51 protein-coding genes (2 of these 51 running past the window's edge) are annotated in these 57671 nt (G+C 52.9%); 19 read left to right on the top strand and 32 right to left on the bottom strand.

Annotation, left to right across the window (positions count from 1 at the left end; genetic code table 11):
* The 4 genes in view from mbcS to ACFO4L_RS07675 are tightly spaced (at most 35 nt apart) and all read right to left on the bottom strand, a layout consistent with a single transcriptional unit that may run on beyond the window.
* Nucleotides 1–1553, bottom strand: partial view of an acyl-CoA synthetase MbcS gene (gene mbcS / locus ACFO4L_RS07690; RefSeq protein ID WP_377909107.1) — the 5' portion only. 22 nt of this gene lie to the left of the window's left edge; 1553 of the gene's 1575 nt are visible here — the first part of the coding sequence; it begins with the start codon at nucleotides 1551–1553; its stop codon lies off the left edge, out of view.
* Nucleotides 1554–1588: 35 nt separating this feature from the next.
* Complete coding sequence (locus ACFO4L_RS07685) at nucleotides 1589–2128, bottom strand: hypothetical protein (RefSeq protein WP_377909106.1); 540 nt, start codon at nucleotides 2126–2128, stop codon at nucleotides 1589–1591.
* 24 nt (nucleotides 2129–2152) lie between these two features.
* Nucleotides 2153–3799, bottom strand: coding sequence for a solute symporter family protein (locus ACFO4L_RS07680; RefSeq protein WP_377909105.1), 1647 nt, complete (start codon nucleotides 3797–3799; stop codon nucleotides 2153–2155).
* A complete protein-coding gene (locus ACFO4L_RS07675; RefSeq protein ID WP_377909104.1) occupies nucleotides 3771–4085 on the bottom strand; it encodes a hypothetical protein in 315 nt (104 codons plus the stop codon). Before ACFO4L_RS07675 ends, ACFO4L_RS07680 begins: the two co-directional genes overlap by 29 nt.
* A gap of 296 nt (nucleotides 4086–4381) precedes the next feature.
* On the opposite strand from ACFO4L_RS07675, the gene ACFO4L_RS07670 reads away from it, so the two are divergent.
* Complete coding sequence (locus ACFO4L_RS07670) at nucleotides 4382–6028, top strand: AMP-binding protein (RefSeq protein WP_377909103.1); 1647 nt, start codon at nucleotides 4382–4384, stop codon at nucleotides 6026–6028.
* Between the two features lie 327 nt (nucleotides 6029–6355).
* Here ACFO4L_RS07670 and ACFO4L_RS07665 read toward each other — a convergent pair whose 3' ends face one another.
* A complete protein-coding gene (locus ACFO4L_RS07665) occupies nucleotides 6356–6889 on the bottom strand; it encodes a YwhD family protein (RefSeq protein ID WP_377909102.1) in 534 nt (177 codons plus the stop codon).
* A gap of 145 nt (nucleotides 6890–7034) precedes the next feature.
* Between ACFO4L_RS07665 and ACFO4L_RS07660 the strand changes: the two genes are divergently transcribed.
* A complete protein-coding gene (locus ACFO4L_RS07660; RefSeq protein WP_377909101.1) occupies nucleotides 7035–7223 on the top strand; it encodes a 2-hydroxymuconate tautomerase in 189 nt (62 codons plus the stop codon).
* 53 nt (nucleotides 7224–7276) lie between these two features.
* On the opposite strand, the gene ACFO4L_RS07655 is transcribed toward ACFO4L_RS07660, so the two are convergent.
* The gene (locus ACFO4L_RS07655) at nucleotides 7277–7783 is read right to left on the bottom strand and encodes a YwgA family protein (RefSeq protein ID WP_377909100.1); all 507 of its coding nucleotides are present in this window, start codon (nucleotides 7781–7783) and stop codon (nucleotides 7277–7279) included.
* Between the two features lie 2 nt (nucleotides 7784–7785).
* Nucleotides 7786–9090 (bottom strand): HD domain-containing protein, encoded by a 1305-nt coding sequence (locus ACFO4L_RS07650; RefSeq protein ID WP_377909099.1) that lies wholly within the window; start codon nucleotides 9088–9090, stop codon nucleotides 7786–7788.
* A 165-nt stretch (nucleotides 9091–9255) separates the two neighbouring features.
* Between ACFO4L_RS07650 and ACFO4L_RS07645 the strand changes: the two genes are divergently transcribed.
* A complete protein-coding gene (locus tag ACFO4L_RS07645) occupies nucleotides 9256–10080 on the top strand; it encodes a lipoate--protein ligase family protein (protein ID WP_377909098.1) in 825 nt (274 codons plus the stop codon).
* A 23-nt stretch (nucleotides 10081–10103) separates the two neighbouring features.
* Here the strand turns inward: ACFO4L_RS07645 and ACFO4L_RS07640 are convergent, their stop codons facing one another.
* The 5 genes from ACFO4L_RS07640 to pta all read right to left on the bottom strand — a co-directional run bounded on the left by ACFO4L_RS07640 (nucleotide 10104) and on the right by pta (nucleotide 16877).
* On the bottom strand, nucleotides 10104–11420 hold the full coding sequence (locus ACFO4L_RS07640) for a short-chain fatty acid transporter (protein WP_377909097.1): 1317 nt from the start codon (nucleotides 11418–11420) through the stop codon (nucleotides 10104–10106).
* Nucleotides 11421–11602: 182 nt separating this feature from the next.
* Nucleotides 11603–12865: an isocitrate lyase gene (aceA, locus tag ACFO4L_RS07635; protein ID WP_377909165.1), complete on the bottom strand. Its 1263-nt coding sequence runs from the start codon at nucleotides 12863–12865 to the stop codon at nucleotides 11603–11605.
* Between the two features lie 77 nt (nucleotides 12866–12942).
* Nucleotides 12943–13236 (bottom strand): hypothetical protein, encoded by a 294-nt coding sequence (locus ACFO4L_RS07630; protein ID WP_377909096.1) that lies wholly within the window; start codon nucleotides 13234–13236, stop codon nucleotides 12943–12945.
* 69 nt (nucleotides 13237–13305) lie between these two features.
* Nucleotides 13306–15465, bottom strand: coding sequence for a malate synthase G (locus ACFO4L_RS07625; RefSeq protein ID WP_377909095.1), 2160 nt, complete (start codon nucleotides 15463–15465; stop codon nucleotides 13306–13308).
* A 437-nt stretch (nucleotides 15466–15902) separates the two neighbouring features.
* The gene (gene pta, locus ACFO4L_RS07620) at nucleotides 15903–16877 is read right to left on the bottom strand and encodes a phosphate acetyltransferase (RefSeq protein WP_377909094.1); all 975 of its coding nucleotides are present in this window, start codon (nucleotides 16875–16877) and stop codon (nucleotides 15903–15905) included.
* Nucleotides 16878–17065: 188 nt separating this feature from the next.
* On the opposite strand from pta, the gene ACFO4L_RS07615 reads away from it, so the two are divergent.
* The 3 genes from ACFO4L_RS07615 (at nucleotide 17066) to hemQ (ending at nucleotide 20570) form a co-directional block, all read left to right on the top strand.
* Nucleotides 17066–18979 (top strand): oxidoreductase, encoded by a 1914-nt coding sequence (locus tag ACFO4L_RS07615; protein ID WP_377909093.1) that lies wholly within the window; start codon nucleotides 17066–17068, stop codon nucleotides 18977–18979.
* 13 nt (nucleotides 18980–18992) lie between these two features.
* Nucleotides 18993–19736, top strand: a complete 744-nt coding sequence (locus tag ACFO4L_RS07610) for an enoyl-CoA hydratase/isomerase family protein (RefSeq protein ID WP_377909092.1) — start codon at nucleotides 18993–18995, stop codon at nucleotides 19734–19736.
* Between the two features lie 84 nt (nucleotides 19737–19820).
* Nucleotides 19821–20570: a hydrogen peroxide-dependent heme synthase gene (gene hemQ / locus ACFO4L_RS07605; RefSeq protein WP_377909091.1), complete on the top strand. Its 750-nt coding sequence runs from the start codon at nucleotides 19821–19823 to the stop codon at nucleotides 20568–20570.
* 594 nt (nucleotides 20571–21164) lie between these two features.
* Here the strand turns inward: hemQ and ACFO4L_RS07600 are convergent.
* The gene (locus tag ACFO4L_RS07600) at nucleotides 21165–21536 is read right to left on the bottom strand and encodes a DUF423 domain-containing protein (protein ID WP_377909090.1); all 372 of its coding nucleotides are present in this window, start codon (nucleotides 21534–21536) and stop codon (nucleotides 21165–21167) included.
* A 100-nt stretch (nucleotides 21537–21636) separates the two neighbouring features.
* On the opposite strand from ACFO4L_RS07600, the gene ACFO4L_RS07595 reads away from it, so the two are divergent.
* Nucleotides 21637–22263 (top strand): GNAT family N-acetyltransferase, encoded by a 627-nt coding sequence (locus ACFO4L_RS07595; protein WP_377909089.1) that lies wholly within the window; start codon nucleotides 21637–21639, stop codon nucleotides 22261–22263.
* Here ACFO4L_RS07595 and ACFO4L_RS07590 read toward each other — a convergent pair.
* From ACFO4L_RS07590 to ACFO4L_RS07565, 6 genes are all read right to left on the bottom strand, one after another.
* A complete protein-coding gene (locus tag ACFO4L_RS07590) occupies nucleotides 22260–22559 on the bottom strand; it encodes a YwdI family protein (RefSeq protein WP_377909088.1) in 300 nt (99 codons plus the stop codon). The two genes, ACFO4L_RS07595 and ACFO4L_RS07590, sit on opposite strands and share 4 nt — an antisense overlap.
* Before the next feature lie 112 nt (nucleotides 22560–22671).
* The gene (locus ACFO4L_RS07585; protein WP_377909087.1) at nucleotides 22672–25164 is read right to left on the bottom strand and encodes a M3 family oligoendopeptidase; all 2493 of its coding nucleotides are present in this window, start codon (nucleotides 25162–25164) and stop codon (nucleotides 22672–22674) included.
* Between the two features lie 58 nt (nucleotides 25165–25222).
* A complete protein-coding gene (locus tag ACFO4L_RS07580; protein WP_377909086.1) occupies nucleotides 25223–27319 on the bottom strand; it encodes a cache domain-containing protein in 2097 nt (698 codons plus the stop codon).
* 8 nt (nucleotides 27320–27327) lie between these two features.
* Nucleotides 27328–28194 (bottom strand): NAD(P)-dependent oxidoreductase, encoded by an 867-nt coding sequence (locus ACFO4L_RS07575; protein WP_377909085.1) that lies wholly within the window; start codon nucleotides 28192–28194, stop codon nucleotides 27328–27330.
* A gap of 13 nt (nucleotides 28195–28207) precedes the next feature.
* Entirely contained in the window at nucleotides 28208–29026 is an 819-nt protein-coding gene (locus tag ACFO4L_RS07570; protein WP_377909084.1) for an aldo/keto reductase, read from the bottom strand.
* On the bottom strand, nucleotides 29023–29718 hold the full coding sequence (locus tag ACFO4L_RS07565) for a uracil-DNA glycosylase (RefSeq protein ID WP_377909083.1): 696 nt from the start codon (nucleotides 29716–29718) through the stop codon (nucleotides 29023–29025). The genes ACFO4L_RS07570 and ACFO4L_RS07565 overlap by 4 nt, the downstream gene beginning before the upstream one ends.
* Nucleotides 29719–29999: 281 nt before the next feature.
* Between ACFO4L_RS07565 and ACFO4L_RS07560 the strand changes: the two genes are divergently transcribed.
* Nucleotides 30000–30359, top strand: a complete 360-nt coding sequence (locus tag ACFO4L_RS07560; RefSeq protein WP_377909082.1) for a response regulator — start codon at nucleotides 30000–30002, stop codon at nucleotides 30357–30359.
* A gap of 300 nt (nucleotides 30360–30659) precedes the next feature.
* Here ACFO4L_RS07560 and ACFO4L_RS07555 read toward each other — a convergent pair whose 3' ends face one another.
* From ACFO4L_RS07555 to ACFO4L_RS07545, 3 genes are all read right to left on the bottom strand, one after another.
* Entirely contained in the window at nucleotides 30660–32081 is a 1422-nt protein-coding gene (locus ACFO4L_RS07555; protein WP_377909081.1) for a sucrose-6-phosphate hydrolase, read from the bottom strand.
* Nucleotides 32078–33034: an aminoimidazole riboside kinase gene (locus ACFO4L_RS07550; protein ID WP_377909080.1), complete on the bottom strand. Its 957-nt coding sequence runs from the start codon at nucleotides 33032–33034 to the stop codon at nucleotides 32078–32080. The genes ACFO4L_RS07555 and ACFO4L_RS07550 overlap by 4 nt, the downstream gene beginning before the upstream one ends.
* 126 nt (nucleotides 33035–33160) lie before the next feature.
* Complete coding sequence (locus ACFO4L_RS07545; protein ID WP_417281517.1) at nucleotides 33161–35074, bottom strand: methyl-accepting chemotaxis protein; 1914 nt, start codon at nucleotides 35072–35074, stop codon at nucleotides 33161–33163.
* A 310-nt stretch (nucleotides 35075–35384) separates the two neighbouring features.
* Here ACFO4L_RS07545 and ACFO4L_RS07540 point away from each other — a divergent pair, with 310 nt between their 5' ends.
* The 3 genes from ACFO4L_RS07540 to bshB2 are packed head-to-tail and all read left to right on the top strand — an operon-like array spanning nucleotide 35385 to nucleotide 37359.
* Nucleotides 35385–36329 (top strand): ATP-grasp domain-containing protein, encoded by a 945-nt coding sequence (locus tag ACFO4L_RS07540; protein WP_377909078.1) that lies wholly within the window; start codon nucleotides 35385–35387, stop codon nucleotides 36327–36329.
* Nucleotides 36316–36666, top strand: coding sequence for a YojF family protein (locus ACFO4L_RS07535; RefSeq protein ID WP_377909077.1), 351 nt, complete (start codon nucleotides 36316–36318; stop codon nucleotides 36664–36666). Before ACFO4L_RS07540 ends, ACFO4L_RS07535 begins: the two co-directional genes overlap by 14 nt.
* A gap of 39 nt (nucleotides 36667–36705) precedes the next feature.
* Nucleotides 36706–37359, top strand: a complete 654-nt coding sequence (gene bshB2 / locus ACFO4L_RS07530; RefSeq protein ID WP_377909076.1) for a bacillithiol biosynthesis deacetylase BshB2 — start codon at nucleotides 36706–36708, stop codon at nucleotides 37357–37359.
* A 76-nt stretch (nucleotides 37360–37435) separates the two neighbouring features.
* Here bshB2 and ACFO4L_RS07525 read toward each other — a convergent pair whose 3' ends face one another.
* A complete protein-coding gene (locus ACFO4L_RS07525) occupies nucleotides 37436–37933 on the bottom strand; it encodes a hypothetical protein (protein ID WP_377909075.1) in 498 nt (165 codons plus the stop codon).
* 72 nt (nucleotides 37934–38005) lie between these two features.
* Nucleotides 38006–39874, bottom strand: a complete 1869-nt coding sequence (locus ACFO4L_RS07520) for an LTA synthase family protein (protein ID WP_377909074.1) — start codon at nucleotides 39872–39874, stop codon at nucleotides 38006–38008.
* A 347-nt stretch (nucleotides 39875–40221) separates the two neighbouring features.
* Here ACFO4L_RS07520 and ACFO4L_RS07515 point away from each other — a divergent pair, with 347 nt between their 5' ends.
* The 3 genes from ACFO4L_RS07515 (at nucleotide 40222) to ACFO4L_RS07505 (ending at nucleotide 44623) form a co-directional block, all read left to right on the top strand.
* A complete protein-coding gene (locus tag ACFO4L_RS07515) occupies nucleotides 40222–41451 on the top strand; it encodes an aminopeptidase (protein ID WP_377909073.1) in 1230 nt (409 codons plus the stop codon).
* A 292-nt stretch (nucleotides 41452–41743) separates the two neighbouring features.
* Nucleotides 41744–43090 (top strand): alanine/glycine:cation symporter family protein, encoded by a 1347-nt coding sequence (locus ACFO4L_RS07510; protein WP_377909164.1) that lies wholly within the window; start codon nucleotides 41744–41746, stop codon nucleotides 43088–43090.
* A gap of 183 nt (nucleotides 43091–43273) precedes the next feature.
* Nucleotides 43274–44623: a YjiH family protein gene (locus tag ACFO4L_RS07505; protein ID WP_377909072.1), complete on the top strand. Its 1350-nt coding sequence runs from the start codon at nucleotides 43274–43276 to the stop codon at nucleotides 44621–44623.
* A 716-nt stretch (nucleotides 44624–45339) separates the two neighbouring features.
* Here ACFO4L_RS07505 and ACFO4L_RS07500 read toward each other — a convergent pair.
* From ACFO4L_RS07500 to ACFO4L_RS07480, 5 genes are all read right to left on the bottom strand, one after another.
* Entirely contained in the window at nucleotides 45340–45720 is a 381-nt protein-coding gene (locus tag ACFO4L_RS07500) for a RidA family protein (RefSeq protein WP_377909071.1), read from the bottom strand.
* A 16-nt stretch (nucleotides 45721–45736) separates the two neighbouring features.
* Nucleotides 45737–46684, bottom strand: a complete 948-nt coding sequence (gene coaA, locus ACFO4L_RS07495) for a type I pantothenate kinase (RefSeq protein WP_377909163.1) — start codon at nucleotides 46682–46684, stop codon at nucleotides 45737–45739.
* Nucleotides 46685–46831: 147 nt separating this feature from the next.
* A complete protein-coding gene (locus tag ACFO4L_RS07490; protein ID WP_377909070.1) occupies nucleotides 46832–47686 on the bottom strand; it encodes a transglutaminase family protein in 855 nt (284 codons plus the stop codon).
* A gap of 27 nt (nucleotides 47687–47713) precedes the next feature.
* Nucleotides 47714–48661, bottom strand: a complete 948-nt coding sequence (locus ACFO4L_RS07485) for an alpha-E domain-containing protein (protein WP_377909069.1) — start codon at nucleotides 48659–48661, stop codon at nucleotides 47714–47716.
* Complete coding sequence (locus ACFO4L_RS07480) at nucleotides 48654–50111, bottom strand: circularly permuted type 2 ATP-grasp protein (RefSeq protein WP_377909068.1); 1458 nt, start codon at nucleotides 50109–50111, stop codon at nucleotides 48654–48656. Before ACFO4L_RS07480 ends, ACFO4L_RS07485 begins: the two co-directional genes overlap by 8 nt.
* A gap of 148 nt (nucleotides 50112–50259) precedes the next feature.
* Here ACFO4L_RS07480 and ACFO4L_RS07475 point away from each other — a divergent pair, with 148 nt between their 5' ends.
* The 4 genes from ACFO4L_RS07475 to ACFO4L_RS07460 all read left to right on the top strand — a co-directional run bounded on the left by ACFO4L_RS07475 (nucleotide 50260) and on the right by ACFO4L_RS07460 (nucleotide 53222).
* Nucleotides 50260–51438: a M20 family metallopeptidase gene (locus ACFO4L_RS07475; protein ID WP_377909067.1), complete on the top strand. Its 1179-nt coding sequence runs from the start codon at nucleotides 50260–50262 to the stop codon at nucleotides 51436–51438.
* 17 nt (nucleotides 51439–51455) lie between these two features.
* Nucleotides 51456–51803, top strand: a complete 348-nt coding sequence (locus tag ACFO4L_RS07470; RefSeq protein ID WP_377909066.1) for a PilZ domain-containing protein — start codon at nucleotides 51456–51458, stop codon at nucleotides 51801–51803.
* The gene (locus tag ACFO4L_RS07465) at nucleotides 51790–52491 is read left to right on the top strand and encodes an aspartate/glutamate racemase family protein (RefSeq protein ID WP_377909065.1); all 702 of its coding nucleotides are present in this window, start codon (nucleotides 51790–51792) and stop codon (nucleotides 52489–52491) included. The genes ACFO4L_RS07470 and ACFO4L_RS07465 overlap by 14 nt, the downstream gene beginning before the upstream one ends.
* Nucleotides 52492–52556: 65 nt before the next feature.
* Entirely contained in the window at nucleotides 52557–53222 is a 666-nt protein-coding gene (locus ACFO4L_RS07460; protein ID WP_377909064.1) for a type 1 glutamine amidotransferase domain-containing protein, read from the top strand.
* A 174-nt stretch (nucleotides 53223–53396) separates the two neighbouring features.
* Here the strand turns inward: ACFO4L_RS07460 and ACFO4L_RS07455 are convergent, their stop codons facing one another.
* The 3 genes from ACFO4L_RS07455 to fdhD all read right to left on the bottom strand — a co-directional run bounded on the left by ACFO4L_RS07455 (nucleotide 53397) and on the right by fdhD (nucleotide 57347).
* Nucleotides 53397–54992: a glutamine--tRNA ligase/YqeY domain fusion protein gene (locus ACFO4L_RS07455; RefSeq protein ID WP_377909162.1), complete on the bottom strand. Its 1596-nt coding sequence runs from the start codon at nucleotides 54990–54992 to the stop codon at nucleotides 53397–53399.
* 137 nt (nucleotides 54993–55129) lie between these two features.
* Complete coding sequence (locus tag ACFO4L_RS07450) at nucleotides 55130–56314, bottom strand: class I SAM-dependent rRNA methyltransferase (RefSeq protein WP_377909063.1); 1185 nt, start codon at nucleotides 56312–56314, stop codon at nucleotides 55130–55132.
* A 232-nt stretch (nucleotides 56315–56546) separates the two neighbouring features.
* Nucleotides 56547–57347, bottom strand: a complete 801-nt coding sequence (gene fdhD / locus ACFO4L_RS07445) for a formate dehydrogenase accessory sulfurtransferase FdhD (RefSeq protein WP_377909062.1) — start codon at nucleotides 57345–57347, stop codon at nucleotides 56547–56549.
* A 126-nt stretch (nucleotides 57348–57473) separates the two neighbouring features.
* On the opposite strand from fdhD, the gene queF reads away from it, so the two are divergent.
* Nucleotides 57474–57671, top strand: partial view of a preQ(1) synthase gene (gene queF, locus ACFO4L_RS07440; RefSeq protein WP_377909061.1) — the start only. Its footprint extends 291 nt past the window's final position; the window shows 198 of its 489 coding nt (coding positions 1–198); its start codon is at nucleotides 57474–57476; the stop codon falls past the right edge of the window.

Genomic DNA, 57671 nt, shown 5'->3' with positions numbered 1-57671 from the left:
AGCCGCAGCTCAATACGGCGGATTTTACCAGAGGTTGTCTTTGGCAGCTCATCCATGAATTCGATGCGGCGCGGATATTTGTACGGCGCCGTCATCTGCTTCGTGTGATCCTGCAGCTCCTTGATCAGCTCTTCTTCCGGCTTATCGGACTTTTCCCGCAGCACGATAAAGGCCTTCACGACGTGCCCCCGCGTTTCGTCCGGCGAGGCGACGACGGCACATTCACGTACCGCCGGATGCTTCAATAGCGCATCCTCGACTTCAAATGGTCCGATCGTATAGCCGGAGCTGATGATGATGTCATCGCTGCGTCCTTTAAACCAGAAGTAGCCGTCTTCATCCTTTACCGCCTGGTCGCCGGTGATATACCAGTCGCCGCGGAACGCTGCCTGCGTCCGCTCCGGATCGAGGTAATATTCACGGAACAACGCCGGGCAGTCCTTATGCACTGCAATATCTCCAACCTCGCCGGAAGGTGCCGGGCTGCCAGATTCGTCGACGATGTCGACCTGGTTGCCCGGAGTCGGCCGCCCCATCGAACCAGGCTTCACTTCCATTCCCTGAACATTGCAAACGAGAAGCGTGTTTTCGGTCTGGCCGTAGCCGTCACGGACTTCGATCTGGAAGGCTTCTCGGAAGGCGTCGATCACTGGACGATTCAATGGTTCTCCTGCTGATACTGCACTCTTCATCGCCGACAGGTTGTACGAGCCGAGTTTGTCGAGCTTCGCCATAATCCGGTATTCAGTCGGCGTGCAGCAGAGTACGTTTATCTTTTCGTCCTCCATCATCTGTAAATATACTTCTGCATCAAACGGTCCGTGGTAGACGTAGGCGGTTGCTCCAAGCGTGATCGTAGAAAGAAACGGGCTCCAAATCCACTTTTGCCAGCCTGGAGCCGCTGTCGCCCAGACGACGTCGCCTTCGCGGACGCCGAGCCATTCTCTTGCAGCAGTCCGTACGTGGGCATAGCCCCAGCCGTGCGTATGCACTACGCCTTTCGGATTTCCCGTCGTTCCCGACGTGTACGATAGAAATGCCATATCATCACGCGTCGTTTCCAGCTTCAGCGCATCAGCAGGCTCCTGTTCCGCGAGGGATTCGAGCCGCTCCCAGCCGCTCTCTTCTCCGCCGACGATCAGCCTGTGCAACTTCTCTTCGGTCTCCATTCTGTTTACTTCGCCCGTGCTTTCATGATAGGCAATAACCGCTTTTGCGCCGGAGTGCTCCACCCGGTACTGCAAATCCTTTTTTCGCAGCATATCGGAGCAAGGAACGGCGACGATACCGGCGCGCAGACAGCCAAGATAGGTCATGTATGCCTCTGGAATCCGCGGCAGCAGAACGAGTACTTTATCCCCCTTCTGCAGGCCGAGCGACTGCAGCGCCCGTGCAAACTGGTTCGTCCGCTCTGTCAGCTCCCGGTAGGTCACATCCCGCCGGTTGCCTGCCTGGTCGCGCCAGCGGACGGCCAGCGTCGTGCTGTCCTGGTGGCGGTCCACCTCTTCGGAAATATTGTATTGTTCTGGTGCTATCAGTTCAGTCGTTTGCATGCATGCCCCTCCTCATGATGATGCCCACAGCGGTGCTATGGGAGAAATAAATAAAAGATGCTTGAAAAGAAAATAACAACTGCAGCGGCTGCGGCCGCTGCTTTTCCTTTAGAAAACTGCTGCGTCGTCATCAATACGTGTATACCGGCGACTGTCATCCAGGTAATGCCGGCGGCTGCGAGCACTGCCGCAGCAGGACCGGCAAGCAGACCGGTCATGAGCGGTACCGCGAGCAGACCCGGCACGAGTATGACAGCACTCATGCGGCTGACCTCTCGCACGCGTCCCGGTCCGCCGAATCCGCGTGCCCCGGCCCAGAGCAGCAGCCCGAGTCCGATCCGTGAAAGCCATGCTGTGAACAGGCCGAACAGGATAAAGATGAGCGGCGCTAATCCGTACTGCAAAAAGGCTGCGTCAAAGTCCGCAATAAACGACAGGTTGGCTAGAATGCCCGCTGTCCCGTAAAGCAGACCGACTGTCAAAATGAGCAGCCGGACGAGCACGGCGCTGTTTTCCTTTTCTAAAAATGTCTGATAGGCGTCCTGCTGCATAAACAGCATACGTGCTACGGTCATCAAAGCGGCCTCCTGACTACTGCTCTACATATTCCATGGGAACAACGCCCATACAGCTACTGCAGAAAAAAGAATGACGGTAATTGCGGCACCGAGCTGGCTGTTATACCGCTGCGGATGTACGTTGGACCATCCGTGAATCCGTTCAATCAAACGCTTATCCGCATCAGGCGTTAAATGCCTGGACAGGGACGGCATCCGGTTTGTGACATACGACACGACGATGAGCAGAACGAAGCTGATCGGAATGGCAAGCATCGCGCCGGATAAGCCCATGCCGTCCGTCACTCCGTGTCCGGTGATGACGACAGAAGGAAAGACGAACGGAGAAACGATAATGTAAATCAGCCCGCCAATGACCGAAGCTGCCATAGCCCCGTACTTGTTTGCTTCCTTCCACCAGACGCCGACGATAATCAGCGGTGCATTGGTTACTCCGGCAAGCCCGAACGCCCAGAGAATACTGACGACGAGGAAGGCCGGCGGGTTAATCGCCAGCAGAATGCTCACAATACCCCCGGTGAAAATGGCAGCGTAGCCGAGCTTCACACGCATTTTCGTTGGAATGGACGGCTTGAGCGTCGTGATGATGTCCTGAGACAACAGGGCGCCGATCGCCAGCAGGTTTCCGCTTATCGTCGACAGTCCGGCTGCGATCGCACCTGCAATAACAAGGGCGGTCACCCATTCCGGATTGTAAACGAGGTTCAAAATGAGCGTTAATTTATCCGCGTCGGCAGATGAAATGGACACTCCCTGCGTCTGTGTGGCGTATACGCCGACAAAGCCCATCGCATAGGTTGCGGAGAAGACGAGGCCGATAATAAAGGTGAACCAGACCATTGCGTTCCGCGCCGACTTTAAGTTGGAGGCGGTGTAAATCCGCATAGCCAGGTGCGGCAGGCCGAGTGACCCGATCGTCAGGCCGATCAGGCTGACGTACCATTTCGGAGAGAACTGGTAGTCAAAGAATCCCGGCATGGCATCGACCATCGCCGGCACCATATCCGCATAGAGGAGCGGCGGGAAAAACCATCCGCTTCCGCCGACTGCCTTCATAATCGCTCCGAGCGGAATAATAAACATAAGCGCGATGATGACCATCTGAATGGCAGCGTTGTTCGATGCTCCTGCCATCCCGCCGATCGTGACGTAGCCGACTATCAGGAGACCCCCGATCAAAAGCCCCGGCAGGTACGGGATCCCGAGCACCATTTCAAAGGCGAGGGCCACCCCGATCATCTGTCCAAGCGCGTACATCAAGGAAACGAGAATCATAAACAGCGCGGCGATAATAGACGCACTGACGCCGTAGCGTTCCCGGATAAAGTGCGTCGGGGAGAATGCGCCCATGCGGCGAAGGCTCGTTCCGTAAATAATCGTAATGAGCGGAATCGATAAGATCAGCTGAATCCACAGCATGATAAACGGCACCTGAAGCTCAAGAATCAGTGCAGTGATGCCAAGAAACGTCGCCAGGCTCATGTATGTAGAAGCCATGGCCAGTCCGTTCGTAACCGGACCGATCGTAGAACCTGCAACGTAAAGATCTGCGACGGACTGACTTTTTTTATTCGAAATGAAGCTGACGACATAAAACAATACAAACATCGCAATGATTGCGACGATCCCAAGTATTGGATTACTTAACTGCCATGCTGTCTCTTCCATCTTCCATTTCCCCCATTCCTTCTGATCTCTGTTCCAGCTCCTCTATCTCTTCTTCATTCGCCTTCTCTATTTCCGCGTCGATCTTATTGCCGAAATGATTGGCCAGGACAGCGAGAAACAGGATGCCAAACCAGCCGGATAAAATCGGGATGATGTACATAATTGGAAAGCCGAACAGCATGCCCTGCACCGGAAATATGGAAAAGAAGAGTGCGACATTACCGGCAGCAACCATTAACAGCGTCATGATGACCGTAAACCTGACCTCCATACGATACGCTCTCAAGCGGATCCCCCCATTCATGATTGAAATTCTGACTGACTGTTCAGTCGAAGTAACTCTGATTTCCTCCTTTCCCAATTTCTGTTCTAGTACATGTGTTAAATTGTAATCGCTTTCAATAAAAAGTGTCAATATGTTTTCAATTTTTAGATATTTTAATTTTCTTCGCTTTACGACCTGGTATAAGTCATTCGTCTTATTTTACTGAAAGCGTTTTCTTTTTGTCAGAAAATTGCTTATAATGGGAGTAGCATTCATTCTGAGCGGGCGTTCAGATCCCGCATGGAGGTTAGTTACATATGGCAGAGATCCGCAGTGTGACAGTTGGAGGTTTACTTGCAGAAAAAGCCGCGGCCTATCCGGATCACGAGGCTGTCGTCTATCCGGACCGAGGTCTGCGCTGGTCGTATCAGCAGTTTTACGAGCGTGCGCGCCGCACTGCCCGAGGTTTCATGGGCATCGGGATGAAAAAAGGCGATCATGCTGCCGTCTGGGCGACTAATCGTCCGGAGTGGGTCGAAACTCAATTTGCGACCGGGCTGATGGGATCGGTACTCGTCACGGTAAACACGAGCTACCAGAAAGCAGAGCTGGAGTATTTGCTGCAGCAGTCAGAAAGCTCCACGCTGATTTTAATGGAGTCGTACAAAGGAACGTCCTATATCGATATTTTATATGCCATCGCACCGGAGCTGAAGCAGGCTGAACCGGGAAACCTGCAGGCTGCAAAGCTCCCTCATTTAAAGCGCGTCATCGTATTGGGCGACAACCGCTATCCCGGTACGTACTCTTGGGAAGACGTGGAAGACGCTGCCGAAGCTGTCACAGAAGCGGAGCTTGATCAGCAGTTCGCCTCGCTTGATCCGTCCGACGTGATTAATATGCAGTACACGTCCGGGACGACAGGCTTTCCAAAAGGCGTCATGCTCACGCACTCCAACATTGTGAACAACGGATTGAATATCGCTGAGTGCATGAAGCTGACAAAGGATGACCGCATGTGCATTCCTGTGCCGTTTTTCCACTGCTTCGGCTGTGTGCTCGGGATACTCGCGGCATTTAATGCCGGAGCGACGATTGTACCAGTACAGGAGTTCGACCCGGAGCTGGTGCTCGACGCTGTTTCCAAGGAGCGGTGTACAGCGCTCCACGGCGTTCCGACCATGTTTATTGCCGAACTGAATCATCCGGACTTTGCGTCCTATGACCTGTCGTCGCTCCGAACAGGCATCATGGCCGGCTCCAATTGTCCGATAGAAGTGATGAAGGCGGTTGTCAACGACATGGGAGCATCTGAAATTACGATTGCCTACGGGCAGACGGAATCGTCTCCGGTCATCACGCAGACGAGGACGGACGATCCGCTCGACGTCCGCGTATCCACGGTGGGACGCACGCTGCCTAACGTAGAAGCGAAAGTTGTGCGTCCAGGAACGCGTGAGGAAGTGCCGAACGGCGATCAGGGCGAGCTGGTGACGCGCGGCTACCATGTCATGCGTGGCTATTATAATAACGCAGAGGAAACGGAAAACGCGATCGACAGCGACGGCTGGCTGTATACCGGAGACCTGGCTGTGCAGGATGAAAATGGCTATTTCAGCATCACCGGCCGGCTGAAGGATATGATCATCCGCGGCGGCGAAAACATTTATCCTCGTGAAATTGAGGAATTCTTGTACCAGCACCCAAAAATTCTCGACGTGCAAATCGTCGGCGTACCGGATGAGAAATACGGCGAGGAGATTGTTGCCTGGATCCGGCTCAAGGAAGGTGAAACTGCCGAAGCGGAAGAGATCCGCGAGTATTGCCGCGGCAGCATTTCCCACTTCAAAATCCCGCGCTTCATTACGTTCTGCGACGAGTATCCGATGACCGCTTCAGGAAAAATTCAGAAGTATAAGCTCAAGCAGGAAAGCATTGCGCTGAAAGAAGAGCAGAGCCGGTAAGTGTACTGGAATGCCCTCTCGTAAACGAAAAAAGCGGACCCGGCTGTCTGAGCGGATCCGCTTTTTTATCTGCAGACAGAAAAACAGACGAAAGGGATGTGTGTGGGTCCACCTTCGTCTGCTTTCCTGTCTTAGTATGTTGCGTGTGTTCCCTAGTTTACTAGATATTCCCGGCTTTTCGCAAGCGATTCCGGCACCGTTCACAGTATGTTCACAAACAGATGTTCCATCTGCAGAACTGGTGCCGACAGCCCCTGCGCTGACACGCTCCGGCAGGAAACATGAAACAAGCTGCCCGCTGGTACACAGCCGGGCAGCTTCTTCTTTTTACGTGCTGAGGCCGTTCTTCAGCTCATCGGACGATGCTTCCCAGAAGTCGCTGTTGAACTCGATCAAAAAGTCGCGCAGCACCTGCTTGGATACGTCGTCCATTTGCTCCACGGCGATTTTGCCTTTAAGGGATTTGTCCATGTTGTTGACGTGCTCGGGCATGCTTTTATAGCCGCGGCGGATCGAGCGGTCCACGGTCATTTCACAGGCGCCGACGCCTGTATAGGCAGGCTTTCCTTCCAGGTGCTCTACGGTAACCCAGACGAGCCAGTACAGCTTGCCGTTAGGCACCTCGGCCTTATCCTTCAAAAACTTGATCCGCTTCTCCACTTCACTGCGCGCATGCAGCGCCCCCATGTCGATAAAGGCTTTTCCTTCCTCCGGGTCGACGAAGACCGGCGTCATGTTATTCAGATTGATCGTCCCAACGCCGTAGCCTCCGTGCCCATCTGTTGAATCATTCGATAAAATATTAAAATTGCCGCTCATTTTTTTGATTTTCTCGTTTTTCTTACGGTCTGCTTCATTCATGTAGGCCGCCTCCTTTTATTCCACGTGTGTCTCATTTCAGTTTATCACATCCGGCTGATTTCCTGAAAACATTGATGATGTGATTTCCGGCTTGCTTTACCGTATACTTACAGGGGAACGCACCTATCTTAAAGGAGGAATTGCAATGCCGATTGTAACCGTACAACTTCTCGAAGGCCGCACGGATGACCAGAAAAAAGCGCTCGTTGAAAAGGTGACAGAAGCTGTCACAAGTACCACACAGGCTCCGGCTGAGCGGGTAACCGTCGTGATTGAAGAAATGAATCCGGCCAACTACGGCCAGGGCGGCAAGCGCGCGAGCGACAGCGTGTAAGCTCTTATCAGCAGCAAACCCGGCATGCGGATCACCGCGATGCCGGGTTTTTGTCAGCGTGCCCGCTGCTTCAGCTTTTGAATAAAGGCGTAGGCGTCCTCAATGTCTGCTTCCTGGTAATTCTGGCGCGCTTTCAGACGGTATATTTTTTCCTCCACCTGCTCCCGCGGCAGTTCATCGAAATAAAGGACGGTGGAGACGAGTTCCAAAAATTTAGAGGAGCAGCCGTTCAGCTCCTGCATGAGCTGAGAATCGATCGGCTCTTCTTCATCCAGCACTGCGTGCAAAAAAGATTCTCCTTTGTCTGACAGACTGTAGCGGTACTGATAATAGCCGCTGATTTTTTCTTTCACTTCTTCCACAAACGATGCGTTGCACATCTCTTCCACCTGCAGCGTCAGCTCCTCGGAGTAAGGTCCGTACATATGGAACTGAAACTTTTCCCGGAACGGCTGCTTCATCCGCTTGGCGATATACACCATCTTCTGAAGTTTTTTACGTCCGGCAATGCTGCCTGTGTTTTTCAGCATAGCCAGCAGCTTGGCGTGTTCAAGCAGCACAATTATCCCTCCTGTTGATGCAGCAGCTCTAAAATCCGCTGCTTCTGTTCGTTGTATTTACCCTGATCGGCTAATACATCATATGGAAAGTAAAGCTTGTGATCCGTTCGCTTTTTACCTGATATCGCCTCTACGATATCCGATTCCCGTGACAGTTCCCGCAGAGAGCCGTCCGGCATGAGCAGGTTAATCGGCATCCGCTCGTCCTTTTCGCCCGGCCGGTAAAAATCGTACGGAAGGTCTGACGACGAGTCAATCACCAGATAATAGTCGGGGTCGAGACCGATTTCCTTATACAACCGCTTCAGCTCCGGCCAGATTTTCAGCTGTTCACTCGGGTCGCACTCTACGTACTTAAACAGATGGCGGTCCATAAAACGCCCGCATAAATCGCTTAAAATTTCATCCTGCTCCTCGATCCATTCCTGAAAATAATACATGATAACCGATTCGTCGAGCCGGATGTATTCCTCAAGCGTCATCGTCGATTGAAACAGGGACCGAAAGTGATACGGATCGAGCCGGAACGTATAGCCTTCGGCAAGCAACGCCTTGGCCCGGTTTAAAATTTTGCTTAAAATGACTTCCGCACTCCGGGTTACCGGATGAAAATAGACCTGCCAGTACATTTGGTAGCGGCTCAAAATGTAATCCTCCACCGCGTGCATGCCGCTGTGCTTAAACACGGCCTGATCCTCTCCCGGACGCATGACGCGCAGCAGCCGCTCCATATCAAACTGCCCGTAGCTGACGCCGGTATAAAACGCATCCCGGAGCAGATAGTCCATTCGGTCCGCATCAATCTGGCTTGAGATGAGGCTTACGACGAGTTTATTGTCGTAAGTCTTGGCGATGACATCTGCCACCTTTTTTGGAAAGGCTTCTCCCATTTGCAGGAGCACGCGGTTAATTTCCGTATCGCCTAAAATAATCCGCCTCGTCCACTCTTCGTGATCGGTATCGAACACTTTCTCGAAGGAATGGGAGAAAGGACCGTGGCCGACATCGTGCAAAAGCGCCGCGGCCAGGCAGACGAGGCGCTCCTCTTCCTCCCAGGTCATTTTCTTTTCCAGATTTTCCACCATGCGGCGCATAATCTCATAGACGCCGAGCGAGTGGTTGAACCGGGTGTGCTCGGCTCCGTGAAAGGTGACGTAGGTCGTACCGAGTTGCCGGATTCGCCGCAGCCGCTGAAATTCGCGCGTTCCGATCAGCTTCCAGATCAGATCATCGCGGACATGTATGTACCGGTGTACCGGGTCTTTAAATACTTTTTCTTCCGTCAGCTGACCGTCATCGTACTCCATGCTGTATCCTCCCTGACTCCAATTTCTCCTTGATGTGTTATTCCCTGCACTCCCTTTTGTTAGACATGTTTTATTGTACCGTTCCCCACCTGTCCCGACAATGAGTTTTTCACCTCCAATGTGGTATAATGAGCGGCGGAAACTGATGAGAGAGGAAGAATCCCGTTGACTGATACCGAAATGATTTTAACCAGACCGTGGCAGCTTGTAGACGAGTCTGTTACAGGCCTGGATCTCGATCCGGTGCACTCGTTTGCGATGGATGACACGCTCTGCGAAGCTGCAGCAAAATACGCGAACAGCGGCTTCGTGCGAACGTGGGTACACGACCGCACCATCGTGCTCGGCATCCAGGACAGCCGCCTTCCTTCTATTGAAAAGGGCATCGCCCAATTGATGGACGACGGCTATCACGTTATCGTCCGCAATTCCGGGGGGCTTGCGGTCGTGCTGGACGCAGGCATCTACAACATTTCCCTCGTGCTGTCTGAAGAGCGGGGCCTGACCATTGACCGCGGCTACGAAACAATGGTGGCGCTGACGCGCAAGCTGTTTCCCGAGCTCGGCGAACGCATCGTTGATGGGGAAATCCCTGCTTCCTACTGTCCGGGACGGTTTGACCTGAGCGTGGACGGCCGGAAATTCGCCGGTATTTCCCAGAGACGGATCCGCGGCGGTATCGCCGTACAGATTTATCTCGCTGTGAGCGGAAGCGGCTCCGAGCGGGCAGAGGTTATCCGCCGCTTTTACGACACTGCTGTCCGCGGCGGCGAGGTTCGCTACAGCTATCCGTCGATTCGTCCGGAAGACATGGCCTCGCTGGAGGAGCTCATGCAGCAGCCGCTCACGAATCAAGAGGTGACCGACCGGATTCACAACACGCTCGGCAACGGCCGAATCCCGCTGTTTTCATGGGGGGCGCAGGAAGAAGAACGCTACCGCTACCACCTGGAGCGTATGAAAAAACGGAACGAAAGGCTGTCCCGCTGAGCGGAACAGCCTTTCGCCGTTGGTTAAAGAAAAACGAGCCCCAGCCCGATCACCGCTCCGCTCAGGAACAGCACCCATATGCAAAAGCCCATAATATCACGGGCACTGAGCCCGGCAATGGCGAGTGCCGGCAGCGCCCAAAACGGCTGGACCATGTTCGTCCAGGCGTCTCCCCAGGCAACAGCCATCGCCGTTCTCGCCGGATCTACGCCGAGTGATTCTCCTGCAGAGAGCATAATCGGCGCCTGCACCGCCCACTGTCCGCCGCCGGACGGGACGAAGAAGTTAACGATCCCTGCGCTTAAAAAAGCAAACAGTGGATACGTGACCTCCGTCGACATCGACACAAACCATTCCGAAAACTGCACGGCAAGCCCCGACGCGACCATCATGCCCATGATGCCTGCGTAAAACGGAAACTGGATGATGATACCCCCTGCATTCCGCACTGCTTCTGCCACGCTGGCCAGATAATGGTGCGGCGTTCCATGAAAAAGAATACCAAGAAACAAAAACATAAAGTTTACGATGTTCAAGTTCAAATCGAATCCGGCAGTCAGCAGGTAATAGCCGATGAAAACGAGTCCCATTCCACCGATCACCAGCGAGAGCACCCTGCTGTTTTCAAGCCGCTGCGCCGGTGTCTGTTCGGCTTTATCAGCCGGCTTTTCCGCTTCTTTTTCCTCAATCAGCTTCGGATCGACGTGAACGGCCTCTTTTTCATTCATCATAAACCGGTTTAATATCGGCACTGTAATAAACAGCGCCGCAACGATCATCAAGTTAAACGGAGCAAAAATCGTTTCGCTCGTTGGAATAATGCCGACAATGTCTTCGGTAAAGTGGCCCGGCGTCGCTACTGTTAGTGGAATGGAGGCTGCAAGACCTCCGTGCCAGACGATAAAACCGCTGTATGCACTTGCAATCAGCAGCCGATAGTCCACCTTCGCGATCCGCCGCGCCAGCGCTTTGGCAAAAAGAGCTCCGATGACAAGGCCGAATCCCCAGTTGATCCAGCTTGCCAGAAGCGCAACGAGCGTTACGACAACAATGGCCTGACCGGGTGAATGTGCCGTACGCGCCAGCTGATCCAATCCTTTTTTAAACGGACGGCTGCTCGCCAGCACATAGCCGGTGACGAGCACGAGTACCATCTGCATCGCGAACTCGAGCAGATCCCAGAAGCCTTCGCCCCAGTAAACGACCATCTCCACCGGGGTACTGGGCGTGAGCAGAAGTCCCATGCCGAATACGACCATTGTGAGCACGAGCACAAACAAATACGGATCCGGCAAATACCGCTGCATCAGCCGGGTAGAAAAAGACGTAAGCATCTTCATCTGTATGTCCTCCTATGTATCATGATAGCGCTTACAATAAAACGCAGCAAAAAGACCGCTGAAAAAGCGGCCTCTTCATGACTAGTTCGCTGCGGGAATGCGTATTCCTCTTTTTTTCTCAAAGCAAACGAAAGCGGCGCCGTATACACGGTGCCGCTTTCCAAAATCGTTTATCGCGCTTTTTAGAACTGGGAGCTTTCGGTAGATTGCGCCAGTGCGAGCGTGGAAGACGTACCGCCGGAAATGACTTGAGACACTTCGTCAAAGTAGCCTGTACCTACTTCCCGCTGGTGGCGGGTTGCCGTGTAGCCGTCTTTCTCAGAAGCAAACTCTGCCTGCTGCAGCTTGGAGTAAGCTGCCATGCCGCGATCCTTGTAATCAAGAGCAAGCTCAAACATGCTGTGGTTCAGCGCATGGAAGCCGGCAAGCGTTACGAACTGGAATTTGTAGCCCATTTTCCCAAGCTCACGCTGGAATTTTTCAATCGTTTCGTCATCGAGCTTCTTCTTCCAGTTGAAGGAAGGAGAGCAGTTGTACGCAAGCTTTTTGCCGGGGAACTTCGCATGAATCGCTTCTGCGAACTGACGAGCTTCATCAAGGTCCGGCTCGCTCGTCTCACACCAGATTAGATCAGCGTAAGGAGCATATGCGAGTCCGCGCGCGATCGCCTGGTCGATTCCTGGGTTTGTGCGGTAGAAGCCTTCCGGCGTGCGCTCACCGGTCAGGAACTCATGGTCTGCCGGATCGATGTCGCTCGTAATCAGGTTAGCCGCATTCGCATCCGTACGGGCAACGATGATCGTCGGAATATCCATTACGTCTGCCGCGAGACGGGCGGATATCAGGTTGCGCACCGCCACCTGCGTCGGCTGCAGCACTTTCCCGCCAAGGTGTCCGCACTTTTTCTCGGAAGAGAGCTGATCCTCCAAGTGTACCCCGGCAGCCCCTGCTTCAATCATCTGCTTTGTCAGTTCAAACACATTCAGCGGTCCGCCAAATCCAGCTTCCATATCTGCAACGATCGGAGCAAACCAGTGCGTGTCGCCTTCTCCTTCTGCCGTCTGAATTTGATCTGCCCGCTGCAGCGTCTGATTGATTTTCTTTACGACGTTCGGCACGCTGTTTGCCGGGTACAGGCTCTGATCCGGGTACATTTGACCGGAGAGGTTGGCGTCAGCTGCTACTTGCCAGCCGCTTAAGTAGATCGCCTGCAGGCCTGCTTTCACCTGCTGCATAGCCTGGTTCCCAGTGAGGGCACCGAGCGCATTGATGTAGTCCTCTTCGTCCATCAGCCTCCACAGTCTGTCAGCACCCATTCTGGCAAGCGTATGTTCAATTTTCACGGATCCTCGCAGCTTCAATACTTCCTCCGGGGAATATGGACGCTCCACCCCTTCAAATCGTTCCGTGTTCCACTGGTTCATTAGCTCTTCGCGTGTTGTCATTCTCATCCACTCTCCTCTTCTGTACTATACAGATTAATTATATTTGTATTGTTATATAACAACTGTTCCGTAAAAAATCAGTCGATATACGCGCAGCAGTGCAGGGCATCCTTTTCATGATCATATTCCATTGAGCAGCATCGGCAAATGTGACCCGGCTCCGGCTCCGGTTTACGGAATACGACGACTTTTTGCGGCGTCCGGTCCGTGATATGCAGTTCCTTGTTCTCGTTCATGTCGACTTGCATCACATCATCTCCGTAGACGAACATGGTTTGATGCAGCTCCCCTGCTGTTCTCCCGTTTTCCTGCTGCTGGGCAACCCACTTGGCTGCTAATTCCTTTGCGGTCGAGCGTTGTTTTGTCAGCATGTTCCTCTACCCCTCTCTGAAATAAGATCCCGCCCGCTCCGGGGGACTTCCCCCGGCCGGCGGCTGTTGTTACTGACTGACGTACTGCCGCTGCTTAAACTCGCGGCGGCGCCGGTGAAGAATCGGCTCCGTATAGCCGTTCGGCTGGCGGCCCCCTTCAAGCACAAGCTCGAGAGCTGCCTGGAACGCGTCTGAACGCTCCAGATCTGCGGTCATCGCCCGGTATTCCGGATCGTCCGCATTCTGTTTGTCGACGAGCGCAGCCATTTTCGCCATCACCTGCCGCACCTGGTCTTCGCTGCAAACACCGTGTGCAAGCCAGTTGGCGATGTGCTGGCTGGAGATGCGCAGCGTTGCGCGGTCCTCCATCAAGTTCGTGCCGTGAATATCCGGCACCTTCGAGCAGCCGATCCCGTGCTCGACCCAGCGGACAACGTAGCCAAGAATACCCTGGGCATTGTTCTCAAGCTCCTCCTGAATCTCTTCAGTAGACCAGCTGCGGTCTGCGGCTACCGGCACGTCAAGCATTCGCGACTGCGGCGGCTCCTGCTCCAGCTTGCTGCGGTGCACCTCCCGTACATCCACCTGATGGTAGTGAAGGGCGTGCAGGACAGCTGCGGTCGGTGACGGGACCCAGGCGGTGCTCCCGCCTGCAAGCAGCTGACCGTCTTTTTGCTCCATCATCTGCTTCATCTCATCCGGCATGGCCCACATGCCTTTTCCGATCTGCCCCCGCTCGTGCAGCCGGACGCGCAGACCGGCTGACACGTTCTGCTCTTCATAGCTTCCGAGCCAGCTGCTCGCTTTCATTTCTGCCTTGCGGATCATCGGACCGGCGTGGAAGGATGTGTGGATCTCATCACCTGTCCGATCCAAAAAGCCGGTATTAATGAAAAAGATGCGGTCTTTGACTTCACGGATGCACGCCCTCAAGTTAAGCGATGTACGGCGTTCCTCATCCATCACGCCAATTTTTATCGTATTGGCTGCCAGTCCGTAAAGCTTTTCGATTTCCGTCATCAGGTGATTCGTGAAGGCTACTTCTTTCGAGCCGTGCATTTTCGGCTTTACGATATAGATAGAACCTTCGGCAGAATTTTGAAAGGGGCTGTTTCCTTTTAAGTCGTGCAGCGCTGCCGCTGCTGTAACGAGCCCATCAATGATTCCCTCCGGTGCTTCACTGCCATCTTCCAGTGTGATCATATCCGTGGTCATCAAATGACCGACGTTTCGGACGAGCATCAGTACTCTTCCGGACAGAGTGACGTCTCCGCCTGACGGCGAGCGGTACGTTCGATCCTCCTCGAGTCTCCTCGTAACCGTTCTCCCGCCTTTTGTAAAGGAGGTTTCAAGCGTTCCCTTCATCAAGCCGAGCCAGCTTCTGTACACTGCTGTTTTCTCTTCTGTATCAACAGCAGCTACGCTGTCTTCTGCGTCCATGATTGATGTAATCGCTGCTTCAGTCAGAATATCCTTTACTCCGGCGGCATCCGTTTTCCCAATCGGGTGATTCCGGTCGATCTGAATTTCCATATGGAGATGATGATGCTCGAGTAAAATGGCTTCCGGCTCTTCTTCCTGCCCGCGCCAGCCCTTCAGCTGGTCAGCTGCGAGGGTTGTTTGGCGATCCGGCAGCTCCGCTTCCAGTTTGCCGCTGCGGATGCGGTAGTGCTGAACCTCGGCATGGCTTCCGTCAGCAAGCGGCATGTGCTGGTCGAGCATCTCCTTTGCCCAGCGGATTACGTCTTCGCCACGCTTCGGATTATAGCTTGTCCCGCGCTCCTTTCCGTCTTCTTCAGACAGAATATCGGAGCCGTAAAGTGAGTCATACAGGCTGCCCCATCTTGCATTTGCTGCATTGAGCACATAGCGTGGGTTACTGAGCGGAACGACGAGCTGCGGTCCCGGCTGCTGGTTGATTTCCTGGTCAATGCCTGACGTTTTAACGGTAAAGGCTTCCGGCTCGTCCTCCAGATACCCGATCTCTCTTAAGTACCCTTCCTGATCGTCTGTAACATCATGTGTTTCATACCAGCTGTCGAGCTGCTTCTGAAACGCGCGTCTTTCAGCAAGGAGCCGGTCGTTTTCCGGCTTCAGGCCGTTAATAAGCCTGCCTGCTCCTTCCCAAAAGGTTTCTGGACTGACGTCTGTTCCCGGCAGGAGCTCTTCTTCTACAAACGCTTTCAATTTGGGATGTACACGAAGACTTCCAATTCTTACTGCTTCCATGACAACCTCCTTCAAGCAGGTACTACTGTTTTATAACAGTTTGTTTTCATGTGTCTTATTGTATAACAACAGAAAAAGATTGCAATACTTTTTTGGGATTTTTTTTCGAGGGAGCTGCCAAATACCTGGGGCTCTAAGAAAAAAAGAATTTTCTTGTGTTGTAGTACACGATGGCCGCTGTGACATAAAATCGCAGCTTAGAATCTGCTGGTACTAGCTGTACAACCTGAGTCAACCGATACGTAACTGCCGCTGATTCGACCAACTCAACGCCAAAAAGCAGCTTAAACCGTTTTAGCGAATACAGGGAGACAACGTCTCGCACACGGTCTTTCCCGTCCAGCATCATAGCAATCAACCAAACCGTCTATTCATTTTTCGATACTAAAAAACGAGCCGGTGATGTCCGGCTCGTCTTTACTCATACCTATATTCTGTTACTGGAGTCCCTGCATCGCGGTGATGAGGGCCAGCTTATAGACGTCTTCCTGATTACAGCCGCGTGAGAGATCGTTTACCGGCTTGTTCAGACCCTGGAGAATCGGTCCAATTGCTTCATAGCCGCCCATGCGCTGGGCGATTTTGTAGCCGATATTTCCGGCTTCCAGGCTCGGAAAGATAAACGTGTTCGCCTGTCCTTTGAGCGGAGAGTCCGGTGCTTTTTTCTCAGCCACGCTTGAAACGAAGGCCGCGTCAAACTGAAACTCACCGTCAACGGTGACGCCCGGTGCTTTCTCCTGGGCGATTCTCGTTGCTTCGACGACGCGCTCGGTTTCCTCGCTCTTCGCAGAGCCTTTCGTGGAGAAGCTGAGCATCGCTACCTTCGGATCGATTCCAAACACTTCTGCTGTTTTTGCGGCTTCAACTGCTGTTTCTGCCAGATCGTCGGCGTCTGGTGCAATGTTAATGGCACAGTCACCAAAGATATAGCGCTCATCGTTTTTAACCATCACGAAAACGCCGGATGTTTTCTTCACGCCTTCTTTTGTCTTGATGATCTGCAGGGCTGGACGGACCGTATCCCCTGTAGAATGAGCTGCACCGCTGACGAGTCCGGTCGCTTCTCCTGTATAAACGAGCATTGTACCGAAATAGTTCGGCTGCTTCAGGATCTCTGCCGCCTGCTCGCGCGTATTCTTTCCTTTACGGCGCTCTACAAATGCATCAATCAGAGCGTCCATTCCTTCATACGTTTCCGGATCGAGTATCGTCAGTCCGGAGGCATCCACCTCCAGGCTTTTTGCCTTGGCAAGGACGTCCGCTTCATTCCCAATCAGAAGCGGATTCATAACGCCCTCCGCTTTCAGCCGTACAGCAGCTTCCAGAATCCGTTCGTCTGTTCCTTCAGGAAATACGAGCGTCGGATTCGCGCTGCGGACCTGTTCTTTTATATCTGTAAACATGTCGCTCACAGAAATTCCTCCTTTAATTCATCACATTAGTACTAGCATACCCGTTCCGCCAGGAAAAATAAAACGTTGGAAGGGCTTTCGAAGGAAAGTTCTAATTTTCTGAAACAGGCTGTTCCACCTGAAGTAAAATCCTGTATACTGGTAGTATTATGAATGAACATTCAGTCATTTCTATAAGGAGGTATTGTATGCTATTTGAACCGCTTAAATTGAATACGCTTACACTGAGAAGCCGCGTCATGATGGGCTCGATGCATGTAGGGCTGGAGGGGCTTGACCGCGGCGAAGAAAGGCTGACCGAATTCTATCGGCGCCGGGCTGCAAATGGCACGGGACTGATCGTCACGGGCGGCGCAGCCGTGTCTCCTGAAGGAAGCGGCGGCGGACACGATTTTATGACGATTTATAAACCGGAAGATGCAGAGCGGTGGAAGCCGATGACAGACGCTGTTCATGCAGAAGGCGGAGCGATTGCGCTGCAGTTGTTTCACGCCGGCCGCTACGCGTATAAGCAGATGACCGGGCTGGATCCGGTGGCGCCTTCCGCAATCCGCTCGCCGATCAATCCTGATACGCCTAGAGAGCTGTCTGCAGCAGAAATAGAGCAGCTGATTGGTGCATTTGCAGCAGGGGCCGTGCGGGCAAAAGAAGCCGGCTTTGATGCGGTTGAAATTATGGGGTCCGAAGGGTATTTAATCAATGAATTTATGTCACCAGTTACGAATCAGCGTACTGACGACTGGGGCGGCTCGTTTGAAAAAAGGCTTCGCCTGCCGGTAGCCGTGATGGAAGCCGTGCGTTCTGCAACAGGTGCCGATTACCCTGTCGTGTACCGCATGTCGGGACTCGATTTAATTGATGGCAGCACCACAGAGGAAGAAACGCTCCGCTGGGCACAGGCACTGGAGGAAGCAGGTGCAGATGCGCTGAATATCGGTATCGGCTGGCATGAGTCCCGAGTGCCGACGATTTCGATGAAAGTGCCGCGTATGAAGTTTGTACCCGTTGCCGAAAGCATCTCAAAGCACGTCACGATTCCGGTGATCGCCAGCAACCGCATCAACGATCCGCGCGACGCTGAGGAAGTGCTCAACCGGGGGACGGTGCAGCTCGTATCGATGGCTCGTCCGTTTTTGGCTGATCCTGCTATCTTATCGAAAGCACAGGATGGGCGCTTTGATGAGATTAATACGTGTATTGCCTGTAATCAGGCCTGTCTCGATCACGTGTTTGAAGGAAAAGCGGCTACCTGTCTCGTCAATCCGGAGGCCGGACGGGAGCTGGATCTCCCGCTTCATCGTGCCAAAGCGCCGAAGCGGATTATTGTCGTTGGCGCGGGTCCTGCCGGCCTGGAAACAGCGCGCGTTGCCGCTGAACGCGGACACCGGGTCACGATCGCCGACAGCCGCACCGAGCTTGGCGGCCAGCTCAACTACTCCAAGCGGATTCCTGGTAAAGAGGAATTTTACGAAACGCTGCGCTATTTCCGTGTCCAGCTCGATAAGCTCGGTGTGGACGTCCAGCTTGGGAAGACGCTGGAACGAACAGATCCGCTGTTTGAAGAAGCCGATGACATCGTGATTGCGACCGGTATTCTTCCGAGGCAGCCTGACGTCAGCGGCTTGGAGCAGACCGTTTCCTACCGGGACGTGTTTGATGAGAAGGTACAGCCTTCCGGCAAAATCGTCATCATTGGCGGCGGCGGGATTGCCTGTGATCTCGCACTGTTTCTTGCCGACAAAGGGATTCATGATATCACACTTCTGCAGCGGGGCACCTCGTTTGCCCGCGGCATCGGGAAAACGACACGCTGGGCCACGCTTATGGAAATGAAACAGAAGGGGATTCGTATGACAGGCGGCGTGGAAGCGTATGAGGCTGTAGAAGAAGATGGCCTCCGAATCACCATTGAAGGAGAAAGCACGCTCGTTCCGGCAGATATGGTCATCACCGCGGCCGGACAGCTGATCAATCATGAACTGGCAGAACAGCTGTCAGAAGACGGACGCCGCGTTCACGTAATCGGCGGTGCCAAAGATGCCCTGGGACTTGATGCAAAAAAAGCGATTTATGACGGTGCCGTAACTGCACGCGCACTGTAGAGAGGAGCTTCACATGAAAACGACTGTAACCTATGAGGTGAAAGACCGTACAGCGCTGATTTCCATGAACCGGCCGGAAGTTAAAAACGCGATCAATAAAGAGATGCACGAAGATTTGTATCAGGCTTTTACGAAAGCACACGAAGACGAGCACGTGCGTGTAATCGTCTTTACGGGGAGCGGCGATTCCTTTTCCAGCGGTGCCGACTTGAAAAGCATTCCGGTGACGGAGCTTGCGTCGTTTGATCACGGCAGTTATTTAGAGGAAACCTACAACCGCCTCGTTCTGCTCATGGATCGGATAGAAAAGCCAATTGTCGCTTACATGAACGGCATTGCCGTCGGAGCAGGGCTGAGCCTGGCGCTTGCCTGCGATTTCCGCTATGCCGAAAAGGACAGTGTGATGGCACTGAGCTTTCTAAAAATCGGTCTTGCTCCGGATGCCGGCGCCTCCTACTTTCTCCCCCGCCTCGTCGGGCTCGGGAAAGCAATTGAATTCGGCACTGGCAAAACGATTCCGGTCGAGGAAGCCCTCTCCTCCGGACTCCTGAACGGCCTCGGCTGGCCGGAAGCACTGATCAAGGCACTTGTGTCTGCGCCGCTTCCGGCCTACGGCCTGATGAAGCAGAACATGAAAACTGGTGCAGCCTCTTCTCTTGAGGATACACTGGAGGCCGAAGTCCGTGCACAGCGCACTGCCGGCAAGTCGCGCGCGCACCAGCAGGCGTTGGAGGCATTTATTCAAAAGAGCCGCTGATATCACTCTGTTTGCGAACTCCCCCGCTCCACAGGTATAATAAGCGGTGGACTACTTACAGAAGAAGAAATGGAGTGAAGCAGCATGGCAGAACCGGCAAAAACGCTGGACGGGTGGTATTGCTACCACGATTTCCGCACGATCAATTGGGCTGAATGGAAGCAGCTGAGCGAGACTGAGCGTGACAGCATCCTGAACGAGTTTCTGGAGCTCGCAAAACAATGGGATGACACCCAGGCTAAATTCGAAGGAAGCCACGGGCTGTATTCGATTCTCGGCCAAAAAGCAGACCTGATGATTCTTTGGCTCCGTCCGACGATGGACGAGCTGATTGAGCTTGAAAATGAATTCAACAAGACGCGGCTGGCCGCGTTTACGACGCCGACGTATTCTTACGTATCGGTTGTCGAGCTGAGTAACTATCTGCCGTCGGACAAGGATCCGGAGCAGGATCCTGAGATTCAGGCGCGGCTGAAGCCGATCCTTCCAAAGTGGAAGTACGTCTGCTTCTATCCGATGGACAAGCGCCGCGACGGCGATGACAACTGGTACATGCTCTCGATGGAAGAGCGTTCCACGATGATGCGCAGCCACGGCATGATCGGCCGCACATATGCCGGCAAGGTGCGCCAAATCATCTCCGGTTCTGTCGGATTTGACGACTGGGAGTGGGGCGTGACACTGTTTGCTCACGACGTGCTTCAGTTTAAGAAGCTCGTATACGAAATGCGCTTTGACGAAGTCAGCGCACGCTACGGCGACTTCGGCACGTTCTACGTCGGTCAGACAATGGACGAAAGCGACATTAAGCCATACTTCAGCATCGCTGAATGAACGTAAAGAAGAGAGGGCTCATCCACGATGGATGAGCCCTCTTCAGGCTGCTAAAAAAGTTTTTCAACTTACATGTTTATTCGTTTGTTTGTATTTCCCTTCTGCTTACCGAGCCTGCCGTGGGCTGTCCTTCAGCTATTTCTCAGGGTGACCCCTGAGAAAGGATCTTTAGACTGCTTGTTGGAGAAAAACGTCACGACAGACGCGACTGCTTTTTTCCGATTATCATGCATTCGATGAAGGACTGACATCCCTATTCAACATCGAAACATCTCATGGGGAAGATCTATCCTGTATGGAACCTGATCGTGCAGTCCTAACCAGGTAGGTGAAACGGACTGCCAGCTGCCGACATCGAAGGATCTCGACTCCTGGAGGATCAGAACGAGGCGAAGATCCAGCGCTTCCGACGGAAGAAGGAAGAGCCGATCCCGTTCCCTCCGGAAAGCGAGGGTCCGCAGATACAGGCAGGTGTAAGGTTATTCACTAAAAAATACGTTATCGACACTTTGGATAGGGCTCATCCACGATGGATGAGCCCTCTTTTTGCGCAGGTGTTCAAGCTGTTGGAAGCTGTCTTGTTCGGAGCTGTGGTTATTCGACAATCGCGGCGATGGCGATGAGCACCCATCCGATGAGGAAGGCGAGGCCGCCGATCGGCGTGATCGCTCCAAAAATCCGGATCCCTGTGAGGCTGAGTGTATAAAGGCTGCCGGAAAAGATGACGATGCCGGCCGTAAACGCCCAGCCTGCACCGTGCAGCAGACCGTGCGAGGACAGATGCTGGGTCAATACAGCGACGGCGATGATCGCGAGTGCATGAATCATGTGATACTGTACGCCGGTTTCAAACGTTGCCGTGTATCCGGTTTGTTCCAGCCTTCCTGCCAAAGCATGTGCCCCGAAAGCACCGATTGCGACAAACAAGAACGACATAACAGCGCCAATCATTAAAAATAATTTCATTGCGAGTAAACTCCCTTTCCTGGCTGAGGTTTTCCTTTGCGAAGGTCCCTTCTCCCTACTATAATAGGCACACAGACTGATTCTGAAAGGAGGGGACGGTTTGTCCTCTATCAGCATACGGCCATATACGCTTGATGATTATAATGAATTGCTGCTGATTCAGAAAGAAGCTTTTCCTCCACCTTTTCCAGAGGAGCTGTGGTGGTCGCGCGCTCACATTGAAGCGCACGCTGCCACCTTCCCTGAAGGCGGGATGATCGCTTTTTACAACGGTGCGCCTGCCGGGTCGGCTACGTCGCTTATTACGACCTTGCATGAGGGATCGCACACGTGGGATGAGGTTGCCGATCACGGCTACATCCGTGGCACACATGACCCGAACGGCGATACGCTTTACGGCATTGATGTGTGCGTCCGGCCGGATTACCGCGGGCGGGGCGTTGCTTCTGCTCTGTATGAACAGCGCAAACAGCTCGTCCGAGGGCTCGGGCTGGCGCGTTATGTAGCAGGCTGCCGCATTCCCGGCTACCGCGAATGGGCAGACCGTCTCTCACCCGGGCAGTACATGCAGGAGGTCGCGGCAGGACGCATCCACGACCTCGTCTTAAGCTTCATGCTTCGTCAAGGGCTCACGGCGGTCCAGCCGCTGCCCGGCTATGTGGAAGACGATGAATCTCATAACTACGCCGTGCTCGTCGAATGGCGCAACCCGGACGTTAACCGCTAAAAATCAAACAGGCTGTCGCTGTCCGGCTTATCGCCATCATCATAAAAGCTGCTCCGCTTCTCCGGCTCTTGCGCCGGAGCGGCCTGCTTTTTCACCTGCTCTGGTGTCGCATGACGCACCGGTTCCGCTTTATAATAGGTGCCGGTGTGCTGCGACTCCAGCAGCAGCTCGCAGTACGTTTTCAACGACTGGGCATGATCCCGGTAGGACGTTGCTGTCTCCCCGCTCATGCTCTGCTTCAGCTTGGCAAGCTCCGATTCCATTTTTTCGATCACCAGTTTTGCCGGTATATCCATTGCAGTTTCCGCTCCTTTCGTTCCCGGCTCTTATTGTACTCTTTTCCTGTTCAAAACGAAAGACAGAACAGCCGTCCCGGTATCGATACCGGGACGGCTGATTGATGCGTCATTATTTTTTACTGCTGAGCTCTTCTTCAGACAGCTTCATAAACGTTTCAACGTCCTCTTTCAGAAAGTCGATGGCCTTCTGCCAGAAATCCGGCTTTGTGATATCTTCACCGAGGTGTTTATGGGCGAGTGTTTCGACGTCCAGCCTGCCTGTATCTCGAAGCAGCTCCGTGTACTTCGCTTGAAACGACGTTCCTTCTTTTGCGGCACGTGCATAGATGCCCATGCTGAACAAGTAGCCGAAGGTGTACGGGAAGTTGTAAAACGGAACGCCGGTGATATGGAAGTGAAGCTTCGATGCCCAGAACATCGGCGAGTACTCACTCAGTGAATCCTGATAGGCTTCTTTCTGCGCTTCCGTCATCAGTTCATTGAGACGCTCCTGGCTGACCAGTCCGTTCTTCCGCTCTTCGTAAAAACGGGTTTCAAACAGAAAACGTGAATGGATGTTCATGAAGAAGGCCACGCTTCTGTTTAATTTGTCATCCAGCAGCTGCAGCTTTTCTTTGCGTGATGATGCCTGCTTGACGGATGCATCGGCAACGATCATTTCTGCAAACGTAGACGCTGTTTCCGCAACGTTCATCGCATATCCCTGCGCCATATACGGCATGTCGTTCATGACGTGCTGATGATAGGCGTGTCCTAGCTCATGCGCAAGCGTCGCCACGTTCGAAGCCGATCCGTCATAGGTCATGAAAATACGGGACTGCTCGCGGATAGGGAAACTCGTGCAAAAACCTCCCGGACGCTTTCCGTCGCGATTTTCCGCTTCGATCCATTCTTCTTTGAACGCCTTTTCCGCAAATGCAGCCATTTCCGGGCTGAAGCGGCCAAACTGCTCGATAATCATATCTGCCGCATCATCAAACGATACCTGCGGCACTTCCTTTGTGAGCGGTGCGCTGACGTCGTAAATTGCCAGCTTTTCGACACCGAGAAGCTCTGCCTTGCGGTTCAAGTAGCCGGTGAAAAGTGATTTGTTATGCTCAATTGTTTCCCACATCGTATCGAGTGTTTCCTGCTTCATGCGGTTGATCATGAGCGGTTCCTTCAGCACATTTTCCCAGCCGCGTGCTTCATACGAAGCGAGACGGAATCCGGCAAGGTGGTTCAGCGAGCTTGTAAACAGCTCCGCTTCCTTTTCCCAGGCCTGTTCGAACTGGCGGAAAACGTGGCGTCTGACCGCCCGGTTTTTATCAGACATTTTATTGGCAGCCTGCCCGACGGAATAGCTGCGCTTTATGCCTTTTTCGCGAATATCCACCTTCATGCGGCCGACGATCGTGTTGTAAAGCTCGCCCCATGCGTGATAGCCGTCCGTTGACAGCTTTTGAATCAGCTGCTCCTGCTCAGATGGAAGTTTTTCTTTCGCCAGATCGCGGCGTTCCTGCAGGTTTTCTGCAATTTTCTGCATCGTTTCCTGCTCCATAAACGTATGCCACTGCGCATCTGTAAACTGAAGCAGCTGCTCGTCGACGATGGAGAAAAGCTGACGATAAAGCGATGCCAGCTCTTTTGTCTTTCCGCCGAGCCGGCGCGCTTCTTTATCGTGCACGTCCTGAGCTGTCAGACAGCTGACGAAGGCGTTTACTTCACGCACCTTCATGCCGACTGTCTGCAGCCGCTCAATCGCATACGCCCACTCTTCCGGATCAGGAGCATCTTTCGCCGCTGCTTTCTCCAGCTTCAGCTTCATCGTGGACAGATCCGTTTCGGTGTTCGTTAAAAACTGAGCGAACTGCTTGGAGCTGCTTCCGCCCTTAAAGATCGAGTCCAGATTCCACGTCTGCCGGTAGCGCCCTTCCTTAGAGCTGCCTCCTCCGCGGACCGCTGTGCCGATACGGTGCAGGTCTTCGTTTTCAAACACGTGCAGACCGCGGCTTTCGGACTGTGCGATCAGCGCCATTGCTTCTGCTACGACGGATGCTTCGATCGGCGCCAGCTTCTGCAGCGGGCCCTTCAACCAGCCTTTTACCGGCTTCGTCAGCATTTCAGCTGATTTTTCACCGAGCCTGAACTCATACCGCTCTCCCGTCAGCAGGGATGGACGAATGATGTGCAGTGTCGGCAGCTCCAGTGCCATGAGTGCTTCCTCCATGCTGCCCTTTACCTGATTATAGAAAAAGCGGGATTCCCGGTCCGCTCCCATTGCAGATACCGCGAGGACCCGGCCGCAGTTATGTTTATTGGCAAGCTCCGCTATTTTCAGCGGATATAAGTAGTCGACCTGCATAAAGTTTTCGCGGGACCCGGCTTTTTTAATCGTGGAGCCGAGGGCGATAAACACATCGTCCACCCCTTCAAACGCTTCTGCATACTGCTCGAGGGCATCAAAATCGACGACATGCTCTGTGACGTTTTCATGATCATGAAACGGTGTGCGCCTTCTCGTTAACAGCCTGACGTTATCGTACGCGTTCTGTTCAAGGAGCTTTTCGGTGAGCTGTCGTCCGACAAGCCCCGTTGCTCCTGCAACTAATGCTTTTTTCATCTCGGTCACCTCAATTGTTGTCATTTTTAAGCACTGTGTTAAAGATACCATGATCGTTCTACTCACTTAAAGCAGCATGCCTTTCTGATACGGCTGCCGGGAGCCGGAGGGTAAACAAAGATCCTTCTCCCGGACGGGACATAATGGACATGTGCCCGTTCATCTCTTCCACGTAACGAAAGCTCATCGTCAGGCCAAGCCCTGTGCCTGTCGCTTTGCGCGTAAAGAACGGCGTGCCGAGCCGGTCAATCACCGGCTGCTCCATGCCGATTCCCGTATCTTCAATTCCAACGAGCATGGCGCCGTCTTCCCAATCGGTCATCATACGAAGCTCTCCGCCGTCCGGCATCGCTTCCACAGCATTTTGAACCAAATTGACGAGCACCTGCTTCAGCTTGTTCCGATTCACGTGCGCCTCCGGAAGCTTAGGATCGAGCATCAGCTGCCAGCTGATGCCCTTCGATCGCAGCTGGGATTCCTGCAGCGTGATCACATCCCGGATGACTTGATTGACGTCGGTGATTCTCCGTGCAGAATCTGCATCCGGATCAGCTGTATCCAGCAGTTCATGGATAATCGTATTCACCCGGTCAATTTCGTCGATCACAAGCTGGTAGGAGGCGTCGCTCATAAGCGTACGGTTTTGATGATTGAGCTGGATAAAGCCGCGGATCGTGGTAAGCGGGTTACGCACCTCATGGGCAAAGCCTGCCGCCATCTGAGCCACCACCTTCAGCTTTTCCGAACGGATCATCTCCTGCTCGGCGGTCTGTCGATCGGTAACGTCGTAGCACATGACGAGCAGCTCTTCCTGTTCTTTTGTCGGCAACGGCGCCGTCAGCACGCTATGTATCCTTGTTTCCCCTTCTGCCTGCAGCGTAACCTGCTGTTCGCTGATGCTGTTAAACGAGATTTGATCTGACATCTGCCGAAAGGCACTTGAATGTACCATCAGCGCATCGATACTTACAGCTTCTTCAGCCGGTACGCCAAACATAAACGCACTCGTCCGGTTCCAAAGCGTGATGGCGCCTGTTTTCCGGTCGAAGGCAAAAACCCCGTTGTCACTTGATTCAAGCGCAAGCGTTGAGCGCCGGTGAAAGGCCTCCCGTTCCTGCAGCTTTGTGGCCATCGCATCGAACGACCGGTTCAGCTCCATCATTTCCCGGTAGTGGCCGTGAAAGGCTTCCTCTTCCCGCTCTCCGGAAGCTAGCGCCCGCGATTTGCGGACGAGCTGCCGCACGGGATTCGTCAGCCGCTCTGCAAGCCAGTAGACAGCGATGATAAGCAGCCCGAGCACAAAGCCGAAGCCGGCAACGTAGCTGATCATCAGGTTCATCAACGGCGTCTGCAGCACCTGCTCATCTGCTGCGACACCCAGATACCAGCTTTGTTCAAAGCCGGGAAAGCTGTCTATCTCGGCTACTGATACCAGTTCGCCGCTGTCTGTCGAGACAATGGCACCTTCTGAAGCAGCTGAAAGCATGTCATCATCCAAGTAGGCTTCTTCCAGCACAAGTGATTCGTCCGGATGCGACAGGAGCTCCCCGCCGCTGTCCATCAGCATCGCGTAGCCGGCATCGCTGCTTTGAATAAACCCGCTGATGTCCTCCTGAAAGTTTTGGATCGTAAAGATCGGCAGCAGCATCCGGACCAGTTCATTGTCCTCATCATACACCGGAGCTGCAAAGGCAAGCACTACTTCATCCAGCAGCGGTGAGCGGTAAATCGAGGATACCTGTGCGCTGCCGGCAAGCACCTGCTGAAACCAGGGACGGCCGCTTACGTCCTGTCCGTAAAGGCCGCTTCGTCCATCCGTCAGTACGATACCACGGGGATGAATGATGAAAACATCGTCATAGCGGGTATGAACGTCCAGAAACTGATTGAGCTGCTCCCGCATTTCCGTTGCCGTTGAAAACGGATTGCGGAGCACGTCATTTTCTGCCAGGTAGCGGGTATCTGCCAGCCTGTCTTCTAAGTAACGGGCCGTTTCGGCCGTGATCTGACTGCTCTGCTGCCGCAGCTCCCGCTCCACCTGCCGCGTCAGCTCTTCCTTTTGAGAAGTATAGCCGATAACAGCGATGAGGAGCATCGGGAGCACAGACACGAGCAGCATAAAAATAAAAAGCTGGTGACTGAGTCTTCTTTTCATAATCCTGGTCAGCCGCCCTCATACCAGCGGATCAGCGCCTGCGTGCCTTCGTCCGCGCGGCCGTTTTCAGCCAGCTGTCCGTACAGCTTGCGGGCAAGCTGCAGTCCCGGAAGCTCCAGCTTCAGCTCCTCGGCTGCCTGCAGCGCGATCGACATGTCCTTAATAAAATGCTTAATATAAAAGCCTGGCTCCATATCATCAGCGATCATGCGGCGCCCAAGTTTGGTCAGCGAAAAGCTGCCCGCAGCGCCTGTTTCAATCGTCTGCAGCACCTGCTCCGGATCGAGTCCTGCTTTTTCTGCAAATGCTAATGACTCCGCGACCCCAAGCATGGTGCCGGCAACAGCGATCTGATTCGCCATTTTCGTAAACTGGCCCGATCCCGCAGCTCCGAAGTGCTCGATTTTTTTCCCCATGATGCGAAACAGTGCTTCACCGAGCGTAAAGGCCCGGGCGCTTCCGCCGCACATAATAGCAAGCTCGGCGTTTCTGGCACCGACGTCGCCTCCTGAAACCGGTGCGTCCAGTGCATGCAGGCCTGCAGCTTCTGCTTCAGCGGCAATTTTTTCGGCGAGCAGCGGACTGGATGTTGTCATGTCGATTAGCAGTGCTCCCTGCTTTGCCTGCCGGATCAGTCCCGCCTCTCCAAAATAGAGCGCCTCAACATCCTCTGGGTAGCCCACCATCGTGATGAGGGCGTCCGTGTGCTGCGCCAATTCTGCCGGTGTATTATGCCAGACGGCCCCGTTTTGCACCAGCTTATCTGCTTTTTCTTTTGTGCGGGTGTAAACGTGGAGCGTATAGCCGGCTTCCATCAGATGCCCTGCCATACTCGCTCCCATCACTCCCGTTCCAATAAAACCGACATCCTTCATGCTCTCTCTCCTTTTATGCGAATTTTTCCGGACTGGAGCCAAACCGCATGTCTTCATTCCAGGCGGTCATCGTATCCACATCGCCGCTGCTCAGTTCAAAATCGGTAATGGCCGCATTTTCACGAATGCGCTCCGGCGTCACCGATTTGGGCACTGCCGCAACGTGTCGCTGCATGTTCCAGCGGAGAATAATCTGAGCCGGCGTTTTGCTGTAAGCTTGGGCCATGCGGACCAGCTCCGGATCCTTCAGCTTTCGTCCCCGGGTGAGCGGACTCCACGCCTGCAGCTGAATGTTGTTATTTCTGCAGTAATTGTAAAGCTCGGGCTGGGTCAGCCACGGATGATATTCCACCTGATTCACCATCGGCTGGATTTCCGCTGTTTCCTGCAGCCGCTGCAAATGCCTGACGAGGAAATTACTGACTCCGGCTGCCCTTATCCAGCCTTCCCGGTACAGCTTTTCGATTGCCCGCCACGTTTCCGGATACGGGGTGTCGGGCCAGTGAATCAAGTACATGTCAACGTAATCGACGCCGAGCTTTTTTCTGCTTTTCTCAAACGCCCGGAGCGTTTCTTCATAGCCCTGCTCGGTATTCCACACCTTCGTCGTTAGAAACAACGTTTCACGTGAAACACCGCCATCGCGGATGGCCTGCCCTGTTTCGGACTCATTGTCATAATAGGAGGCGGTGTCAATCAGCCGGTAGCCGGTCTCAATCGCCGTCCGAACGGCAGGCCCTGTTTCTTCCTGGTCTACTTTATACACACCAAAACCGAGACACGGCATTTCCGTGCCGTTGGCCAGTGTCCACGTATCTGCTAATGATTTCATCGTTTTGCCTCCTCCGGGTCGAGCGGCAGACACCAGTCGATCGGCTCGCTTCCCCATTCCTGCAGCTTCTCATTGATGGCAGAAAAGGGCCGGCTGCCAAAGAAGCCGCGGTTAGCTGAAAATGGACTCGGGTGCGGCGATGTCAACACGAGATGCTTTTCCTCATCCACCCGCTCCCGCTTTTCCTGCGCAGGTTTTCCCCATAAAAGGAAGATCAGCGGGGTGTCCCGTTCATTCAGCCGGTCGATCACTTCGTTTGTGAACGTTTCCCAGCCCTTCCCCCGATGAGACTGCGGCTCTCCAGCCCTTACGGTGAGCACCGTATTCAGCATCAGCACACCCTGTTCTGCCCACTTTTGCAAATGTCCGTGCTGAGGAGCAGGACACCCTACGTCCGCTTCCAGCTCCTTGTAAATATTGACGAGCGAGGGCGGCACTTTGACGCCTGGCTTTACGGAAAAGCTCAAGCCGTGCGCCTGTCCTTTGCCGTGATAGGGGTCCTGACCGAGCAGCACAACCTTAGTTTTTTCAAACGATGTAGCATGAAACGCGTTCATAATGTCGTTCTTAGGCGGGAAAACAGCCTGCTGCTTGTATTCCTCTTTTAAAAATGCACGCAGGTCATGAAAGTAATCCTTCGCGAGCTCACCGCCGATCACCTGCTGCCAGTCATTTTGAAACGCATCTGCCATTCTGTACGCTCCTCTCACGCCTGTTTACTTCGCCAGACGAAATATAAATTCCTTCCCCGCTTTCATTTCCCTTGAATACAGATCTAAAAACAGTTTCGGCAAAAGCCGTCTGTTCGTCATCTTCCCTGACTGAGTCAGGCCTTTTCACTCAGTACTTCTTTCGCAATCCATCTAATTATGGCATACTAAAAGAGACTATCGAATCAAAGGTGGGTAGCTTAAGCAAACCTTTGTACCTATGTAAAGGGAATTTCTATCTTCATTATACAGGAGGGAACGAGATGACTCGATTGTTGATTACAGATGATGCAGCTTTTATGCGAATGACGTTAAAAAAGATGGTGACGGATGCCGGCTACGAAGTCGTCGCTGAAGCAGAGAATGGCCTGGAGGCTGTCGCTATGTATGAGGAGCATAAGCCGGATCTCGTAACGATGGATATTACGATGCCGGAAATGAACGGTATTGAGGCACTGGAAAAAATCAAAGCGTTGGACCCGAATGCCAAGGTTATTATGTGTTCTGCCATGGGACAGCAGAAGATGGTGGTCGATGCGATCCAAAAAGGAGCCTCTGATTTTATCGTAAAGCCATTTGATGAAGCACGCATTAAAGAATCCTTTGAAAAAGTGATGAGCTGACTCCCTGTCTTGACTAGCCGCCTCTTCCTGAGTGCGGCTTTTTTGTGATCGAGAACAGAAAAGAGGCGTTCGGCATCCGTTCAGAAAACTGCTTCACTCCAGCGGCAAGTGATGCAACGCAACAGATTGTTTTCAAGAATAAACCGACACAAGCACCAGCAACCGTTATATAAAGCCGGCCACATGCGACATTGCTCCAGTATCGCACGCGAGGTGCCCGCCTTCCGAAATGAAAGGGCGCGCTTCTAAAAGAGCGGATACGAAAAAAACGCCGGCGATGCGGCGCTTTTCTTTCGATCGTTATGCCAGTTCCCAGGAGCGCCAGATGAGGCTGCCTTCCCCGCTGATACGGACGATATTTGCTTCTGGTTCCGGGAAAAATCGGGCGGTCATGACGGTTCGGCCCCCGTCGACGAATACTTCTGCCGACGAGCTGTCCAAAAACAGGCGCAGTTCGTTGATCGAGGCAATATCGGTGCTGCGTGTTTCGGTTTTGCCGTCTTTAAAGCGCGGGCGGCTCATGGAAAGCGTCCCGTTTTCATACGTCACGGTCAGCCCTTCGCGAATTGTAATGGAAAAGCTGGATGCCTCATTCGTCTCCAGTACGATTTCCGACGCGGGGGTAACAGCTGCTTCGGCGCCTTGATCAAGACGGACTTTCATCTCAAGCGGGTCTCCTGCCCGCAGTGCCTCCAGCTCTTCTGCCGGCTCCTGTACGACAGCGCCATTTTCCACACGCAGCACTCGTGGAACGGTCATGCAGTGAATCCAGCCGGCTTCAGTCGTCGGCTGATGCTCCTCGTCCGAATCCGGCACTCCCATCCAGCCGAACAACAGGCGCCGGCCTTTTTCATCAAGCGTCGTCTGCGGAGCATAAAACTCAAAGCCCTCATCCAGCTCATGAAAGTCACCATGCGCAAAGGTCGGCGTTTCCAAATTTGCTTTTCCTGTAAAATAGCCGGCCTGGTAGACGTTCTCAAAGCGGTTCCCCTGCTGCTCCAGCCCTTGCGGCGACACGATCAGCACATCTTCTCCGTCGAGACGGAACAGATCCGGGCATTCCCACATGTAGCCGAACGCGTCCAGTCCGTTCAGGCGGGAGCCTGCAAACGGACCGACATAGTCCCACTTCTGAAAATCAGCGGACCGGTAAAGCAGCACCTGTCCTTCTTCTGCTTCTGTCTGGGCCCCGATGACAAAGTAATAGAAGCCGTTTTCTTCCCATACTTTCGGATCGCGGAAATGAGCCGTGTATCCCTGCGGCTGGCTGTCGACGAGCGGCCCTTTTTTCTCAAAGGTTTTGCCGTCCTCAGAAAGTGCGAGACACTGGTACGCTTCGCGATTTCCCGCTTCATCCTTTACGTTGCCGGTATATAGAAGCGCCAGCTTTCCATCCAGTTCCATCGCGCTTCCGGAATAGCAGCCGTTCTTCTCAAACCACTCGCTCGGCGCGAGGGCAATCGGTTCCTCGTTCCAATTTACGAGATCTTCAGACGTCCAGTGCCCCCAAAATTTGTGGGTATGATCCGGCGCGAACGGGTTCCACTGAAAAAAGAGGTGGTACGTGCCCTTCCACTGAATCCAGCCGTTCGGGTCATTCAACAGACCGACTGGCGGCATCCGGTGGTACACCTGTCTGTATGGATCCGCTTCTGCTCGTGCTCCTTCTTTCACTACTGCCTGGTAGGCTGCATCGTGCAGCTGCTTTTCGTTTTCAGTCATGCTTTTTCCTCCCTGTACATTTTCACCTGCTCGAGCGTGGGCAGTGCCGTCATCGCTCCTTTAGTCGAAGCTGCCAGAGCACCGGAAACGGCTGCGAAGGCTGCCATTTCCGCTGCTTCTTCAGGTGAGAGGGTGCGGATGTCCCGATCGAGTAAATGAAGCTGGTAGAGCATTCCGGAAACAAATGCATCTCCGGCTCCTGTTGTGTCAACGGCATCGACCTTTTGTGCCGGTACGTGCAGCGGTGCTTCTCCTTGAATAAACACCCAGCTTCCGTCTGCTCCAAGTGTGACGAGAATAAGTGGAATATTATACACATCCAGTCTGCTTACGCCGGCTTCCATATCGGTTTCGCCCGTAAGAAATTCCAGCTCCTCCTCGGAAAGCTTCAGTACGTCCGCTTCGCCGAGAAGCGTCCGGATGCCCTCTTTCGCCTCTTCCTCTGATTTCCACAGCCCGAGACGCAGGTTCGGATCGTAGGAAATCAGCATGCCGTTCGCTTTTGCTTCTTTTACGGCGTGCAGCGTGGCGGACCGGGACGGCTCGCTGATTAAGCTGATGGAGCCGATATGAAGCACGTTATTTTCGTCGAAGAGCTGTTGCGGAATATCTCCCGGCTCTAAAAAACGGTCTGCGCTTGGATCAATGTAAAATTCAAAGCTTCGTTCGCCGCCATCGCCGAGCGTAACGAAGACGACCCCCGTCCGTACATCACGGGTAAACGTCATAGCAGACGTATCGACGCCAAATGCATCGAGCGTTTCTTTCAGGAAACGTCCAAGCACGTCGTCGCCGACCTTTCCTAAAAAAACCGCCTTCGCTCCAAGCCGAGCCAGTCCGACTGCCACATTGGCAGGTGCCCCTCCCGGACTTTTCTGGAACGTTTCATTATGGTCATCAAGCGGGATGAAATCGATCAACGCTTCACCCAGGCAAATTACACCGTTTTTCATCACTGTTCCCCTCTTTCCATTCGGCCTGTTATAGAGTAAAGAAGGTTACCGCTGCGCAGTAAAACCTGCCGGGTAACCTTCTGTTATGGTCTATATTATACGGATGGACCGGCACAGGAACAAGTATCAGAAGCGAAAACGGTCTGTCTTTTCCTGCAGGGCGATGCTTAAATCGCTCAGCTGTTCGGATGTGCTTCCAACCGATGCGACGGCAGAAGACTGCTCCTGCGCAGAAGCCGATACTTCTTCGGATGTCGCAGCTGCATCTTCAGCAACTGCCGCCACGCTCGCGACCGCTTCTGCGATGCTGCTTCTGTAGCTGCTCACCTCTTTCAGGTCGGCATCCAGCTCTGTAAGCGTTGCGGTCAGCAGTTCTACAGAGGCAATGATGGACTGCACGGATTCGCCGGTTTCTGTTACAGCTCCGCGCTGCTCCTTCTGCATCTCGTTCACGGAATCCATCGTGCCGGCAACACGCTTTGTTTCGTGCTCCACCTCAGAGATCGTGTCGTTAATTTTCGTCGTCGCAGCCAGCGACTGCTCTGCGAGGCGGCGCACCTCTTCTGCTACCACGGCAAACCCGCGTCCATGTTCACCGGCCCGTGCTGCTTCGATGCTCGCATTGAGGGCGAGCAGGTTCGTCTGATCGGCAAATTCTGAAATCGTGCGGACTACCGTTCCGATCTCTGCTACTTTTGCAGTAAGTGCCGATACAGCTTCGTTTGCCTTGTCATAAAGCGTTTCTGCCGCTTCGGTTCGTTCCGCCAGTTTTTTCGTGCTGCGGCTTCCTGCCTCATTGGCGTCGCGAATATCGTCAGAAAGCTCCGTCATCCGCTTCGTGCGGCGCTCGGCTTCCTCCAGCCGTCCGGAAAGCAGCTGCATTTGCTGATTTGTCTGCTCCACGTCTTCTGCCTGACGTGTGGCGCCGTCTGCAACGCCCGTTACCGCTGAAGCCATTTCTTCGCTTGCTGCAGCTGTTTCTTCAGCAACGGCGCTAAGCTCCTCTGACATGGCCCTGGACCGGCCGGCAGAGTCCTGAATGGAGCCGATCAGTTCTTTCAGGCTGGCAGTCATGACGCTGACAGAGGCCCCAAGCTGGCCGATCTCATCCTTTCCGCGAATGGAGACGGCTTCCGAGAAATCTCCGTCTGCCATGCGTCCTACATGTTCGTTCAAACGGCGCACTGGCTTCACAAGACGGGAAGCCGCTGCATATGAGGCGGCTACGGCGAGAAGCACAGCCGCAAGCCCCACGACGATAAACGTATTTCGCGCCGTCGCGAGCTCCTGGTACAGGACACGGTCCTCATAGCCGGCCATAACCGTCCAGCCGAAGCCTGCCACCGGTTCAAAATAAGCGGTTTCGCCAGCTGAAGAGCTGGAACCGCCGCTGTCTGCGCCGACTGCCGCTTGGGCAGGTGCTTCAGACGCGGTCTCGCCGACCAGCGATTCGTTTGTATGTGCGATATATGTTCCTTCTGCATCAAGGAGTGCCAGTTCCCCGTCATAACCTGTATCAGACGCCTGCAGTACTTGCACCATCCGGTCAAGTGACAGATCTACAGCCTGAACGCCGAGCAGACTGCCGTTTTGTTCAACAGCGCGGGCAGCCGTAATGATCAGCTCCTCCGTATCCACATCAATGTACGGATCGGTCCAAATCACACCTTCCGGATGGTCCACCGCTGCTGTATACCACGGACGCTCACGCGGATCAAAGTCATCCGGCAGGTCGATTGCCGGGGTGGAGACGAGCTCCCCTGCTTCCGTGGCGACATACATGAGCTGAGTTCCTTCCTCCCTGGCCATAAACTGCTCAAAGTAACTGTTCATTTCCTGCCATGCTTCCTCATCGTCGTCCGCCAGAAACGATACCGTACGCTCGTCCTGTGCGAGCATGTCGACAGACAGTGAATACTTATCCAGGTATTCCTGTATGTAGCGTTCGGCGTCTTCCACAGTAGCCGACGCATTTTCCTGGACCGACTGTTCGATCCCTCCGCTCAGCTGACTATAGATCACAAACGACGCTGCGAGCATCGTCAGTACAATCAGCCCTGCTGAGAATACGACCATCTTGCCTTTTAGTGAATGCATCATGCTGTTCCCCCTGTCCCGTCTTCATAATAGGTCCCTGTTCTTAGATCGGATAGTTCCTAATCGTTTATGTAATTCTATTTACTCAAATAAATGATTCTTATTAAGCATTTATAACCATGCTTATTGTCTTATATTTCTGATAGTTTGGCAAGTGTTAATTTGCAGAACGGACTCCGGGGGCTTACAGAATTGAAAATGCCTCTGTTCCTGATACAATGATGAAAGATGACTTTGGAAAGGATGAGACCGATTGGCTGATATTTATATTCTTCACGAGAATGACGAATGGACCGCTCCGCTTCTGGAAGAACTTGATCGACTGGGGGCCGACTACGAAGCCTGGCACATGCATGAAGGTCATGTCCCGATGCACGAAGCACCGCCGGAAGGCGTGTTTTATAATCGGATGAGTGCCTCCTCTCACACCCGCGGGCACCGCTATGCCCCTGAACTGACAGCTGCTGTTCTCAACTGGCTGGAGCAGCACGGCCGAACAGTGCTGAATGGAAGCCGTGCTCTTTATTTGGAGGTGAGCAAAGCGGCACAGTATGCCTCGCTGGAAACACACGGCATCCGTGTTCCAAAAACGACAGCCGCAGTGGGTGACGATGCCCTCCTTCAGTCGGCTGCTTCGATACCTGTACCATTCATTACAAAGCATAACCGTGCAGGCAAAGGACTTGGCGTCCAGCGATTTGACTCTGTGGATGCCCTCGCTGCCGCTCTGGAAACCGGAACAGTCGATCCGTCCGTTGATGGCGTGATGCTTCTGCAGCAGTATATCGACTCACCAGACAGCAGTATTGTACGCTGCGAATTCGTCAATGGAAAATTCCTGTACGCAGTGAAGGTCGATACCGGCGGCAGCTTTGAACTGTGCCCGGCAGATGCGTGCAGCCTCGAGGAAAGCTACTGTCCGACCGATGCAGCATCAGCTTCTCCGTCATTCGAGATCATCGAGCATTTTGACAGCCCGCTCATTCCGAAATACGAGGCGTTTTTACAAGCGAACGGCATTGCCTTCGCCGGCATCGAACAAATGACCGACCGGGATGGCACCACCTACACGTATGACGTTAATACAAACACAAACTACAACCGCGAGGCGGAAGTCCGCTACGGTACGTCGGGAATGAAGGAAATCGCCCGTACACTTGTCAACGCGGCGAAAGGAGCGGGCATTGAAAGCTATTAATCCAGCACTCGTACAGGCAGAGCTCGATCAGCTGCGGGGAGAGCCTGTCTATGTTCACCTTGAGACAACAAACGGCGCGTATGCGAGCCACCGTGAAAAAGGAATGCTTTCTGCCGGCGCTTTTATTCGGAATGTTCAGCTGACGTTTGAAATCGGCAAGATTGCCGGGAACGGCCCCTTCCGAATCGGGCTTGAAACAGATATCGGCTGGCTCTATGCAGAAGGACTGACCGATTGGGAAAAAGACGAAGAAAACCGGCTGCTTTTCGCCGGTCACGATGAGGAAGGAAGACTCGCTGCAGCGCTTGAACTAAGCCGCAGCCCTTTCCCGAAATAATGCTGCCCGGGCGATATCCGGGCGGAAGGAGCGCTGACAATGAGTAAGAAGCCACTGCTTGTTATATTTCCGCATCCGGACGACGAAGCGTTCGGTGTGGCAGGAACTATCTTGAAACACGTCGAAGCCGGAGGAACCGTCACCTACGTCTGTCTCACGCTTGGTGAGATGGGCCGAAACATGGGACGTCCCGTGATGGCGAACCGGGAAACACTGCCGGACATCCGCAGGCATGAGCTGGACCGGGCATCTGAGCTGCTCGGTATCCGGGACCTGCGCCACTTTGGCATGCGGGATAAAACGATTGAGTTCACGGACCTCGACGCGCTCGCTTCCCGCTTCAGCGATGTCATTCAGGAGGTCGCTCCGGAACGGATCATTACCTTTTATCCCGGCTACGCCGTCCATCCGGATCATGATGCCACGGGCGAAGCGGTGATTCGCGCTGTCCGAGCGCTCCCGGAGGAAGAGCGGCCGGATGTTCATACCATTGCGTTTGCTGACGGGACCGAAGAGGACCTTGGCGCACCGGACGTCCTTACAGACGTGAGCGCCTACCGGGATAAAAAACTTCAGGTGATTGAGGCTCACGCCTCCCAGACGGCCGGACTGATTGAAGCCGTTAAAAGCAGGCACGATACGGAAATGGAAGAAATGCTCGTAACCGAACGATTCTGGCGCTATCCAGTTTAGACCGCGCTGCGCTGATAAAAACGATCGTTCCAATATAAAACAGCAAACAAAAAGCAGCCCATCCAGGCTGCTTTTTTTACTGCACGTCGACGGCAACGCGCTCTTCTTTTGTACGTCCTGCGAGCTCTTCCCGCACTTTATACGGGGAAGCGACGATAAAGTGTATCACGCGGCGCTGCTTGCTCTTCGTATAAAGAAGCTCGAGGTAGCCGCCTTCCATATCAAACGCAAATACCTTTTGCCAGCGGCGGGCGAACGTGATCTTATGAAAGTATGGAACGAAAACAATATAGTTTTCGGTGAAAATCAGCCTTCCTCTCCAATCGGATCGCGTCAAGACTGCCGGCACCGACGCTTGAATGTCCTCTTTCAGCACTGTATTCGCCTTATAACGGACGATCTGATACATCATAACATCAACCCCGACTGTAAAGAGCAGCGCGATCGTGATGCTTAACACAGCAAACAGTGGATCTGCCGAGAAAAAGGTAATTGGTAAAAAGAGTCCAAAAACAAGCAGTAAAACAGCATAGCGTAAATAGCGGCCGATAAACGGATTACCGTGTTGGACCATGAATGTTCACCTCCAGGTAACGCAATAGAATAATTACGTATTCCCTGTTTTATCCAAGTTCAAACCTGTTATTTACTGCAGTTCCTCTTCATCAAAAAACCGGAGCAGGTCACCGTAAATAATTTCGTCGGAATAGAGAAGCTCCTCTTCCCCGCGTGCCGCTGCTTCTACACAGTTTTCCGTTTCAATCAGCTCTCCGTCTTCTGCATGAAAGCACTGTTCGTTTACAAAAATGACCTCATCGGTAATAACTGTCCCATTTCGCAATACGGCAAAATCATCGCGTTCTTCTGCCATAAGATCTGTGCCAAACATAACGTGGTTATCCTGGGACATCCCGAGCAGATTGAGAACGGTCGGCATCATATCGATATGGCCGCCCACTGTATCGAATCGCTGTGCTTCCTCTTCCATTCCCGGAATGTGAATTAAAAATGGCACGCGGTCCAGCTTCACTGCTTCATAATCATCAATCTCTTTTCCAAGGACAGGACCAAGCTCCTCGTAGTGACTTTCAGCAATGCCGTAGTGATCTCCATACATGACATACATCGTATTTTCGTGGAGCCCCTCTTCTTCCATACGGTTCATGAAATGGCGGACTGCCTCATCTGTATAGCGCACGGTTGGATAATACCGGTTTACGATATCACTGTCTGTATCAAGCGGATCAATAAATGTGTCTTCCGGATCAAGCTCATACGGAAAGTGATTCGTCAGCGTCAGGAACGTCGCATAAAACGGTTCCGGCTCTTCTGCCAGGTACGCCATCGACTGCTCGAAAAACGGAATATCCTTCAGGCCCCAGCCGACAGAATTCTCATCTGTCACGTCAAAATAATCCAAATGGAAATACTCGTCATAACCAAGATGCGGATAGACGACATCCCGATTGTAAAATGTATCCGTATTGGCGTGAAACACCATATTCGTATAGGATTCTTCCCCGAGCGCACGCGGCAGAGGCGTGCTCTCAATTTCCGGATGGGTGTGGAAAACAGCACCGCGGCCCAGCGGATACATAGAGTTATTCATCATCCATTCCGCGTCGGACGTCTTCCCCTGTCCTGCCTGGTCGTAAACATTCTCAAAATAAAAGCTCTCTTCGATCAGCTCATTTAAAAACGGGGTCACTTCTTCACCATCGATCGTCAGCTCGATCGCCTGTGTTTCAACCGATTCCAGCGAAATCACGACAACGTTCATCCCTTCTGCTGCGGCAAAAAAATCTGCATTCGGGTCCGTATGGTAACGCTCCAAATGCTCCTCAATCGCATCCAGATCATCTTGTTCTGCAAGATCCGGCTGAGCACCGGTGGTGAAGTGGAGATACGCATCGTAAAAGTAAAAATTGTATATACCAAGACTCTTAATCAGGCTCTGGCGGTCGAAGGAATGTGCAGGGGTTTCCGCTTCAGCGAAATCGACGCGGCCGAGTCCGATGATGAGCACGGCAACAACTGCAATGATGGCATATTTTGCCTTCTCGTGCTTCATCGGAGCACGTTCTACCGGAATTGGATCCGGTTTTTTCACCATAATCCAGCCGATTAAAATCAAATCAAGAAAGAAGATGATGTCCCACCATTGGATGAGCTCGAACACGCTCGTCGTTAAATCTCCTGCATTCCCGCCCATCACCAGCATCGGCAGCGTAATCAAATCCGCAAACTCCCGATAGTACACGGTGTTGCTGTAAAGGACGACCGTCAACAGCAGACTGAGCGTAAAAAAGTAGCCCCGCTGCCATTTCGGCTTCAAAAGCAGGCCCAGGCTAAAGACGATGAGAAGGAATGCAAGCGGATTAATAACGAAAATAATCGCTTCCAGCCAGTGCGCCATGACCAAATTAAAGGTCAGAAAGGACACCGTAACAGTTTTAATCCAGAGGATGCCTAAGCACAAAAACATAAAGCGGTGTCGGTTCATAAAATCAAGCATCCCGTCTCTTCCTTTCTATGAAATCACAGGCAACCACTCTCAGATGACAGCTCATGCGCGTGAAGATGACTGTTCACTGCAAACAGCGTAGTTGCTTTTATTTTACTGAACAAGTCTTCAATAAGCCAATATACCCGGTCTATTTACACGTTTTTTGACATCGCTGGTACCAGTATATAATTCCCTTTATCACTCGCTCATAATCTTATCATTTCCATTCCCGAAGGATTCCGCTCCAGTACGTACAAATTTCCGGCACGGACTGGTATACTTTCAGAGGGAGTATTTTTATCTGACCGGTGGTGAATCCGCCGGCAGCATCAATGGAGGGGAAAGGGTGTACATCTATGACAGCATTTGCAAAAAAGCTCGATAAGTACGCAGAACTGGCCGTAAAGGCTGGTGTGAATATTCAACAGGATCAGACGCTCGTCGTGAATGCACCGGTGAGCGCAGCGGATTTCGTTCATCTGGTTGCAGACAAAGCCTATGAGGCGGGTGCTAAGCACGTCCATGTGGAATGGAACGACGATCGATTAACGCGGCTGAAGTACGACAAGGCTCCCTTGGAAGCGTTCCATGAATTTCCAGCGTGGAAGGCGCGCGGCTTTGAGGAGCTTGCAGAAAACGGCGCAGCTTTTATGACCATCAAATCAACCGATCCAGACCTGCTTCAAGGTGTCGACAGCCGCAAAGTCGCAGCTGCTAACAAGGCGTCCGGACAGGCGATGAATACGTTCCGCACGTATATTCAGTCTGACAAAGTCAGCTGGCTTGTGATCTCTGCTCCTTCACCAGCGTGGGCAGCAAAGGTCTTCCCGGAAGCTCCAGCAGAAGAGCAGGAGCAGAAGCTGTGGGAGGCGATGTTTGAAGCTGTGCGCATCAATGAAGCTGATCCGGTTCAAGCCTGGAAAGAACACGACGAGAAGCTGCAAACGAAAGCGAAGGAGCTTACAGGGGAAAAATTCGATCGTCTCCACTATACGGGGCCGGGCACGGATCTCACAATTGAACTTCCGGAACAGCATATCTGGATCGGCGGAGGCGGCCCGAACAAGGACGGTGTGCACTTCATCGCGAACATGCCGACCGAGGAAGTGTTTACCGCACCAAAAGCAGATGGTGTCAACGGAACGGTGCGCAACACGAAGCCCCTCAACTACGGCGGCAACATCATTGACGGCTTTTCGCTGACGTTCAAAGATGGAAAAGTGGTTGATTTCTCTGCAGAAAAGGGCGAAGAAACGCTGAAAGATCTGCTTGATACCGATGACGGCGCTGCACGTCTCGGTGAAGTGGCACTCGTTCCGCACAGCTCCCCCATTTCTCAAAGCGGTATTTTGTTTTACAATACGCTTTATGACGAGAACGCATCCAATCATATAGCGCTCGGCAGCGCCTACTCCACTTGCGTAGAAGGCGGAGCTGACATGAGCAGCGATGAGCTGAAGCATGCCGGCCTCAATACGAGCATCACCCACGTTGATTTCATGATCGGATCAGGCGACATGAACATCGACGGCATCAAAGCTGACGGTACGGTAAAACCGGTTTTTCGAAACGGTGAGTGGGCATAGCCGGCAGCAGCACGATACGACGATCCGCCCGGAAAACTGGGCGGATCGTTTTGCTTTCGCCTGCCGAACTATTCTGTCAATATAGGATCTTTTTTTCCTGAGCGGCAGATTCATCTTCTGATGAAAACACGCCGGCGGTCCCTCGTTTTGCCCTGTCCCTCTTTGTCCGCATGAAAAAAGTTGTCGGATTTTTTCACATTTTTGAAAATATTGCTTTTTTATTCTAAGTTTTCGGAATATAATGAAACTACTTACATATTAAAGGGGGTAGTTTTCATTGCAGGACTGGCTTATGGATGTAATCGGCGCCATCAGTGATGTCGTCTGGGGGATTCCGACGTTAATTCTTATTGTCGGAACAGGGCTTTACTTAACAATACGGCTTGGATTTCTACAGTTCCGCACGTTGTTTTACGGTCTGAAGCTCGCCTTCAGCCCAAGTAAGCAGGATAAAAAATCAGAAGGGGATATCAGTCACTTCGAAGCATTGACGACCGCCCTCGCGGCGACGATCGGTACAGGTAACATCGCCGGTGTCGCAACAGCGGTCGTGCTCGGGGGACCTGGTGCTGTTTTCTGGATGTGGCTAAGTGCCCTGTTCGGGATGGCGACAAAGTATGCAGAAGCCATTCTCGCGGTTAAATACCGGGAGAAGAACTCAAAAGGACAGTTTTCCGGCGGTCCGATGTACTATATTGAGAAAGGGCTCGGCCTGAAATGGCTGGCCGTACTGTTTGCCCTGTTTGGGGCAATCGCCGCATTCGGGATCGGAAACATGGTACAGTCCAATTCCGTTGCCGGAGCGCTCACGGAAACATTTAACGTCAATGCGACTGTTACCGGCCTTGTACTGACGGTACTCGCCGGACTTGTTATTCTTGGCGGCATCCGCGCGATCGGACGTGCAACCGCATTTATCGTTCCGTTCATGGCTCTTTTTTATGTACTCGCAGGACTCATTATTATGATTTTAAACTGGGAGCTTGTTCCTGGTGCTGTGGCTTATATCTTTACCGATGCCTTCACCGGGCAGGCTGTAGCCGGCGGTGCGATCGGTGCTGTCATCCGCTGGGGTGTCGCACGAGGCGTGTTCTCGAACGAAGCCGGTCTCGGTTCTGCTCCGATCGCAGCCGCTGCTGCGCGTACCGATTATCCTGGACGTCAGGCACTCGTTTCGATGACGCAAGTGTTCATTGATACGATCATCGTTTGTTCGATCACTGGTATCGTCATTGTCATGGGTGACATGTACATCGGCGGTCCGGAAGGTGCTGCCTTAACATCCGCATCCTTTGATCTCTTCCTCGGAGGAGCAGGCGGTGTCATCGTTGCCATCGGTATTGTATTCTTTGCCTTCTCTACCATTCTTGGCTGGTCCTATTATGGAGAGAAGTGCTTCAGCTACCTGTTCAGCGACAAAGCAGTTCCGTATTACCGTGCTGCCTTCGTGGCTGCCATCTTCGTCGGGGCCGTTGCCGAGCTTGACCTCGTCTGGGGCATCGCTGATGTGATGAATGGACTGATGGCGATTCCAAACTTGATCGGCCTGCTCGGTCTGACAGGGGTTGTTGTGGCAGAAACGAATAAATTCCTTAAAGTGGCGCGCGAAGAAAAAGAACGTGATCTTGCACGTAAATAACGCGTACACCGGCCGTCTCCTTATTTTAACTGGGAGGCGGCTTTTTTCATCCTGTTAGCCTGAAGATGAAAAAACGCAAATTCATTCATTATAATCGTATATTTATAATTGATTTTCCGGTTTTCATCTATTAGAATTAGTTCTTGTGAATGAAGATGCTAATTGGAAAGGATGGGGTTCATCATGAAAGGATACTCCCCTCTTAAATTTATTGTATTTTCCCTGATCGGGGTGCTGCTGTTTATGACACCGATCCCGACAGATGAAGGCTTTACGATTCCGATCGCCATATTATCGTCCGGGCTGCGTGATCTGCTTGGAAACGTGCTGCCGGTCTTAATCGTTCTCGTCATTCTGATAAGCTTTATCGGCTCGCTCATCATTAAAACAGTGCGGCCGCAGGCAATGGATAAACATGCATTCTTACAGCGGCTGTTTGATGTTTCCTGGTTCTGGTTTACCGTACGTTTTCTTGCTTCTGTGTTTGTTGTCATGACGTATTTTCAAATCGGGCCTGAGATGGTATGGAGTGAATTTACGGGCGGCCTTCTGTTCGGAGACCTGCTCCCGACGCTGTTTACGATCTTTCTGTTCGCCGGTCTGTTCCTGCCGCTTTTATTAAACTTCGGACTGCTGGAGTTTTTCGGCGGCTTGATGACGAAGATCATGCGTCCGCTGTTTACGCTGCCCGGACGCTCCTCTATCGACTCGTTAACGTCCTGGCTCGGAGACGGGACGATCGGTGTCATTCTGACCGACAAACAGTACCAGGAAGGCTATTACTCCCAGCGTGAAGCGGCGGTCATCGGGACGACTTTTTCTGTCGTTTCCATCACCTTTGCGCTCGTCGTCATTGAGGAAGTCGGGCTTCAGCATATGTTTTTTGAGTTTTACGGAACGGTGATTGCAGCTGGTCTCGTCACCGCTCTGATCATGCCGCGTATCCCGCCGCTCTCGTGGAAATCGAACAGCTATATCGATGAAGCTACGGAAAAGCTCGATGAAACACTGCCGCAGGAATACCGCGGCCAGTCGTTCGGTCTCGTTCGATTCGGGTTTGATATGGCTTCCAAACGCGCCGCGAAAAACAGCAGTCCTGCCGCCTTTTTCGCGCAGGGCGGGCGAACCGTTCTCGACATGTGGATCGCGGTCGCGCCGATCATAATGGCGTTCGGGACCATCGCGACTATTCTCGCTGAAAACACGCCGTTGTTTACGTGGCTCGGCGCGCCGTTTGTACCGCTGCTGCAGCTGATGCAGGTGCCGGAAGCAGCCGAAGCCGGAGCGACGCTTGTTGTCGGCTTTGCCGATATGTTTTTGCCGGCTATTTTCGCTTCCGGCATCGAGAGCGACATGACGCGCTTCATTATTGCCTGTGTCTCCGTAACCCAGCTGATCTTTCTGTCAGAAGTCGGCGGCGTGCTGCTTGGATCAAAAATTCCGGTCAATTTCCGCGACCTCGTTATTATTTTTCTGGAGCGTACGCTTATTTCGCTCCCGGTCGTGGTGCTCATCGCCCACCTTATCTTTTAATAACGACTCAGAAAAAGCTCCCAGGTCTGCGAGACCTGGGAGCTTCAGAGTATTGATAAAGTCATTTTAGGTGAATAACCTTACACCTGCCTGTATCTGCGGACCCTCGCTTTCCGGAGGGAACGGGCTCAGCTAACCGCTTTCTCCTGCTGTCGAAAGCGCTGGATCTTCGCCTCGTTCTGATCCTCCAGGAGTCGAGGACCTTCGATGTCGGCAGCTGGCAGTGCGTTTCATGTGCTGGTTATGAAGGCACGATCGGCTTCCATACAGATAGAATCTTCCGGAAGAGACGTTTCGATGTTAAATAGGGATGCCAATCCTTCATCGAATGCATGATAAACGAAAAAAAGTAGTCGCGGTTGCCTATTGTGACGTTGTTCCCCAATAAGCAGAGCCGTTTTCCCGATGTGTCCGGCGGAGTCGCAACAAACAGTCTGAAGATCCCGTGCCGTTCAGATCTGCGAACGGTTTCAACGCACGAGCGGAGCCGGACTGGCTCTAGAAGGCTTCTTTATAAGAAGCCTGGGTCCGAGTGAATCCGCGCCATTCTCCCTTCTGAACAGGGGTCACCCTGAGAAATAGCTGAAGACCAGCCCACGGCAGGCTAGGTAAGCACAGGGAAAATATAACTAAACGAATAAACATGTAAGTTGAAAGACTTAATCCACAGTCTAAAAGCTCCCAGGCCAGCGAGACCTGGGAGCTTTTACCATCGGCTATGCTTTTTTGGCGATGACTTCAACCTCTACAAGCGCTCCTTTTGGCATTCTGGAAATTTCTACAGCGCTTCGGGCCGGATACGGCTCCTGCAGGTACGAAGCGTAAATCTCATTGACGACAGTAAAATCGTCCATGTTCTGCAGAAAAATAAGCGCTTTGATGATAGTGGACGTATCGGCTCCGGCTGCTTCAAGCACAGCAGAGACGTTTTTCATAACCTGGTGCGCCTGGTCCTCCACTCCTTCAGCCAGCTCGCCGGTTTCCGGATTAAGGCCAATCTGGCCGGACGTATAAATGACTCCGTCTACTTCGACCGCCTGGGAATACGGGCCAATCGCTTCCGGAGCGAGATTCGTATGAATAATGTTTTTTTGCATGTTTGACGCCTCCCTGCTATATCTTTCTCATTTTGATTTGGTTAACGAGGTGATGCTCTCCTTTTCGAAGAATCAGGTCTGCCCTGTGCCTCGTCGGCTGAATATTTTCGGTCAAATTGGGATGATTGATTCTGTCCCAAATATCTTTGGCAAACGTATATGCCTCCTCGTCGTTCAAATCAGCATAACGCCTGAAATAGGAAGCCGGATTGCGGAATGCCGTTTCCCGAAGCTTCTTAAACCGTTCGACGTACCAGCGGAAAATGTCTGTTTCATCGGCATCCACGTAGATAGAGAAATCGAAGTAGTCGGAAACGGCCACTTCATCCTCCTGACTGACCGGACGCGGCGGCTGCAGGACGTTGATTCCTTCGATAATCACAATATCCGGCTGCTTGACAATTTGTTTTTCGTCCTTCTTTACGTCATACGTAATGTGGGAGTAAACCGGTGCCTCGACCTGCGCTTTACCAGACTTCAAGTCCGATAAAAACGCGAGCAGCTTCTGGACATCGTAGCTTTCCGGAAAGCCTTTTTTGTTCATTATGCCGCGCTTTTCCAGCGTAGCGTTGGGATACAGAAATCCGTCCGTCGTGACAAGATCCACCCGCGGGTGATCCTCCCATCTGGACAACAGAGTGTGAAGAACACGTGCCAGCGTGCTTTTTCCGACAGCAACGCTTCCGGCAATGCCGATAATATAAGGCACTTTCTTTTCCTGCTTTTGCAGGAACACCGACCGGCTCCGGTACAGCTCCTGCGAAGCGATCGCATGGAGGTGCAGCAGCCTGGTCAGCGGCAGGTAAATGTCAGCGACCTCATCCATGTTCAGCACGTCGTTGACACCCTTCAGCCGCTCCAGCTCCTCCGGCGTTACTTCCATCGGGTATGATTCACGCAGTGCCGCCCATTCCGTTCTGGAGAACGTCGTAAACGGCGTTATGTTGTCCTTCACATCCATCATCATGTTCCATCCCTCATTCAAAAATGGTGTACGGCATATTTTCTCACATCTCCAGCTGCCTGACTACCCGCTCCGCAGCTGGAACCGCTTTCCTGATTATATCTTTCCACCAGCGAAATATCCAGTGCCGTACACAGAAAGAGGACCTTAGTTCTGCTCCAGGAGCTGAACGGCTACTTTCACGTCAAGCGTATGCGACCCGCCCCGGTACACTCCCTCGACTGGACTCGTATCGTTGTAGTCCCGTCCGACACCGACGCGGATATGCTGCTCCAGCGCCTCGACATTGTTCGTCGGATCGAGACCGACCCAGCCGATCCCCGGCACCATCATTTCTACCCAGGCGTGGGTCGCTGCGTCGCCGACCAGCGCCGAATTTTCGCCGACATATAAATAGCCGCTGACGTAGCGGGCTGGAATTTTCCGGGATCGGAGCGCCCCGAGCATAATATTGGTAAAGTCCTGGCAGACTCCCCGCTTCAAAGCAAATGCCTCGTGAGCCTTCGTGTGGACTTCAGTCGCTTCCGGGTCGTACGTGATCGTTTCGTGCATATATTTCATCACATCCAGCGCATACTGCACCGGGTTGCCGTTGGAGCCGGTCACGTTCCACATTTCCTGCAGCTGTTCATCCGGCACGTAGGTATAATCTGTTTCCGCAAGGTACGCAAGGTAATGCTTATGGAACAAATCAGAATGATAGATCGCCTTCATTTCATCCGTATAAGGAATGACGCGGATAAACGGGCTTTTCTGAATGCTCACATAAGACGTCGTTTTAATGTGCAGCTCGTGATGCGGCTCAGCTATAAAAAAGGTCTCGACGTTGTTTCCCCATATGTCCGTATGCTCTTTCGTGAGCGACACCGGGGTGATCTCCGGATAGTAGGAAAGAAGCCGCTGGCACTCGTCGGTGCGCGGCTTCAGCCGGATCCGGTTTAAGCTTTGATCAACGGAGGATTCGTAGCGGAATTCATTGGTATGTTCTATTTTATATTTCACGTGTTACCACCTCTGGTACGGCTGACGTTAGACGAAGTAGTACGTGCTTGAGAAAACAGAGCTGATCCGGTTTAAATCGTTTTGAAAGCGGTCCAGAAACTGACCCGTTTCCTCTTTGGAAAGCCGCTGAAATTTAATTTTCATAAATTCGCTGCTTACATGATCAAGCGATTTGAACAGATCCTCTGAGTAATGGGACACTTGGCCCCCTTCGAGTTTCATAATGGTTTCTCTGACGTGCTCCATGCAGTATTCAATCGAACGCGGAAACTGCTCGTAGGAGATCAGAAACGGAATGACATACTCCGGATCCATCGTCGGCGGGAACCGCTTCAGATAAGCGCTGTAGCCATTTAAAAACTGAAGCGCACTCAGCCAGTAGTAGTAATTGGCGTTCGCTTCCTGCTCTGCCTCTTTCGTTTTCTCACACATCACGTTCAGCACGCGTGCTGTTTTTTCACTTCGTTCCAACCATTTGCCTATTTTGATGAACTGGTAGGCCTCTTCCCGAAGCATGGAGGATTCGATAATTCCCTGCAGCGTAAAGGAAAGCCGCTGCGTGTCCTGCAGGAAGGTCTGAATGCGGCGCATGTTCCAGTCGGTAAACGGCTCCCCGCGGAAGGACAGATAGTGCTCATTCAGCACGTACCAGAAATCTTCCGGGATATGGTCGCGTACCGCCCTCGCATTAAAGCGCGCATTTTCCAGACAATTGCGGATCGAGTTGATGTTTTCGGGCGCCAAGGAAATGTACGAAGCAGCTTCCTTTGCTGTAAAGGTGCCTCCTTTAGCCTCGTAATCAACCTTGGATGCGCAAATTTCGACAACTGCCTCCCAGTCACTCAGAGATACCTTACCATATTCCTGTGTCTCCAGTGCATTAATCAGCCTCGCTTCAAGAACACGTGCATTGCTTTCTGCGCGCTCGACGTTTCTGGCCATCCAGAACAAGCTGGACGCAACTCTGCTAAGCATGGACTTCCTCTCCTTTCAGCACCCACGTATCCTTGCCGCCGCCTCCCTGTGACGAGTTCACCACAAGCGAGCCTTCCTTGAGCGCCACTCGGGACAGTCCCCCTGGCAGCACGTGAATATGGTCGCTGCCGGCAGCAAACACCCGCAGGTCCACATGGCACGGATAAAAGCGTCCCTGCTGGAAGGCCGGCGCGCGCGAGAGCTGGATCGTCGGCTGGGCGATATACTGATGCGGATTTTCAAGAATCTTTTCGCGGAAGATTTCCCGGTCGCGCGCTGTCGACTGCGGTCCGATCAGCATGTCATAGCCGCCTGAAGCCCCTACGTTTTTAATGACGAGCTCCTCCAGGCGTCCAAGCACATCTTCACGCACTTTCGGATCGCTCAGGAAGTACGTGTCCACGTTTGGAATGAGCGGCTCTTCTCCCATATAGTAGCGGATCATTTCCGGTACGTATGCATACATGGCTTTGTCATCCGCCACGCCGTTGCCGACCGCGTTAACGACCGCTGCGTTGCCCCATTTAACCGCGCGCATCAGCCCGGGAACTCCTAAAGCAGATTCCGGATCGAACGCCTCCGGATCGAGATAATCATCGTCAATGCGCCGGTATATAATATCAACACGCTTCAGTCCGCGGACAGTTTTCATATACACGACGTCGTCTTTGACGAGCAGGTCCTGTCCTTCTACGAGCTCGATCCCCATCTGCTGTGCGAGAAACACGTGGTCATAGTAGGCCGAGTTGTACATGCCCGGGGTCAGCAGAACGGCCTGCGGATTCGCTTTGTTCGGTGAATTTTCCGGAACGTGCGCAAGCAGCGCCTTGTGAAGGTGCGACATTTGGTGCTCCAGCGTCCGAATAGCGTGCTCAAAGAAAAACTCGGGAAACACCTTCCGCATGACGAACCGGTTTTGAAACACGTACGACAGTCCGGACGGGTTGCGCAGATTATCCTCTAACACCCGGTACGTGCCTTCCCCGTCCCGGATTAAATCAATTCCCGCAAGAAAAATATGATTTTTGTGCGGAAGGGAAAGTCCCGACGCCTGTTTTTCAAAGTAGTACTGATTCTGCTTAATCAGATCCTTTGGAATAATTCCGTCTTCCACAATCCGGTTTTCGTTGTAAATATCTTCTAAAAAATAGTTAAGCGCTGTGACCCGCTGTTTAATCCCGGCTTCAATGTTCTGCCATTCGCTGTGATCAATGATAATCGGCACGAGATCAAACGGCATCGTCCGTTCCGTCCCGCCTTCCTCATGGTAAACCGTAAACGTAATGCCTTGTCTCAGGAAGCTGAGCTGTGCCGTTTCGTGTTTCTCATTCAGTTCATCCAGTGCGTGCTCTTCTAAAATCCGTCTGAACTTCTCGTAGTGCGGTCTGACTTTGCCCGCCGCTTCTACCATCTCATCATAATATCCATCGGCCGGATAATTTTTCAGCATAAGCTCGCCTCCAGGTATTTTTTGAAAATTCATATTTTTACTTATTCGACGTCTGTGCGGCTTTTCCTGCTAATAAATGCCGTCAGTTGTCGCCTGAAAGGACATAGGGTAAAGTAGGGACAAGAACGCAATAGAGAGGGGATTCCTCATGAAAGACACAATTGTACGCTATCTGGACAGCAGCAAAGGGCTGTTTTACGATATCAGCCAGTATATTGGCACGAACCCGGAGCTTGGCAACCAGGAATACAAAGCCAAAGTAGCGCTTACCGACCTGCTTGAGGAGGCTGGATTTCACGTGAAGCGGGAGCTTTCCGGGCAGCCGGAGACGGCGTTTGAGGCAGTGTACCACTCCCACCGCTCCGGCCCGTCGATCGGATTTATGTGTGAGTATGACGCACTTCCCGGCATCGGACATGCCTGCGGCCATAACCTGATCGGCACGCAGAGTGCGGCGGCCGCCATGGCCCTCGCCCAGGTCGTCGACGAAACTGGCGGCACCATTTACGTATACGGTACGCCTGCTGAAGAAACGAACGGCGCAAAAGTTACGATGGCCGATGCAGGCATGTTCGATCATCTCGATGCCGCGATGATGGCTCACCCGTCTTCCGACTATGTGAAAAGCGGTACCTCGCTTGCGATGGATGCGCTGGAGTTCTCGTTTTATGGACGGCCGGCTCACGCAGCCGCGGCTCCTGAAGAAGGAATCAATGCGCTCGACGCGGTGCTGCAGCTGTTCCACAGCTTAAATGCGATGCGTCAGCACGTAACAGACGATGTCCGCATTCATGGGATTATCCCAAACGGAGGAGAGGCGGCCAATGTCGTACCGGAGTTTGCTTCGGCTCAGTTTTATGTGCGCGCTGCCACGAGAAGCACCTTAAACCCTGTTTCTGAGCGGGTGAAAGAGGCTGCGCGTGCTGCTTCACTTGCCACTGGAGCTAAGCTCGAAATTCAAAACTACGAATACTCGTATGACGACATGCAGACGAACGAAACATTGTCCGGCCTTTTTACGAAACAGCTTCAGGAACTCGGCATAAAACCCGATGTCATCTTTGAAGAGGATAACGGCAGCGGCTCCCTCGATATGGGGAATGTCAGCCAGCGCTGCCCTGCCATCCATCCATACGTGCAAATCACGTCCAGGCCGCTGACCCCCCACACCGAGGAGTTTCGGGACGCCGCGCTCAGCCGGGAAGGGTTTAATGGCATGATCATCGGTGCCAAAGCACTTGCGTTGACCGGTCTGGAGCTGTTGACGCGTGAGCAGCTCGTCCAGGATATCAGGCGGGAATTCCGGCAAACCTTTTCGATACGTTAACCCGGGGAGGAATGAGCATGAGTCCGTTTAAACGACAGGAACCATTCCGGTACGTGTTCCGCGTACCGCACGATACGAGCTTTTTTATAAGCGGAATCAAGGGGAAGACGCTGCAGTCAAAGCCTGGAAAAGGCGTGCTGCTGAACTTGAGTGCAGGCGGACTGCGCCTTCGCACACCGCTTGATCTGCCTGACGAAACGATGCTCGCCTTTACCTTTACGATCGCAGATACCGAGCTTCAACCAATTGGACAAGTTGTCTGGAAGCGAAAGGAGCTTGGCGAATACATCTACGGAGTTGATTTTGACGAAACGACAGACGGCAACGCCGTCGTCAAGGCGCTGAAGGCTTATGCAAAAGCCTGAACGGATGCTGCGAAAAGCAGGCTTGATCGGCGGAATGAGCTGGGAAACGACCGCTATGTACTACCGGCTGCTGCAGGAACAGACTCAGCAGACGTTCGGCAGCGGCGTATCCCTTCCCTGCCTGATTGATTCGCTCCCTTTTCATGAGGTAACGACATATCAGCATGACGGTGACTGGGATGCCGTCGGCCGCATGCTCGCGGATTCTGCTGTCCGGCTGGAGCAGAGCGGCGCCCGGTTTATCGGTATTCTTTCCAACACGGTGCATCTTCGGATCCGCGACGTGGAACAGGCTGTGTCTATTCCTGTGATGTCGATCACAGAAGCCGCGGCTGCAGCGGTGTCTGCCTCGCGGATTCTTGTTCTCGGCACCTCCTTCACTGTCGATCACCGTCTCTACGACCAAGCGCTTCGGGACAGAGGGATTGAACCCATTTATCTGCCTGCACCGCTGCAGCAGGACTTGCATAAAAAGATATTCAGCGAGCTTACGTCCGGCATCGTCACCGCCGATACCGAGGCGCTCGTCGAACGGTGCGCGCGCCACGGGCGCGACGCCGGCTGTACGAGCATGCTGCTAGGCTGCACGGAACTGGAACTTGCGGCAAAAAGCGATATTCTGCCGTTCGTATCAACTGTTCAGGCTCACGTTGACCGGCTGTTTCAAGAAGCAGTCTCCGGCGTTTAACATCTCCTGTTTGCGGGAATCAGCCAGTAGAGTCCACGAGGCTAATCTGCAAGGAGGTTTTCGATTTGGGTAAAAAAGTATTGATCGTTGTCACAAGCTCAGACAAAATTGCCGGAAATGATACCGGACTATGGCTGGAAGAATATGCAGCTCCTTACGCTGCTTTTGTAAAACAAGGATATGATGTAACGGTGAAAAGCATCGACGGTGGACAGGTTCCGCTTGATCCGAACAGTCTGCCGGAAGAAGAGAATCTTGAGTGGCAGGAGGCCCAGTCTATTCTGACAAACACGGACAAGCTGTCTGAGGAAGACGTTTCCGCCGGCTACGATGCGGTCTACCTCCCAGGCGGCCACGGTACCGTGTTCGATTTTCCGGATAACCTGCTGCTGCAGCGCATTTTGCGGGAGCACGCTGAACAGGACCGCGTAATCGGTTCCGTCTGCCACGGACCGACAGCGCTCGTTCACGTGACGCTTTCCGACGGTACCCCGCTCGTAAAAGGCCGCCGCGTCAATGCCTTTACGGACGAGGAAGAGCGCGATATGGGTCTCGAAGGCGCCGTGCCGTTCCTGCTTGAGTCTACGCTTCGTGAAAAAGGAGCGCAGTTTGAAGGCGGGGACAAGTGGACGGACTTTTCCATTCGCGACGGAAACCTCGTAACCGGACAGAATCCAATGTCGAGTGAGAGCGTTGCCCGTAAAGTCATCGATGCTGTCGAAAATCGCTAAACCGTTTGAAAGGCTGCTGCGGCAGCCTTTTTTTGATCTTTTTTAGCGGGATGAAGAACCTGTGCTGTTAACGTACGTGCCCCGCGCTGTGCTGATGTTCACCTGCAACGCTTGGTGCCAAAGCACCGCTGCGCCTAGGAAAAAAAGCAGCCCCGTTAAAGAGGCTGCTTTCACTTATCCGTTTAGCTTAAACGAGCTTTTCAGGCTTACGATCCGATTGAATACCAGATGGTCTTTCCGGCTTTCCTTTGGATCAACGTTGAAGTAGCCGTGGCGGAAAAACTGGAATTTGTCATTCCCTTGTACATCTGCCATGTTCGGCTCGACAAATCCACGGTGGATCTGTACAGAGTCTTCATTGACGTGCTCCATGAAGTCGCCGCCGGCTTCATCGCCAATGAGCGGCTCGTAAAGTCGGAACTCTGCCGGCACGGCGCGTGTTGCTTCGACATAATGCAGCGTGCCTTTTACTTTGCGGGCATTAAAGCCGGACCCGCTTTTTGTTTCCGGATCGTACGTGCAGTGAAGCTCGGTGATGCGGCCGTTCTCGTCTTTGATGACGTCCTCGCACTTAATGAAATAGGCGTGCTTGATCCGTACTTCGTTGCCTGGATAGAGACGGAAATACTTTTTCGGCGGGTCTTCCATGAAATCTTCCCGCTCGATGTAGATTTCACGGGAAAACGGAATTTCACGCATACCCATGTCTTCATTTTCCGGATTGATGTCTGCCGGAAGCCATTCCACCTGTCCTTCCGGATAGTTGGTAATGACAACTTTAATCGGATCGAGCACGGCCATCGTGCGCGGCGCCTTCAGCTTTAAATCCTCGCGCAGAAAATGCTCCAGCATGCGGAAATCTACGAGGTTGTCCGCCTTCGCTACGCCAATCTCACGACAGAACTGTTTGATTGATTCCGGTGTAAAACCGCGGCGGCGCAGGCCGGAAATTGTCGGCATCCGTGGGTCGTCCCAGCCGTCTACAATGTTTTCATCAACGAGCTGTTTCAGCTTCCGCTTGCTCATGACCGTATTGGTCAGGTTCAGCCGCGCAAATTCAATCTGCTTCGGCTCCGACAAGTTTTCCGCATGTGCAACCACCCAGTCATACAGCGGTCGCTGGTCTTCAAACTCCAGCGTACATATCGAATGTGTGATGCCTTCGATCGCATCCTCAAGCGGATGGGCGAACGAATACATTGGGTAAATGCACCACGTCTCCCCGGTATTGTGATGCGTCGTGTGAGAAATACGGTAAATAACCGGATCACGCAGGTTGATGTTCGGCGAGCTCATATCGATTTTCGCGCGAAGCACCTTTTCTCCGTCCGCGAATTCTCCTGCGCGCATCTTCTCAAACAGATCCAGGTTCTCTTCTACACTGCGGGAGCGGGATGGACTTTCCTTGCCCGGCTCAGTCAGCGTTCCGCGCATATCGCGGATCTCGTCCTGAGACAGATCCTCGACGTATGCCAGTCCCTGTTTGATCAAATGAACCGCCTGTTTATACATCTCCTCAAAATAGTCCGATGCAAAGCGGATTTCCTCCGGTTCGTAGCCGAGCCAGTCAATATCTTCTTTAATGGCCTTAACGTATTCCACGTCTTCCTTCAGCGGATTCGTGTCATCAAAGCGAAGGTTCGTACGGCCCCCGAATTCATCAGCGAGCTCAAAGTTTAAGACAATCGACTTAGCGTGGCCAATGTGCAGATAGCCGTTCGGCTCCGGCGGAAAGCGCGTTACAATTTCATCGTACGCGCCCTCTTCCATGTCTTTTGACACAATATGCTTAATAAAATGAGTGTGTGTTTCGCTCACGGTTCCATCACCTTTCTTCATCTGTCATTCCGGCAGGCGTTGCTGCCGGACGCTGTGTTTTTTTATCCTGTCACGATCCAGCCTGCATGCTACAGCACTCTCATTGCAAGAACCTTCAGGTAGTCTCCCTCTGGATAATCGGCATTAACAAGAAAATCCTCCGGCAGCGAAAACTGCTTTTCCATTCGGAAGCGGCGGTCCTTCGCTTTGAAGGCCTGTTCAACTTGACGGCGGAAGCGCCACCTTGGCAGTCCTGCATGGTTCGTAGACGCAATCAGCAGCGATCCCGGCTCCATCAGTTCAAGCGCATCCTCTACCAGACGCCCGTAATCCTTGGCGGCACGGAACATCGTCTGCTTCGTCCTGGCAAAGCTCGGCGGGTCGAGGACGACGATATCATACGTTTGCTGGCGGGAAGCCGCCTTGCGGAACCAGCTGAACACGTCATCTACGAGAATCGTCTGGCTGTCCATGTCGATTTCGTTCAGGCGGAACTGCTCCGCGGTTTTCTCACGGCTGCGGTTCGCAGCGTCTACGCTTACGGTTGAAACAGCTCCTCCGAGAGCCGCCGCTGTTGAAAATGCTCCGGTGTAGCTGAACGTATTCAGAACTGTGCTGCCTGCAGCCCATTCATCCCGCAGCGTTTTTCTTACGTCACGCTGATCGAGAAATATGCCTGTCATCGCCCCATCGTCCAGGTAGACGGCAAAGTTCATGCCGTTTTCCTTAATAGGAAGCGGTGCCGGTGCTTCATTGCCGCTGACAAAGTCGCTCTGCTGCTTTTCCTGATCATCGGAAAAGCGCTTTTTCTCATAGATACCGGCAGGGTCCATCGTCTGCGTCAAAATATCGATAAACTGCTGGCGGAAGGAGTATGCTCCCAGGCTGTAGAACTGCAGCACGTAGTAGCCTGCGTAGTAGTCAATCAGAATACCGCCGAATCCGTCTCCTTCTCCGTTAAAGACCCGAAATGCGGTCGTTTCTTCTGAGGCAAGCAGGTTTCCCCGCCGGCTGATCGCCATCATCAGCTTTTTGGAAATGAACTGTTCATCAATCTGTTCGTTTTCCTTTTTCGTCAAAATCCAGCCGATGCCTTTATTCTGCTTGCCGATATAGCCTCGTCCGAGAAAATCTCCGTCCGGCGCCTCCAGCGTGAACAGCTCTCCTTCTTCTAAATCAGTCCGGTTCCCGACCGCTTCTTCTGTCAGCAGCGGAAACCCGGCCTGATACTGCTCTACCGTTTCCGGCAGGGCGGTCAGTCGTCTTTCTTCCATGGTACCCATCCTCTCTTTACGAACACAAAAAAACCGCACGGCTCCCATGCACATGGTCCAGCGTCTGCGGTTACATACGTGTAAGCCCTCCCTGATCCAGCTTTTGACAGCGGTTCAGGCAGAGCTACTTCTGCTGTTGGACATGCACGGAGCGGACGGTTACCATACGGCATCTCTCCATCGGTTCGAATGCTCTAACGCTACCATATTTCAGGCGGCTTCGCAACTGCGGTCAGCCGTCAATCCGCTCTGGATGCGTGTACACGTTGAACCGGTCCCGGCGGATAAAGCCGACTGCCGTAATGCCGAGATCATCTGCCAGATCCAGGGCGAGCGAGGTCGGAGCCGACTTGGAGAGGACAACACCAGCCCCGATTTTAGACACCTTGAGCAGCACTTCAGAGGAAAGCCTGCCGCTGAACACAATCACTTTATCCTTTAAGCTGATACGGTGCCGGACGCTGTAGCCGAACAGCTTGTCGAGTCCGTTGTGCCGGCCGATGTCGGATCGGGTGACGAGCAGTTCGTCTGCCGTTGCCAATCCAACGTTGTGCAGGCCTCCGGTAGCGTGAAAGTCTGCAGATCCTTCCTGCATTTCCTTCATCAGGCGGATGATCTGCTCGGGGCGAATCCGCACCGGGCTGGAAACCGTTTTAGCCGTTCGACGGTCGTTTTCAAAGTAAAACTGCCTGCTCTTTCCGCAGCAGGAGCCGATGACCCGCTTCGACACCCCGAGACGGTCAAGCGGCAGCATTTCTTTTACATCGGCGTGCACGATGCCCTTTTCCTCCGAAATATCAAGCCGCGTCACGTCATCTGCCGAACGGATCACGCCTTCTGACAAAAGAAAGCCGTAAACCATGTCTTCCATATAAGAAGGGGTACAAAGCAGTGTGGCAAATTCGTCGCCATTTACGTGAATCGTCACCGGCGCTTCGAGCGCAATGTCGTCCTCCTGCTCGGTCCATCCGCCGCCTTCGTATGTGTGAATCAATCGTGTGCCGCTTACGTTTTCCGAAGCTGTTTCTTTCATGCCGTCCGCCCCTCTCCTGATTATGTATGTGCTTTCATTGTAGCACCGGACGGGTTTGGGTGGCAAAATTGGCGCAGACGATGTAAGATAAACAACGAAACGACAGACAGGAAAGGAACGATACGCATGGCACACAGCCGCGATGAAGAAGTCGAGCTGCTCGGCAATACAAACGTTGATTACAAAATGGATTATGATCCGGACATTCTGGAGGCATTTGAGAACCGCCACACGTACCGCGATTATTTTGTTAAATTTAACTGTCCGGAGTTCACAAGCCTCTGTCCGAAAACCGGCCAGCCGGACTTTGCAACCGTTTATATC

The organism is Bacillus daqingensis (genome assembly GCF_042654445.1).
In the GTDB taxonomy this organism is placed as follows: Bacteria; Bacillota; Bacilli; order Bacillales; family Salisediminibacteriaceae; genus Alkalicoccus; species Alkalicoccus luteus.
This window is presented reverse-complemented; position numbering and strand designations above follow the sequence as displayed.

Bases quoted from the DNA above. Each gene is read 5' to 3' on its own strand.
- ACFO4L_RS07685 (WP_377909106.1), bottom strand. From the start codon at position 2,128: ATGACCGTAGCACGTATGCTGTTTATGCAGCAGGACGCCTATCAGACA.
- ACFO4L_RS07680 (WP_377909105.1), bottom strand. From the start codon at position 3,799: ATGGAAGAGACAGCATGGCAGTTAAGTAATCCAATACTTGGGATCGTC.
- ACFO4L_RS07670 (WP_377909103.1), top strand. From the start codon at position 4,382: ATGGCAGAGATCCGCAGTGTGACAGTTGGAGGTTTACTTGCAGAAAAA.
- ACFO4L_RS07665 (WP_377909102.1), bottom strand. From the start codon at position 6,889: ATGAATGAAGCAGACCGTAAGAAAAACGAGAAAATCAAAAAAATGAGC.
- ACFO4L_RS07660 (WP_377909101.1), top strand. From the start codon at position 7,035: ATGCCGATTGTAACCGTACAACTTCTCGAAGGCCGCACGGATGACCAG.
- ACFO4L_RS07650 (WP_377909099.1), bottom strand. From the start codon at position 9,090: ATGGAGTACGATGACGGTCAGCTGACGGAAGAAAAAGTATTTAAAGAC.
- ACFO4L_RS07640 (WP_377909097.1), bottom strand. From the start codon at position 11,420: ATGAAGATGCTTACGTCTTTTTCTACCCGGCTGATGCAGCGGTATTTG.
- aceA (WP_377909165.1), bottom strand. From the start codon at position 12,865: ATGACAACACGCGAAGAGCTAATGAACCAGTGGAACACGGAACGATTT.
- ACFO4L_RS07630 (WP_377909096.1), bottom strand. From the start codon at position 13,236: ATGCTGACAAAACAACGCTCGACCGCAAAGGAATTAGCAGCCAAGTGG.
- ACFO4L_RS07625 (WP_377909095.1), bottom strand. From the start codon at position 15,465: ATGGAAGCAGTAAGAATTGGAAGTCTTCGTGTACATCCCAAATTGAAA.
- ACFO4L_RS07615 (WP_377909093.1), top strand. From the start codon at position 17,066: ATGCTATTTGAACCGCTTAAATTGAATACGCTTACACTGAGAAGCCGC.
- ACFO4L_RS07610 (WP_377909092.1), top strand. From the start codon at position 18,993: ATGAAAACGACTGTAACCTATGAGGTGAAAGACCGTACAGCGCTGATT.
- hemQ (WP_377909091.1), top strand. From the start codon at position 19,821: ATGGCAGAACCGGCAAAAACGCTGGACGGGTGGTATTGCTACCACGAT.
- ACFO4L_RS07600 (WP_377909090.1), bottom strand. From the start codon at position 21,536: ATGAAATTATTTTTAATGATTGGCGCTGTTATGTCGTTCTTGTTTGTC.
- ACFO4L_RS07590 (WP_377909088.1), bottom strand. From the start codon at position 22,559: ATGGATATACCGGCAAAACTGGTGATCGAAAAAATGGAATCGGAGCTT.
- ACFO4L_RS07585 (WP_377909087.1), bottom strand. From the start codon at position 25,164: ATGAAAAAAGCATTAGTTGCAGGAGCAACGGGGCTTGTCGGACGACAG.
- ACFO4L_RS07580 (WP_377909086.1), bottom strand. From the start codon at position 27,319: ATGAAAAGAAGACTCAGTCACCAGCTTTTTATTTTTATGCTGCTCGTG.
- ACFO4L_RS07575 (WP_377909085.1), bottom strand. From the start codon at position 28,194: ATGAAGGATGTCGGTTTTATTGGAACGGGAGTGATGGGAGCGAGTATG.
- ACFO4L_RS07570 (WP_377909084.1), bottom strand. From the start codon at position 29,026: ATGAAATCATTAGCAGATACGTGGACACTGGCCAACGGCACGGAAATG.
- ACFO4L_RS07565 (WP_377909083.1), bottom strand. From the start codon at position 29,718: ATGGCAGATGCGTTTCAAAATGACTGGCAGCAGGTGATCGGCGGTGAG.
- ACFO4L_RS07560 (WP_377909082.1), top strand. From the start codon at position 30,000: ATGACTCGATTGTTGATTACAGATGATGCAGCTTTTATGCGAATGACG.
- ACFO4L_RS07555 (WP_377909081.1), bottom strand. From the start codon at position 32,081: ATGACTGAAAACGAAAAGCAGCTGCACGATGCAGCCTACCAGGCAGTA.
- ACFO4L_RS07550 (WP_377909080.1), bottom strand. From the start codon at position 33,034: ATGAAAAACGGTGTAATTTGCCTGGGTGAAGCGTTGATCGATTTCATC.
- ACFO4L_RS07545 (WP_417281517.1), bottom strand. From the start codon at position 35,074: ATGCTCGCAGCGTCGTTTGTGATCTATAGTCAGCTGAGCGGAGGGATC.
- bshB2 (WP_377909076.1), top strand. From the start codon at position 36,706: ATGAGTAAGAAGCCACTGCTTGTTATATTTCCGCATCCGGACGACGAA.
- ACFO4L_RS07525 (WP_377909075.1), bottom strand. From the start codon at position 37,933: ATGGTCCAACACGGTAATCCGTTTATCGGCCGCTATTTACGCTATGCT.
- ACFO4L_RS07520 (WP_377909074.1), bottom strand. From the start codon at position 39,874: ATGCTTGATTTTATGAACCGACACCGCTTTATGTTTTTGTGCTTAGGC.
- ACFO4L_RS07515 (WP_377909073.1), top strand. From the start codon at position 40,222: ATGACAGCATTTGCAAAAAAGCTCGATAAGTACGCAGAACTGGCCGTA.
- ACFO4L_RS07510 (WP_377909164.1), top strand. From the start codon at position 41,744: ATGGATGTAATCGGCGCCATCAGTGATGTCGTCTGGGGGATTCCGACG.
- ACFO4L_RS07505 (WP_377909072.1), top strand. From the start codon at position 43,274: ATGAAAGGATACTCCCCTCTTAAATTTATTGTATTTTCCCTGATCGGG.
- ACFO4L_RS07500 (WP_377909071.1), bottom strand. From the start codon at position 45,720: ATGCAAAAAAACATTATTCATACGAATCTCGCTCCGGAAGCGATTGGC.
- coaA (WP_377909163.1), bottom strand. From the start codon at position 46,684: ATGATGGATGTGAAGGACAACATAACGCCGTTTACGACGTTCTCCAGA.
- ACFO4L_RS07485 (WP_377909069.1), bottom strand. From the start codon at position 48,661: ATGCTTAGCAGAGTTGCGTCCAGCTTGTTCTGGATGGCCAGAAACGTC.
- ACFO4L_RS07480 (WP_377909068.1), bottom strand. From the start codon at position 50,111: ATGCTGAAAAATTATCCGGCCGATGGATATTATGATGAGATGGTAGAA.
- ACFO4L_RS07475 (WP_377909067.1), top strand. From the start codon at position 50,260: ATGAAAGACACAATTGTACGCTATCTGGACAGCAGCAAAGGGCTGTTT.
- ACFO4L_RS07470 (WP_377909066.1), top strand. From the start codon at position 51,456: ATGAGTCCGTTTAAACGACAGGAACCATTCCGGTACGTGTTCCGCGTA.
- ACFO4L_RS07465 (WP_377909065.1), top strand. From the start codon at position 51,790: ATGCAAAAGCCTGAACGGATGCTGCGAAAAGCAGGCTTGATCGGCGGA.
- ACFO4L_RS07455 (WP_377909162.1), bottom strand. From the start codon at position 54,992: ATGGAAGAGGGCGCGTACGATGAAATTGTAACGCGCTTTCCGCCGGAG.
- ACFO4L_RS07450 (WP_377909063.1), bottom strand. From the start codon at position 56,314: ATGGAAGAAAGACGACTGACCGCCCTGCCGGAAACGGTAGAGCAGTAT.
- fdhD (WP_377909062.1), bottom strand. From the start codon at position 57,347: ATGAAAGAAACAGCTTCGGAAAACGTAAGCGGCACACGATTGATTCAC.